Genomic DNA, 57,671 nt, shown 5'->3' with positions numbered 1-57,671 from the left:
GGGCGCGACGGACATGCCCGACGGCACGATCGACCCCGCGGTCCGCCTCCCCACCATCACCGACATCGCCGACAGCGTGTTCCAGGCGAACCACTGCTTCTCGTTCACCGGCAGGGTGGCGGTCGGGGACACCGAGCTGGTGCGGTTCCATTTCCGCCCGCCCGACTCGCTGCAGGCGCCCGACCTGGCGGGCGACGTGGACATGGACCCGCGCTCCTACCAGGTGCGACGCATCACCGTCAGCCTCACCCACCCCGAGCGCGCCTGGGACAAGATGCGCTCGGCGACCTCCACCATCACGTTCGCCGAGCTGCTGCCGAACGTCGTCGTCCAGCGCAGCGTCGCGAGCATGCAGGTGCTGGCCAAGCCGGCCCTGCTCATGGCCGGCGCCCACTACGTCGCCCGGTTCGCCGAGGACCAGCTGCTCCTCGACACCCACTTCCTCCGGCCGCTGCCGGGTAGCCAGGACCCGGGCCCCTAGGCGGGCGGCCGCCGCCGCGGCGCGCGGCTACTCGCCCTCGCGGGCGGCGGCGAGCGCGGTGATCGCGTCCGCCACCGCCTGTTTCGCGTCCGCGCGGCTCAGGCCGTCCACCGCGCTCCTGAGGCGCGCCAGCGCGAGCGGCCGCGGCATCCCGAAGCGGAACGCCTGGAGTGCCCGGTCGCGCACGGAGCGCCGACCGTCGTCGAGCCGCCGGGCGAGCAGGTCGAGCGCGCGCTGGCTGCCGCGGGCGCCGAGGTGGGCCAGGACGAAGGCCGGGTACTGGCTCACCGCGAACAGGCTGTCGACCACGCCGACGAACGAGGTGTCGTCGTGGACGGCGATGGCGCGGAAGGCCGCGCTGCGGATGACGTCCTGGTACGACGAGTCGCCGAGCGCGGCCCGGACGACCGCCCCGGCGTCGGCGGAGTCCGCCTGCGTCAGCGCGCTCACCGCGGCGGCGCGGACCTGGTAGCTGGAGTCGTGCGCGAAGGCGGCCCGCGCCAGGGCGACGGCCCGCGACCCGCCCAGCTCGCCCAGTGCCTCCACCGCGGCCGCCCGGACGGCGGCCGACGTGTCCGCGCCCGCCGTCTCCAGCGCCGGCAGCGCGGCCGCGGCGGGGAAGTGCGCGAGCGCAGCGGCGGCGCTGCGCCGGACGAGGTAGTAGTCGGCGCGGGTCGCGGCCGTGGCCAGCGCGGCGGCGGCCGCGGTGTCGGACGGGCGCCCCGCCAGCTGCTCGATCGCCCACTCCCGGTCCCACAGGTCGGGGTCCTGCGCCAGCTGGGTCGCGAGCCAGGCCGTCGGCTGCTCGAAGTGCAGGCTCTTGAGGACCGCATTCCCGTCGTCGAAGACCACCATCGTGGGCGGGCTCGCGACGTTCGCGACGGTGTCCGTCTGCTCCCGCGCCCGCAGCACGATCCGCTGCGTCACGTCGCCCTGCGCCGTCCCGACCCGCACCACCAGGGGCATCCGGAAGACGGCCGGCACGGTGAACCTGAGGCCGGTGCTGTCCGGCTTGAGCGAGTCCTGCTGCGTCTGCCGGATCGTCAGCGTGAGAGCCCGGCGCGCGGAGTCGTAGGCGGCCGCCACGTCGAGCTGCGGGTAGCCGGCCTGGTACATCCACTCCGCCCAGAACCAGTCGAGGTTCTCGCCCGTCGCCTGGAGCACGGCCTGCCGCAGGTCGTCGGTCGTGGCCGTGCCGAGCGCGTGGCGGGCGAGGTACGCGTGGATCGAGGCCCAGAAGCGCTCCGGTCCGAGGTAGTGCTTCAGCATCTCCAGGACCAGCGCGCCCTTGGGGTAGATGTTGTTCGAGCCGAGCGAGGCCAGCGGCATCGGGCGCCGGCGGTCGATCCCCAGGTACGACTCGTACTCGTTCGCGTAGTAATCCTGCTCGGCCAGCGGGCCCAGCTTCTGGCCCCAGTACTGCCCGGGCATGAACTCCGCGAAGCCCTCGTTGAGCCACATGTTGGCCCAGTTCACGGTGGTGACGTAGTCGCCGAACCACTGATGGGCCAGCTCGTGCGGGATGAGGTCGTGCTGGTACCATGGCCGGTCCTGGTAGGCGCGCGCGTCGGGCAGCCAGTCCACCAGCGTCGTGGCGCTGACGTTCTCCATCCCGCCGAAGAAGTCGGCCACGGTGGTCTGCGCGTACTTGTCCCACGGATAGCGCACGCCGGTGAGCCGCGAATAGGTGCCGATCATGTCGGGAGTGACGTGGAACAGCGGCCACGCCAGGCTGCTGTCCTCGCGGTAGACGTAGTAGTCGACCGGGATGCCCTGCCAGGCGTCGTGGATCTTCACCAGCGGCGCCACGATCAGCGACACGAGGTAGGTGGCGGACGGCGCGTCCTGCCGCCACGTCATGGTGCGCTGTCCGCCCTTCACCACGTTGGACACCAGGCGTCCGTTGGAGACGGCGACGTCCGCCTCGGGCACGGTCGCCACCAGCTCCCAGCTCATCTTGTCGCTCGGGAAGTCGAACGTGGGGAACCAGTCGTGGTTGTTGTGGTCCTCGCCCTGGCTCCAGATCTGTCGCGGGCGGTGGGGCTGCCCGTCGCTGGTGATGAAGGTCAGGCCGTTGCCGTCCTTGACGCGTCCATGGTAGGCGACGGTGAACGTCAGGGTGTCGCCGAAGGCGAGCGGGCGCGCCGGGTACACCACCAGCGTGTCGCGGCTGCGGGCGCTGCGGAGGGCCGCACCGTCCCGGGCGGTCACCGCCGTGTTGACCAGCAGTGCGCCCTCGTCGAGCACTATGGAGTCGAGGCCGGGCCGGAGCGCGACCAGGGTCGTGACCACGGTGCCCTCGAAGGACAGCGAATCCCAGTCGAAGCCGGAGACGGCGATGCGCTGGTGCACCAGGTCGTAGTCGTGCGAGCGCGTGTAGTGGTCGTTGGCCATCAGCTCGGCGTTCGACTGCGCGAGCGCCGGGCCGGCGGCCGCGGCGAGGAGGAACGCAACCAGCGTGACCCGCATCGGAGAATCCTCGTGAGGCGAATGGCAAGGGCAACGCGGCGGGTCGGCGACCCGCGGCATCGGACGGCGTGTCGAGCGGATAGTACGCCGCTGGGCGCGCGATTGTTTCGGCCCGCCGGCGGCGCGGGGAAGGCCCGCGCCGCCGACGGAGGGACACCGCTGCCGGGCCCCTCAGGACCAGCAGCGCATCACGTCGTGTCGGAGCAGCACATGGTGCAGTCGCAGGGGACGCATACCTTGCGAAGGGCAGCGCTGAACGGCAGGGGGTCGCCGGGCGGGTCGGGCGGGCCCGCGTCCTGCAGCCGCCCGACCGCGAGCACCTGGCAGAACGCTGCTTCCGGCCCATAGTGCGCCAAGGTCACCGGCGCCACCTTCATCCGCGCAGCGCCCGAAACCGGCACGAACACCGCTCGGAAGCCGCCGGCGACGCTATCCACCCAGATATACGCGACTCCGGGCGCCGACCCGCCCGCCCCCTCCACCGTGACCCGGGCCAGAATCCGGCCGCGGACGAGGTCCGCGTGGCTGATCGCCGCCGCGCCGATCTCGGGGGCCAACTCGGCATATGGCCCGACGACCAGACGCTCGCCCTGCGCGACGACGAGGTAGCGACGGTCCACACCCGGCGCCGTGGTGTCGAAGGACAGGCCGTGTGCGTACGCCAGCAAGGCGGCGTGCGACGAGGAGTCAACCGGCAAGGCGAGCGCCGGAGCCGGCGTGGGCCGCGGCCCGGCGACCGCTCGGCCAGGTGGCGGCGCCGTCCGGTTGCACCCGACGGCGAGCAGTGCGACGCCCAGCGCCGCGAACCATGGCACTGCCAGCGGGCGCCGTTCCAGCCTCGAGAGTCGCATACGCACCTCCTCTGGTGAGAGACGTGATGCAGGGCCTGCCGGGCCTACGGCGCGGACAGGCCGTGCATCGTCGAACGCAGGTCAGGGTCGGCGCCGCGCCACAGTGCGCTCGCCGCCGCCGCCCAGCGCCGGGCGACGTCCGGTTGGTGCCGCCGCATTCCCAGGTGCGCGCGCAGGACCATCGCCTGGGCGAGCGCGCCGGCGAGCCTCGGCTCGGCGATCAGGGACGTCTGCGCCGAGGCCAGGTTGTCGAGCAGGCGGTCGAGGAGCCACTCCGCCGCCGCCGTGTCGCGCACCACGAGGAACAGCTGGGCCTCCGGGTACACGGGCACGGGGAGAAGATCGCCGGGACTCATGCCTGCCTGGGTCCGGCGGGCGGCCGCGAGCCGCGCGCGCGCGGCCGCCGTGTCGCCGCGGGCCAGCAGCAGCGCGACATCGTAGAGGAAGTAGCCGGGCCACCCGACCCAACTCGTGTCCCAGGCCGCGCCGAGCGCCGGGAGCGGCGTCAGCTGATTGACGAGCGCCGCCCGCACGGTCGATCGCTGAGCCGGGTCCACCCAGCTCCGCAGCAACGAATCCACCCGCCCCCCCAGAGCCCGCACGCTGTCGGTCGGTGCCCCCAGGGCCACGAACCCCATCAGCCGGAGGGCGGCCCGCTTCACGGGCAACGCCAGGGTCAGCAGACCGAAGGTGGTGTCGGCAGCCATCCGCTCGAGCAGATCGGCGGCGCGAGCGGGGCGTCCCAGGAGCGCGGCGGTGCAGGCGAGCTGTCGCGCAATCTCCGGCGAGGGATCACTCGCGGTCGTGAGCAGCGAGTCCGCCACCCGTGCGGCCACGTCGAACTCGCCCAGCTTGAGCTGCAGGCGCACGTCGCCGACGGCCAACGCCACGCGCTCCTCCGGGTCCCGTTCAAGTCGCATGGCCTCCCTGATCTGGTCCAGCGCCGTCGGCCGGCCGCTGCCATCGTCCGCGAGAGACCCCTCCATCTCCAGGGTCTTGGCGAGTGCCGCGTGAGCCGGGGCACTTCGGGGGAATGCGGCGATCCACTTCGCCACCAGGCCGTGCAGCAGCTCGGCTCCCCGGGCGGCAGCGGCAGCATTCGTCGCCGGCAGGGGAGGGAAGGTCCTGCCGACGGGATACGGGACGAGCACCAGCGTGTCGTGGTCCAGGGCCGGGTACGCCACGAAACTCCCCGTGTCCGGCGGCACGGCCTCGCCCGGGCGCCAGCTGAGGCGCTCGGCCATGACGACCTGCGAGAGCCGGTTGTAGGTCTCCGCCCCGAAGGCTGCGTAGAGCGCCGGCGCGAGATCGAGGGCCCGCTGGTACGCCGTGACCGCGCCCTGGTAGCCCGCGCGGAAGCGCCAGCCGGTCGGGCTGGCGGCGTAGCGTACCACCGCATGGTCGCGCCGCTGGCACTCTCCCAGCCCGAACCACGCGATCACGTCGAGGGAGTCGCGGCTCAGCGCCTCCCGGTAGCGCGCGCATGCCTCGGGGAAGCGCCCCTCTGCCAGGGCGAGCAGGGCGAACGCGAGAACGCTGTCCCGCGACGTGGGGAGGCTGTGCGCGTTCACGACGGCGCTCCGCGCCGACCCGCGCCACGCGTCCAGCGGCTCGCCGGCCAGGGCACTGGTCTGGGCCAGCCAGAGCTGCGCGGCCGCCGCCTGCGGATTCGCTCCGACGGCCCGACGGAACGCCGCCTGGGCGCCGGACAGGTCCCACCGCGCCAGGGCGCGCTGGCCAGACGCGAACGCGCTGCCGGGAAACGCCAGTCGCCCGACCACGGCGACGGCCGCCACGACCGCGAGCGCCGCCACGACGACGGACCGGCGCCGCCACCAGGCACGGCCGGCCTCCGCGGCCGGTGCCTCCAGCGCCACGGCAAAGTCGGTCGCCGTGGCGAACCGATCGGCCGGCGCCTTCTCGAGCGAGCGCGCCACTGCCCGCGCCACGGCCGCGGGCACGTTCGGCCGCAGGACCGTCAGCGACGGGGGCGTGTCGTGGAGGTGCCGCGCGAGCACCGCCTGCGGCGTAGGCGAGCTGAACGGAGGCTCACCCGCCAGCAGCTCGTAGAGCACGCAGCCGAGGCTGTAGATGTCGCTGCGCCCGTCCACCGCGCCCCCGCCGGACGCCTGCTCGGGGCTGATGTAGGTCGGCGTGCCCAGTGCCAGGCCGGCGGCGGTCATTCGCTCGCCGCCAGCCGCCCTGAGAGCCAGGGCGATGCCGAAGTCCGCGACGATCGCCTCGCCGCCTTCGAGGAGGATGTTCTCCGGCTTGACGTCGCGGTGGACGATCCCGCGCGCGTGGGCGTAGGCCAGAGCGCCCGCCACCTGGCGCACGATGGCGAGCGCCTCCGGTACCGTGAGCTGCCGCTCGCGCAGCAGCCGCTCGCGCAGCGACTCTCCCTCCACGTAGGGCGCGACGTAGTAGAGGAGGCCGCCGGCTTCTCCCGAATCGAACAGCGGGAGGATGTGTGGGTGGTGAAGCTGGGCCGCGACCCGGATCTCCTGGACGAAGCGCTCGGTGCCGAGCCCCGCGCCGATCTCCGGCCGGAGGACCTTGATGGCGACCCGGCGGTCGTGCTTGGCGTCGTGCGCCAGGTAGACGACCGCCATGCCGCCCGCGCCGAGCTCCCCCTCGATGGCGTAATGGCCCGCGAGGGCGTCGCGGAATGGCTTGGGCGGCTCGTTCATCTGGAGGTAGGTGAGAACGTCGCTAACATAGGGGCCGCGCCCGCGGCCCGGTAGGGTCGCGGCCGTGTGCCCCGCGGAAGGTCAGCCCGTCGGACCCTACGGCAGCAGCTCGATGGCGGACGCGACAACGACGCCGCCGGCGTCCGGCGGGCCCGAGAACTCCAACCGCGTGGGGTAGTCGAAGACGGGATCGAACAGCGCCGTTACGAGCGTGCCGCCTGCCCGCGCCGCGATCGCCTCGGCGAACAACGCGTCGATGGTCGGCAGGGTGGCCGGCACTACGGGCACGGAGTCGTTCGTGGCGACGAATTGAGCGGATCGGACCGTGTCACCGAGGACCACCAGGCGCATCGCCCGACCGTCCAGGGCATTGAAGAACCCGGTAGTCTGGTACCGATACGCATACCGGGTGAGATGGTGTGCCGCCCACGCGGCTTGCGCCCGCTGGAGGTCGGCGAGCGTGGGAGCGGTCGGGCCGCCCTGACAACCGGCCAGGCCTGCGACGAGCCCGATGAGCAGCAGCCGCGCGCTGGGGGTCACGGGGCCTCCGTCAGGCATCGGGGACATCGGGTCCTGAGTTCAGGATCCGGAAGGCAGCCTCGGCGTCCTCCGGGCTGGGCGCCGTGACAGTGGCGCGGACCAGCCGGTCGCGAGTGCCGAGTGCAGGAGCGGAGGGCGGGGGACTCGAACCCCCAAGGGCTTGCGCCCGGCGGTTTTCAAGACCGCTGCCTTGCCAGTTAGGTCTAGCCCTCCGAACTGCCTAAGCTATGACGGCGCCTGCGCTTCGCACAATGCCGCCGGGTCCTCGACGACGCCCCCGAAACAGCGGGGCCCCGCCGAACCGACGGGGCCCCGCCGAACCTCCGACGACACCGTGCGATTACTTGCCCTGATGCGCCGCGTTCCAGTTCATGGCCGCATTCAACTGGCGGATCGCCGTCCGGCACGCCGTCATCGCCGCGGCCTTGTGCCCGCCGAAGGTGTCCGGCGCGTTGCTCATGAAGTCCAGGGCGTCCTGGATCGCGGTGATGGCCGCCTGGAGCCGCGGGTACCCCTGCGCGTCCGCCGCGACCGCGTGCTGTGGGGTGATCAGACCGACCGCCATCGCGAGGGGGATCGATGCGAGCGCCCTGCTTGCGTCTCTGCGGTTCATCATCGCCTCCGGTGTGGTGGAAGAAGGCCCGGCTCACAGGTAGCCCTGGGCCGAAAGCGAAAAACAGCCCATATTGTACGTCTGAATTCCCAACACGTTAACAGCATTCCGCGGCCAACGCCATTCGGCAGGAGCAGGAGATGTTCACCGTCCTCGTCGCCCTCGTGGCCGCCGGCGCCCTCGGCCCGATCCAGCCCGACTCGCTGATCCTCGGCTTCCCTGCGCACGCGCGCATCGCCGACGACAGCGCCCATCAGCAGCTGGTCATCACGCTCGGCCCCGTCGTCCTGCCCGCGCACACGGAACACCACATGGTCGAGCAGCTCGGCGTGCAGTCGGTCGCGCTGCCGCGCGGCGGCTGGCTGCAGGGCTACGACGTGGACATCGTGGACTCCGGCGGGCGCCTGCTGCCGCGAGCCCTGATTCACCACGTGGAGCTGATCGAGTTGGACCGGCGCGCGCTCCTGGACGGCCAGGTCCAGCGGATGGCCTCGGTGGGCAAGGAGACGGGGGACGTGCGGCTGCCGGGGTTCATCGGCTACCCGGTACGCCGCGGCGAGGCGCTCGGCATCAACCCGATGCTCGACAACCCGACCGACACGAGCTACCCCGCCGCCTACGTGCGGCTGCGCATTCCCTACACGCCCGAGAACGCCGAGGACCGACCGGTGGACGTCTACAGCATCGGCACCGACGTCACCGGCGCGGTGGGGCGGTCGTCGGACTTCGACATCCCGGCCGGCCGCTCGTCACTGAGCCACGAGTTCGCCGTGCCGATCTCGGGCGCGCTGCTCGCGATCGGCGGGCACCTGCACGACCTCGGCCTCCGGCTGGTGCTCGTGAACCTCGCGACCGGCGACACGGTGTACGACGCGCGGGCGGCGCGCGACACCACGGGGCGGGTGCTGGGCATGCCGGTCCGGCAGCTGTGGCGGACCGGGGGCTACCAGATCGCCGCCGGCCAGCGCTTTCGCCTGACGGCCTTCTACGACAACCCGACCGGACATACGGTGGCGGCCGGGGCCATGGGGACGTTCGGGGGCGCGTTCAAGCCGGACGACGTCCAGGCGTGGCCGCGCCTCGATCCGAAGGACCCCGAGACGCAGCGGGACCTGACGTACCTGCACTCGCTCGGCGGGGCGATGGGAGGGATGCCGGGGATGAACATGCAGTGAGGCATCGGCCGGGCGGCGTGCCGCCGACCCGCCCTACTGCCGTACGGCCCGCTGCACCCACCCGCAGATCGGCTCGACCGCGGTCCGGGCCTGCGACGCCACCCGCGTCACCGCCCGCGGCGCCCAGTTGATCGGCACCTCGATGCCGTAGATGCGGCCGCCGCGCCGGATGCTCAGCGTGGCCAGCTCGGCGGGCAGGTGCTGCGAGAAGTCGAGGTAGAGCTGGCGGGTCGGCAGCATCAGGTCGCCTGCCGAGACGCTGTCGCCGTCCACGGCCAGCACGGTATCGCCTGCCAGGAGCCCGCGGCCCTTGAAGGGCGATTTCTCCCCGATCCATCCGACGATCGCCCGCTCGCGGCCGACGCCCACCAGGGCGACGTCGGGGCTGGTGGCGGCGCGGCAGGAGTCGAGCGGAATCGCCGCGATGGCCCTGGTCAGCTCGCCCGCGAAGGCCGACAGGTTCGGATAGGTGGCCCGGTCCCTCTCGTAGCGCACCAGGGCGTCCTCGAGCCACGGCACCAGCGCCATGTTGGCGCCCATCGCCTCGGTCCGCAGCGGCCAGGCGAGCGTCGGCTTGGCGGCCAGCAGCGCGCGAATGGTGATGGCCCGCGCCAGCTGCTCGCCGAGGGTCTCGTCCCAGAAGATCGGGGCGTAGCCCGCCCGCGCCATCGCGGCCTCGATGGTCGGCCGCAGCTGCACCGTGCGCTCCAGGATCTCGGGGTGCTCGGCGAACAGCCGCCGCACGACGGCGTGCGCCATCTGGTGACCGGCTGCGAGCCAGATGTAGCTGGGAGAGCGGAACGAGCGATCCGCGAAGACCGGGTCGGGGGCGATGAAGATCCGGTTCCCCAGCTCGTGGGTCCAGCCCACCGGATCGACGGTCGGACTGAGCTGCCGGGTCCAGAAGGTCCGCGCCAGCGTGACGTCGTAGCTCTCGCCCGCGTACCCGGAGTACGCCGCCAGCAGGCTGTCCGGGGCCTTGGACCCGGCGAGGGCGACGTACACGTCGGACAGGTCCCGCAGCCGCGCCGCCGCGTTGAGGCCCTCGAACGTGAGGGGCGCGGCCCGGGGCGCGAAGGCGCGGGCGGCCCCGATGAAGCGCGCGAGCGCGCGCCGTTGCGGCGCGTTGCCGGTGAAGCAGCGGCGGACGCCGGGGGCGATCCAGCCGCACGCCGAGTCCGGGGTCGCGGGCGCGGCCCAGGCCTCGAGCACCGGGCCCACCGGCGTCGGCCCGAGCGAGCGCGCCAGGTCGAACGCCGAGTCGTCCACCTCGGTTCCCAGGGCGACCGCCCACTTCTTGATCGGGCCCAGCGGCGGGATGTCGGCCGTATCCGACAGCCGCAGCACCAGCCCCACCAGATCGAGCGTCGAGTCCACCCGCACGGTGGTGCGCCCGAGGGTGAACGACGAGGTGCCGCGCGGCAGCTCCGACGTGCAGGCCGCGAGCGGGAGCGCGAGACCGAGGACGATCGCGAGTCGTTTCATCAGTGCCGGAATTGGCGTCTGCCGGTGAAGATCATCGCCAGGCCGTGCTCGTCGGCCGCCGCCACGACCTCGGGGTCGCGCACCGACCCGCCGGGCTGGACGATGGCGCGGACGCCGGCCCTGGCCGCCTCGTCCACGCCGTCGCGGAACGGGAAGAACGCGTCGGAGGCCAGCACGGCGCCGGCGACCTCGTGGCCGGCGGCGCGCGCCTTGTGCACCGCCAGCATCGAGCTGTCCACCCGGCTCATCTGGCCCGCGCCGATGCCCAGCGCCTGCGCGTCCCTGGCGATGAGGATCGCGTTCGACTTGACGCTCATGACCGCCGCCCAGGCGAACCGCAGGTCGTCCAGCTCGGCCGCGGTGGGCGCGCGCTGCGTCACGGTCTTCCAGCCGCTCTCGTCCGGGTCGAACCGCAGGCGCGACTCGGCGAGGAAGCCGCTCCGCACGCGCTTGAAGTCGAGCGACTCCGCCGCCTGGCCGCGCGGCACCTCGACGATCCGGAGGTTCTTCTTCCGGCGCAGCACCTCGAGGGCGTCGGGCAGGAAGCAGGGCGCGACCACCGCCTCGACGAACAGCTCCGCCATCGCGGTCGCGGTCTCGGCGTCGAGCACGGTGTTGAGCCCCACCACCGAGCCGTACGCGGAAACCGGGTCGGTCGCGAGCGCGCGCCGGTACGCGTCCGCCGCCGTCTTGCCGAGGGCGATCCCGCACGGCGTGGTGTGCTTGATGATCACGCACGCCGTGTGATCGCTCCACGGCTCGAGGGCCAGGTACGCGGCGTCGAGATCGAGGAGGTTGTTGAAGGACAGCTCCTTGCCGCCGAGCTGGGAGAGGTCGGCCAGGCTGCCGCCCTCGCCCGTGACGTAGAACGCGGCCTTCTGCTCCGGGTTCTCGCCGTAGCGGAGCGCCTGCCGCCGCTCGAGGGCCAGCAGCAGGAAGGCCGGCAGGCCGCCGTCCGCGGCGGCGCCCGCGTGCGCCTCCAGCCACTGGGCGATCGCCGCGTCGTAGGTCGCGGTCTCGCGGAACACCTTGACCGCCAGCTCGCGCCGCAGCCCGGGACCCACGCCGCCGGCCTTGAGCGCGTCGGCCACCCGGGCGTAATCGGCCGGATCGACCACCACCGTGACCGCGTCGTGGTTCTTCGCCGCAGAGCGGAGCATGGAGGGCCCGCCGATGTCAATCTGCTCGATGGCCTCGTCCACCGTCACTCTGGGGTTCGCGACGGTCTCGCGGAACGGGTAGAGGTTGACGGCCACCAGGTCGATCGGGACGATGCCGTGGCGCTCCATCGCCATCACGTCGGAGGGCACGCGGCGCCGCGCCAGGAGGCCCCCGTGCACCGCCGGGTGGAGGGTCTTCACCCGGCCGTCCATCATCTCGGGGAAACCGGTGACCTTCTCGACCGGCGTCACGGCGACGCCCGCCGCCGCCAGCGCGCGCGCGGTGCCGCCCGTCGACACGATCTCCCAGCCCAGGGCGATCAGCGCGCGGGCGAACTCGACGACGCCGCGCTTGTCCGAGACCGAGATCAGGGCGCGAGGCATCACCACCCCTCCGCGATGGCCTGGATGACGTCGGCGAGGGCGACCAGGTCCGTCAAGTCGATCACCTCCGCCGGCGAGTGGGCGTAGCGCAGGGGCCACCCGAGCCCCACGTCGCTCACGCCGTAGGCGGTGAACACCGAGCCGTCGTTCCCGCCGTTGGTGGTCCCGGCCGCGAGCGGGATGCCCCGCGAGCGCGCCAGCGCGAGCAGCGAGTCCACCAGGGCGGGCGGCGCGACGGCGCTGTTGTCGATCGCCCGCACCACGGCGCCGCCGCCGAGCGGGGCGTCGGCGAACGTCGGGATCTCGAGCGGCGCGTCGGCGGACACGAAGGTGTCGATCGCGTGGACGCGCGCCGGGCGCTCCGCCGCGAGGTCGGCCGCCGCGGCCTTCGCGCCCTCGAGGCCGATCTCCTCGCGGACCGAGAAAACGAACACCACGGCGTGGCGCAGCGCGCGCGGGTCGAGACGGCGCAGCGCGAGCAGCTGCGCGGCGCAGCCCACCCGATCGTCCATCGAGCGCCCCGTGGCCCGGGACCCGGCCAGCGGCACGAACGCCTTCGGCATCGTCACCGCGTCGCCCGGCCGGATGCCGAGGGCCTCGGTCGCGGCCCGGCTCGCGGTGCCGGGATCGGCGCGGAGGGCGCCGGGGCTGCGGCGCGGCGCGGGACCGGCGCTGTCGCGCGGCACGAACACCGCGGGCACCACACCCCGCGACGTGTGCACCAGCGCGGGCTCTCCCTCGAACAGCGACGGGTAGAACCCGCCCGCCGCCCGCAGGTCGAGGCCGCCGTCGTCCCGGATCGCGGTGACCACGAACCCGATCTCGTCCAGGTGGGCGACGAACACCACCAGCGGCGCGCCGGAGCCGGCGCGCACCAGCACGTTCCCGGCCGTGTCGACCGAGGGACGCGCCCACGCCGGCAGCAGGCGGATGACGGCGTCGCGCACCGGCGCCTCGTGGCCGGACACGCCGTAGGTCTCGATGAGCCGGCCGAGCACGTCGGCCGCCTCGGCGAGCCGCGCCGGCTGCTGCGCCGCGGCCCCCGCCGCGCCCGCGAGGCCGCCGGCGAGGCACAGCGCCAGGGCGGCGCCGGTCCGCCCGGCGGCGGCCGCCCGCCTCACGGCGCGCCTCCGAGGAAGGAGCGCAGCCGCTCCGCGAGCGCCGAGGCGTCGCGCAGCGACACGGTCTCGACCGGCGTGCGGGCATAGCGCGCCGGCAGGCTCCAGGCCGTCACCGCGACCCAGCCCCCGGGCGTCGGGAGGCTGTCGCGCCGCGCGGGTGCGGCGCCGAGCCCGAGAGAGTCGGCGGATGCGGCGCCGCCGAGGACCACGACCTCGCCCGCGCCCGCCGCGCGATCCCGGAGGAGGAACGCGGCGCCGTCCCAGCGGAACTGGCGGCGCCGGGTGAAGGCGACGACCGCGGTGCCGCGGCCGCCGGCCCGCGGCGCCCGCTGCGACGCGTCGAGCAGCGCCGCGCAGGCCGCCCGGTCCGCGGCGCCCGGGGCGGCCACGAGATCGAACCCGTACCGGTGCGCGTGCTTGGCACGGGTGACCGGGGCGAGGATCGCGATGCCGAGCGCCGCCGCGTCGGCCGCCGACCTGGCGCCGACGTCCACCCTGGCGTCGTCGAGCCGGAAGGGCTCGTCGCCCTGGCCCGGCCGGCCGCGCGACAAATGGACGGAGCGCACGCCCACGACCCCCGGCACGGCGCCGCGCCGCCCGAACACGGTGACCCGCTGGCCCTCGAGGAACTGGTCGTAGAGCGGACCCGGCAGCGTGGTGCCGACGCGACGCAGCGTCAGGTAGCCGTCGGCGGTGATCGCGCCCACCACGTAGCCGATCTCGTCCATCGGGCAGAGGGCCACCCGCACCGGGCTGCCGGCGCCCCGGGTCCATACGACGTTCCCCGCGCGGTCCAGCGCCGAGCCCGGCAGGGCCGCCTGCAGGCTCTCCGCCATCGCGTCTTCCAGGCCCGTCACGGCGCTCATGTCGGCGAGTCGGACGACCAGCGAATCGAGGTGCTGGGCGCGGGCCGCCGCCGGGCCCGCGAGCAGCGCCGCGAGCGCAAGGGTGCTACCGCGCGGCCAGCGCATCGTCGAGCGTGCGGGGCAGGGTGGTGGAGGGCGCCGGGCGCCCGAGCGCCACGGCCAGCGCGCCCGCGCCGGGGACGGCGCCGAGCCGCGCGAACGCGAGCACCACGGCCGGGAGCAGGCGGTGCTCGACCGCGAGCACGCGTGCGGCGAGCGTCTCCGGCGTGTCGTCGGCGCGGACCGGCACGGGCCATTGCGCGACGATCTCGCCGTGGTCGTACTGGTCGTCCACCAGGTGCACGGTGGCGCCGCTCACCTGCGCGCCGCTCCGCAGCACCGCCTCGTGCACGCGCCGGCCGTACATCCCCGCGCCGCCGAAGGCGGGCAGGAGCGCGGGATGCACGTTCAGCATCCGGCCGCGGAACGCCCGCACGACGGCGTCCGGCACCTTCTTGAGCCAGCCCGCCAGCACCACCAGCTCGATCGCGTGCTCGGCGAGGAGCGCAAGCAGCCGCGCGGCGTCCTGCCCGTCCTCGGCGATCGTCGCCGTGGGGATGCCCGCCGCGGCGGCTCGGACGAGCGCGCCGGCCCCGGGCCGATTGGCCACCACCAGCGCGATCACCGCCGCCGGCGACGGATCGCGCGTGGCGTCGAGCAGAGCCTGGAGGTTGGATCCCTGGCCGGAGGCGAGGACCGCGACGCGCATGATGTCAGGAAGGAATACGGGGCCTTCCCCGAGGGCAAGGGAAGGCCCCGCGTCCGTCACCACTTCGTAACACCGCCCCCGGGTTCGGCCGACGGCCCCGGGGGCCGCCCGGCTATCGCACCGACATCGAGAACGCTCCGAACGACCCCTGACGGTACGTATTGGCGATGATGCGGTACGCACCCGAGTACGGGAGGGTGTAGACGATGCGGGCATTGGTCCCGCCCCCCGAGTCGTCGTCCGCGGCGAGCTTCACGCCGTTCCCGTCCTGGACGATGGCGTACGCGTCGAAGTCCGTCGACACCACGTCCACCGTGATCGTCTCGCCGGTCGTGCCGATGTAGGTCCACGCCTGGTAGACCGACCCGTCCGAGAGCTTGGGGTCGGTGGGGCTGAGGCGGCCGGACATCGTCTGGCCGCGCATGATCTGGCCGACCGTGCCCGGCAGCACGCCGCCCGGGGCGCTGCCGCCCGAGGCCATCCCCAGGCTGCGCAGGCGCACCGTGTACGGGCCGTAGTGTCCCCGCTGCCAGCTGTTGGCGAGGATCTCGTAACTGCCGGTGGCCGGGATGGTGAAGATGATCCGCGCGTTTCGCTGGCCGCCGCTGTCGTCGTCGCGGGCCAGTATCGAGTCGTCCGTGGTCTGGAGGATCGCGAAGGCGTCGAAGGCGACGGACGCGACGTCGATCTGGACGATCTGCCCGGCCTGGGCGTCGAACCGCCACGCCTGGTAGACGCTGCTGTCGCGCAGCCGCGCGTCGGACCGGGTCAGCCGCCCGGTCGCCTCGCTGTTCATCGCCAGCGTGCGGACCACCGGCGCGATCGCCTCCGGCCGGCTGGGAGCGCAGCCGGCCAGGGCCAGCAGCGCGAGGGCATAGTGGGTTCGCGTCATCGAGGTCTCCGCCGCCGTTCGGGACTGCCTGTGAAGGTGCGTGCGCCTACTGGATGGACACCGTGTACCTGCCGGCGCGCCGCTCGTGGCCCGCGCTGTTCACGACGATCCGGTACCGGCCCGCTGCCGGGAGCGTGACGGCGAGGCGGGAGTTCAGGTCGCCCCCCGAGTCGTCGTCCTCGGCGATCTTCGTCCCGGAGGAGTCCAGGAGCTGCAGGAACGTGTCGAATTCGTCCGACCGCGCCTCGATGGTGACCTTCTCGCCCGCCGCGCCGGTGAACTCCCACACGTCGGCGAACGTGGAGTCCGCCATCAGCAGGTCGCCGGGCTCCAGCGCGCCGCGCATCGTCTGGCCGACCCGGATGAACCCCGTCTCGCCCGGCGCCGGGACCTCGTTCGCCGCCGGCGCGGGCCCCGACGGCGCGGCCCCCGGAGGATGGACCGCGAGCGGGTGCGCGTGATCGGCCTGCTGCGCCGCCAGCGGCTCGAGCCCCGCCACGGCGGCGAGGCCGAGCACCGCGAGCGCGCTCCTGGCCGCAGCGCCTCCGAGGCCGGCGCCCCCGGCACTCACGCGCACCCCGCCGCGCCGCCCCCTAGCGGACGGTCAGGACGTACAGCCCCGTCCGCCGCTGGCGGCCGTTGCTGTTCACCACGATCTGGTACGTCCCCGCCGACGAAAGGGTGTACGCCAGGCCCGAGTTCGGGTGCCCGGCCGACTCCTGCAGCACGTTGCCCGCGCCGTCGAGCAGCTGGAGGTAGGTCGGAAAATCCTCCGAGCTGAGCTGGATGGCCACGGCCTGCCCGGCGCTCGCCTGGAACTGCCAGATGTCCGCATACGTGCTGTCCGAGCCCATCGTCTGGTCGCCCGCCTCGAGGCGGCCCTGCACCGTCTGGCCGATCATGATCTGGCCGGTCTGGCCCGGCGCCGGGATCATGTTGGTCGGCGTCCCGGCGGACGGCGGCGTCACGGTGGGCGTCACCTGCGGCGCGACGCCGCCCTGCAGCGGCACGACCTGGCCCACGGCCGCGATCTGCTGCACCTGGAGCGTATAGGACCCCGGCGTCGTCGAGGCCAGGCCCGTCGTGACGCCGAGCCGGTACTGTCCCGCCGAGGGGCAGGAGAACCGCAGCCGCGCGTTCAGTCCCTCGCCGCCGTCGTCGTCGTGCGCGATCTCGACGCCGTTCGGGTCGAACACGATGAGGTAGTTGTCCCAGCTCGACAGCACGTCGAACTGCGCGGACTGCCCCGGCGAGCACTGGTAGCCGTAGAGATGGATCGGCTTGTTGTTCCAGGCCACGCCGCCCGAGATCAGCGTGTTCTGCGCCTGCTGATTGAGCCCGATCTGGCCGACCAGGCCGAGCGCGTTGACGGACGGCAGGTTGCTGACCACCCCGGGCTGCAGGGTGGTGACCACGGGGCCGCTCGCCTGCGCGGGCTGGATCTGGAGCGTGAACGGCCCGTACTGCCCCGAGCGCAGGGTGTTGGCCAGGACCTGGTACATGCCGGTGTACGGCAGCTGGTGGATGATCCGGGAGTTGAGGTTGCCGCCGCCGTCGTCGTCGGTGGCGATGGACTGACCGTTGGAGTTGCGCAGGTACAGGTACGAGTCGAACGCGGTGGACATCAGGTCGATCTGCACCGTCTGCCCGGCCGTGCCCATGAAGGTGAACATCTTGTAGTGCGACCCGTCGGTCATCGTCGGGTCACTCGCCGTCAGCTCGCCCTGGACGGTCGTGCCGATGGGGATCTGCTGCGACATCCCGGAGGAAGGCACCTGCGCCATCTGCGGCGGCGGCGCCTCGCCCCCGCTCCGGACCTGCAGCGTGAACGCGCCCGTCTCGCCGCGGCCGACCGTGTTGGCGTAGATCTGGTACATCCCCGTGTACGGCAGCACGTGGACGATGCGGGAGTTGCGCCCGCCGCCGCCGTCGTCGTCCTGGGCGAGGGTGCTCCCGGTCTGGTCCTTGAGGTAGAGGTACGCGTCGAAGTCGGCCGACAGCAGGTCGATCTGCACGGTCTGGCCGGCGGTGCCCTGGAAGGTGAAGACCTTGTAATGCGTCTGATCGGTCAACAGCGGGTCGAACTGCGTGATCTGCCCGGTGACCGGCGTGTTGATCGGTATCTGCTGTTGCGCCCGAACCGGCAGCGCGAGGGCAGCCGCCAACGCGAGGCCCACCGCCAGCGTGCGCCCGACGGCAGCACCGCGACGAAGCGACATAAAGACGTACCTCCTCAATGGGTGCGGATGGGGCGCGAGCGGCCCCGCGAATGGCATCCTGCTCGGGGTGAGTATATGGCGGGCCGCGGCCCGCGCAATACCAGCGGTGCCAACGGGTTCGATGTGACTGGAGTCACGGCGCCGGCTCGCCGATGATGCGGGCCGCGGCGACCAGATCCGGCGCCACGGCGAAGCCCATCGTGCGGGCCCTGGCGGCCTCGTCCGGGGCCTCGGCCGACTCGAGCAGCAGGCCGTGCCCGCCGAGCCGCCGCGCCGGCTCGACGTCGCTCAGCCGGTCGCCCACCATCCACGATCGGGCGAGGTCGAGACGGTGCTCCCGTGCGGCCTGCTCGAACAGCGCGACGCCGGGCTTGCGACAGTCGCAGGGGCCGGTGAAGTCGGGATGGTGCGGGCAGAAGTACGCGGCGGCGAAACGCACGCCCTGGGGCGCGAGCAGCGCGCCGAGGCGCGTCAGGACGGCGGCGAAGGCCTCGGGACCGTACAGGCCGCGGGCCATGCCCGACTGGTTGCTCACGATCACCAGCGGCCATCCGGCCCGCGCGAGCGTCGCGAGGCCCGGGGCCACGCCGGGCAGCAGCTCGACCAGGTCGGGGTCGTGGAGGTAGCCCGGGTCCCGGACCAGTGTGCCGTCGCGGTCGAGGAAGACGGCGCCGCGCATCGCGCTACGCGAGCGCGGCGGCCACCGCCCCGATCACGGCCGGCTCGTCGTCCGGGAGGATGGTGCGGACGTCCAGCACCACCCGGCTCCCGGAGACGACCGTGATCACGGGCGGATCGCCGAGGCGCAGCCGCCGGGCGAACTCGGCGGCGGACACGCCCAAGGGGGCGACGGTGACGCCGGCGCTCGGCAGCTCGGTGCCCGGGAAGGCCCCGCCCCCGACGGCCGCGCGGGTCGGCGCGAGGGCCGCACGCGCGCCGGCCGGGAGGCGGGCGGCGAGCGCGCCGGCCCGCGCCTCGAGGGCGGGGAGCGGCGCCGTGAGCATCCGGAGCACCGGCACGTCTCGCCGCGCCGTGCCGGGGTCGCGGTAGAGCGCGAGCGTCGCGGCCAGCGCCCCCAGCGTGAGCTTGTCGGCCCGAACCGCGCGCGCCAGCGGGTGGGACCGGCACCGCGCCAGGAAGGCCGCGCCCCCCGCGAGGATGCCGGCCTGCGGCCCGCCGAGCAGCTTGTCGCCGGACGCGACCACGGCCGTGGCGCCGCTCCGCACGGCGTCAGGCAGCGTGGGCTCGCCCGCGAGGCCGTCGGCGGCGAGGTCGAGCATCAGCCCGCCGCCGAGGTCGTAGATCACCGGGACCCGCCGCTTGCGGCCGAGCGCCACCAGCTCGGCGAGGGACGCCTCGGCGACGAAGCCCTCCTGCCGGAAGTTCGAGCGGTGGACCTTGAGGAGGGCCACCGGCCCCGGCTCCGCGCGCGCGGCAGCGCGTGCGGGCTTTCGCGCGCCCCTCCTCGCCGGGGCCGTGGCACCGAGCGCCCGTTCGTAGTCCGCGAGCCGCGTGCGGTTGGTCGTGCCGACCTCGACGAGCCGCGCGCCGCTGGTGGCGAGGATCTCGGGGATGCGGAAGCCGCCGCCGATCTCGATCAGCTCACCGCGCGAGACGACCACGTCGCCGCCGGCCGCCGCGACCGCCAGGGCGAGCAGGAGAGCCGACGCGGCGTTGTTCACGACCATCGCGCCCGCGGCGCCGGTGAGCTCGGTCACCAGTGCGGCGCAGTGCTGGTGGCGGTCGCCGCGCGTGCCGCGCTCGGGATCGTACTCGAGGGTGGAGTAGCCGGGCGCGACCTCGCCGATGGCCCGGCGGGCGGCCTCGGCGAGCGGTGCCCGGCCGAGGTTGGTGTGCAGCACCACGCCAGTGGCGTTGATGCAGCGCCGGAGCGTCGGCCGGGTGGCGACTAGCAGCGCCCGCGACACCGCGCCCGCCCACGCCGCGGGGTCGCGGGGCGCCGACTCCGGCGACTCCCGCGCCTCGGCGACGGCCTGCCGCACGACGCGCAGGGCCAGGGCGCGCGGCGCGCCGGCCAGCACGGCGGCCACGTCGCCGTCGGCGAGCAGCCGGCTCACCGACGGGAGGCCGCGCCGGGGATCGCTCATTCGGGCGGTGCCGGCCGCGTGGAGTCGCGCGCCGGGCGCAGCGAATCGGCCGCCGCCCGTGCGCCGCGGAGCGAATCGGCTGCTGCGCCGGCCCGCAGCGAGTCGCCGGCCGCTCCGGCCCGCCGCGCGGCGGGCTTGGGCGCGAGCAGCGCGGCGTGCCCATGCCCCAGGATGCCGGTGAGGCCCTTGAGGCCGGCGGTCGTCACGACGTAGCGGGAGCCGGGCTGGAGCGGGGCCGCCAGGCGGACGATGCGGACATCGGTCGGCGCGGGCCGGCGCAGCAGCATCCGCATCGCGCGGGTCGTGTCGGAGCGCGTCGGTCGCCCGGGCAGCGGCGCCGCCGCTCCGCCGCGGGGCCGCGAGGGCGCCGCGGCCGGGACGGGAGGCGGCGCGGCGGGCGCCGGCGCCGGGGGCTGGCGCCGGGTCGTGTCCCTGGCCGCGGCGGCGGCGGTCGCCGCCCGCTTCAGGCTGTCGGCCGCGGCCGCGGCCGCCGCGGCGGCCTTGGTCACGCTGTCGTAGCCGGCCGGGGTGAGCACACCGGCCAGCGCGAGGTAGGTGGTGGAGTCGTCCGCGGTCGCGAGGTGGACCTGCGACGTGTCCGGCGCCACCGACGGATCGAGCGGCCGGTCGAAGGAGAGCCTGAGGGTCAGGGAGTCCACCGCCTCGACGGTGCGGAGCCGGGGCCCGACGGTGTCGTGCGTGAAGGCGTACAGCTCCAGGGATGCCGAGTCCTGCAGCGTCACGCGCGTCACGTCGTACGCCTCGCGCGGCTCGCGGCGCCGGTTGCCGTTCTGATCCACCACGCCGTACACCTGGTACTCGCCCGCCGGCATCACCGGCATCGCGAAGTTGCCCGCGGAGTCGGCCACGGCCCGGTAGGGCAGCGAGTCGGGCAGCAGCACCGCTTCGACGAGGGCGCCCGGCGCCGCCTTGTTGCCCGGCCAGTCCACGACCGTGCCGGTGAGCGTGGCGGCCGGAATCGGCGGTCCGGTGGAGAAGACGACGAGCCGGCCCCGCTTCATCCGGTTCTGGCGCAGGTCGGTGATGCCGGGCAGCAGCTCGAGCCGGTAGATCCGTCCGGCGCGGAAGCCGCCCTTGGGGTCGATCGTGAGCCGGGTGCGGTGCCATCCCACGCTGACCTTGCCGGTCACGGGCGACAGGATCACCGCGCCCCCGATGTCGCGCTGCTGGCCGGCGAGCTGCTCCGAGATCACCTCGTCGAAGTCGATCTCGGCCTGGTGCGGTGGCTCCGCCAGCACGGCGCCCGACTCGGGCACGACTCGCAGCACGGTCGGGGGCGTGGTGTCGGGCGGGCCGCCGGGCGGGTCGCCCGCGTACGCGCAGCCCACCGTCAGGGCCACGGCCGCGGCGGTGGTCAGGCGCATCCGAGCGCGGCGAGCTTGGCCGCGATGGCGTCGCGCTTCGCCGTCCACTGCCGCTCCTTCTCGGTTTCCCGCGCCACCACCTCCGCGGGGGCGCGGGAGCGGAACGACTCGTTGCCGAGCTTGGCGCGCACCGCGGCCAGCTGGTGGTCGAGCCGGGCTCGCTCGGCGCCCAGCCGCGCGCACTCCTTCTCGACGTCGATCGCGTCGCCCAGGGCGACGAACAGCTCCGCGCCGCCGGGGAGCACGGCGTGCGCGCCGACGCGGCCGGCGGGTGCGGCGTCGCCGTCGGCGTGCACGAGCTCGCGCAGCCTGGCCAGGCGGCGGATCATCAGCGCCTCGTGCTGCAGCGCCGCCGCCCGACCGGCGCCGAGCTTCGCCACCCACGCCGTGACCTCGAGGCCCGGCTTGACGCCGTACTCGGCGCGAATCTCCCGCGCGGCGTTCACCACCGCCTGGACGAAGGCGAAGTCCCGCTCCGCGTCCGGGTCGGCGCGGCCGGCGTCGCTGCCCGGCCACCGCGCGACCATGATCGAGTCGCCGGCGTGGCCGGGCAGCCGCCGGAACAGCTCCTCGGTGATGAACGGCATCCCGGGGTGCAGCAGGCGGAGCACCCGGTCGAAGACGTGCGCCGCCACGGCCCGTGCGACGTCGCCGCCCGGCGCCTCGCCGCGGAGCCGCGGCTTGATCTCCTCGAGGTACCAGTCCGCGAAATCGTCCCACAGGAAATGGTAGGGCGTGCCCACGGCGTCGTTGAGCCGGAACTTCTCGAGGTGCTCGGTGGTCTCGCCCGCCACGGCCGCGAGCCGCGAGGTGATCCAGCGGTCCGCCAGGCCCAGCCGGCCCGGCGGCAGCTCCGCCAGCGGCGGCACCGGCGCGTCGCCGAGCGCGGACAGCAGCAGCCGGCCGACGTTCCAGAGCTTGTTGGCGAAGTTGCGGCCCGAGCCGAACGAAGTGTCGAGGTCGTGCGGGTCGAGGATGATGTCGGTGCCCACCGCGAGCCCGCTGGTGACCGCGAACCGGAGCGCGTCGGCCCCGTAGCGCTGCACCACCTCGAGCGGGTCGATCCCGTTGCCCAGCGACTTGGACATCTTGACGTGGTGCGTGTCACGCACCGTGCCGTGCAGGTAGACGGTGTGGAACGGCACGCGCCCCAGGAAGTGCAGGCCCGCCATGATCATCCGGGCCACCCAGAAGAAGATGATCTCGGGCGCGGTGACCAGCACGTCGGTCGGGTAGAAGCGCGCCAGGTCCGTCGTCGCGTCCGGCCACCCCAGGGTCGAGAACGGCCACAGCCACGAGCTGAACCACGTGTCCAGCACGTCCTCGTCCTGCCGCATCGGGCCGCCGCACGCCGCGCACCCGGCGGGGTCCTCCCGCAGCGCGCTCACCAGGCCGCACTGCTCGCAGTACCACACCGGGATGCGGTGTCCCCACCACAGCTGGCGCGAGATGTTCCAGTCGCGGATGCCGGTGAGCCACTGCTCGAACTCGTCGCCGCGCCGCTCCGGGATGAAACGGACCTCGCCCTTGCGGTAGGCCGCGAGCGCCGGGGCCGCGAGCGGCTCCATCGTGACGAACCACTGCTCGCTGAGGCGCGGCTCCACCACGGTGTCGCACCGGTAGCAGTGGCGCACCGCGTGCAGCCGGGTCTCGACCTTCTCGAGCAGCCCCTTCTCCTTCAGCGCCGCGACCACCGCCTTGCGCGCCTCGAACCGGTCCATCCCGAAGAACGGTGCGGGCACCCGGCCGCCGGGCTTGCCGTCCAGCGCGGCGTCCGCCATCCGCGCGTCGGCGGTCATCACGATCGGCGTCGCGAGGTCGTGGCGGCGCCCCACCTCGAAGTCGTCGGCGTCGTGCGCCGGCGTGATCTTCACGAAGCCGGTGCCGAACCCCGCCTCGACGTGCTCGTCGGCGATGATCGGGATCTCCAGCTCGGCGATCGGCAGGATCAGGTGGCGCCCCACGAACGGCCGCCGCGCCTCGTCGCCCGGGTTCACGGCGACCGCGACGTCGCCCAGCATCGTCTCGGGCCGGGTCGTGGCCACCGTCACGTGGCCGTCGCTGTCGGCGAACGGGTAGCGGACGTAATACAGCGCGCCCTCCACGTCGGCGTGCTCCGCCTCCTCGTCCGACAGCGCGGTGTGGCAGCGCGGGCACCAGTGGATCACGCGGTGCCCGCGGTAGATCAGGCCCTCCTCCCACAGGCGGACGAACACCTCGCGCACCGCGCGGCTCATCGACGGGTCGAGCGTGAACCGGGTGCGCGACCAGTCGCACGAGCAGCCGATCGCCTTGAGCTGCTGGAGGATGGTGTCGCCCTTCTGGCGCACGTGCGCCCACACCCGCTCCACGAACGCCTGCCGCCCCAGGTCGAACCGGGTCTTGCCCTCGGCGGCGAGCAGCTTCTCGACCACGTTCTGGGTCGCGATCCCCGCGTGGTCGGTGCCGGGCACCCACAGGGCCGCCCGGCCGCGCATCCGCTCGAAGCGGATCAGCACGTCCTGGATGGTGTTGTTCAGGCCGTGCCCCATGTGGAGCACGTCGGTCACGTTGGGCGGCGGGATCACGATGACGTACGGCTTGGCGCCCGGCGCGGCCGACGGGGCGAACAGGCCCCGGGCCTGCCAGTCGGCGTACAGGCGCCCCTCGACGTCGGCCGCGGTATACTGCGGGGCGAGGGTCGTGGCGTCGCTCACCGCGGCGCCTTCACGAAAAGGCCCGCACTGAGCGGGCCGCGGAACAGGGACATCGAGCGTGCCTCAGCTGCGCGCGGCCAGCGGCGTGCTCGGCCCCGGCACCGCCCGGGCCTCGCCGTCCGCTCCCGGCACCAGCAGATGATTGAGCACCGTGCGGACCCCGGCCACGGCCCGCACCACCTCGCCGGCGAGGCTGACCTCGCCGGCGCTCCTGACCCGCCCGGCGAGCTCGACGATGCCGCCTTCCAGCACCCGCACCCGCACCGCGCGGCGCCCCAGGACGGCGTCGCGGCGCAGCGCGTCCAGGACCCGCGACTCCAGTCGCTCGGCGTCCTCGTCGGTCCACCGCTGCCTGGGCGGGCGGGCCCGCGCCGTCCACCGCTCCAGCGCCCCCGCGACCCGCCGAGCGTTCACCCGGCCCACCCGCTCGGCGGCGAAGTACCCGGCCACGAGGCCGAGCCCCGCGCCGGTCGCCAACAGCAGCAGGTCGCCGATGGTGAATCGGGAGCGGTCCTCGTGGCGCGACACCCTGACTCCGGTGGAAACAGTAGTGACCTCTCGCTACATTGCAGGCCAGTCTCTAACAGTGGCGAAGCGGGCTTCCTGTCGCAAGTTGCGCCCCGCCCAGCCGCGCATGTCGGAGGGAAGCGGCCCGCCCGCGGGCGCGCCTCCCGGAGCGTCATGAGCCAGGAGCTCGTCCTCAGACTCCCCGACGGATCGGAGCGGCGCGTCCCCCCCGGGACCACGCCGCGGGCCGTCGCACAGGCCATCGGCCCGGGCCTCGCCCGCGCGGCGGTGGCCGCGCGTCTCGACGGCCAGATCGTGGAGCTGGACCGTCCGCTGCAGTCGTCCGGTCCGTTCGCGATCCTCACCGACAAGGATCCGGATGCGCTGTTCGTGCTCCGGCACTCGGCGGCGCACGTGCTGGCGACCGCGGTGCGGCGGCTGTTTCCCGAGGCGGGCATCGGCTTCGGCCCCCCGATCGACGACGGCTTCTACTACGACTTCGAGGTGCCGCGCCCGTTCACCCCGGAGGACCTCGAGAAGATCGAGGCCGAGATGCGGCAGGTGGTCGCGGCCGACTGGCCGATCGAGCGGGAGGTGGTGAGCCGGGACGAGGCCCGCAAGCGGTTCGCGGCGGACCCGTTGAAGCTCGAGCGCCTGGCCGAGATCGGCGACGGCGAGGTGATCTCGGTCTACCGCGACGGCCCGTTCGAGGACCTGTGCCGCGGCCCGCACCTGGCCAGCACCGGCCGGCTCCAACACTTCAAGCTGCTGCACGCGGCGGGTGCGTACTGGCGCGGCGACGAGAAGCGGCAGATGCTGCAGCGCATCTACGGCACCGCCTGGTTCGCCAAGGCGGACCTCGACGCGTACCTGCGCCGGCTCGAGGAGGCGCGCAAGCGGGACCATCGGCTGCTCGGGCGCCAACTCGACCTGTACAGCATCCAGGAGCTGGTGGGGCCGGGCCTGGTCTTCTGGCACCCCAAGGGCGCGATGCTCCAGTTCCAGCTGCGCCGGTTCATCGAGGACGTGCTCCTGGAGCGCGGCAACCAGCTGGTGTACACGCCGCACATCACCCGCGAGCAGCTGTTCCTCAAGTCGGGCCACCTGCCGATCTACGCGGAGAACCAGTTCCCGGCGATGGCGGCGGGCGAGGGCGAGGGCGAGGACGTGCGCTACCGGGTGAAGCCGATGAACTGTCCCGGGCACATCCTGGTGTACGCGTCGCGCCAGCGCAGCTACCGGGACCTGCCGCTCCGGCTCTCGGAGATCGCCAACGTCTACCGCAACGAGCGGTCGGGGACGCTGCACGGGATGCTGCGGGTGCGCGGCCTCACGATGGACGACGGGCACATCTTCCTCAGGCCGGACCAGATCGAGGAGGAGATCTTCGCGCTGCTCGACATCGTGGAGCTGGTGATGGGGAAGACCTTCGGCCTGGCCTACCGGCTCGACCTCGCCACCCGGCCCGAGAAGAAGCTCGGCGCCGACGAGCAGTGGGAACAGGCCGAGCGGGCGCTCGAGGCGGCCCTCAAGCGGCGCGGCGTGACCTACCGTCTCGACGCCGGCGGCGGCGCGTTCTACGGGCCGAAGATCGACATCAAGTTCGACGACGCGATCGGCCGCGAGTGGCAGGGCGCGACCATCCAGCTCGACTTCCAGCTGCCGGAGCGGTTCCAGCTCGAGTACACGGGGGCCGACAACAAGCCGCACCGGCCGGTGATGATCCACCGCGCCATCTACGGGACGATGGAGCGGTTCATCGGCTTCCTGATCGAGCACTTCGCGGGCGCGTTCCCGCTGTGGCTCTCGCCCGAGCAGGTGCGGGTGCTGCCGATCAGCGACGCCCAGACCGCGGCGGCCGCGGCGTTCCGGGCGCGGCTGCAGGCCGCCGGCATCCGCGCCGCGCTCGACGACCGCAGCGACACGCTGAACTACCGCATCCGCGAGGCGGAGCTGGAGAAGGTCCCGTACATGGCGGTGATCGGCGCACGCGAGGCGGAGGGCGGCACGGTCGCCGTGCGCATCCGCGGCGCCGGGAAGAAGCAGGAGGTCGTGACCCAGGACGCGTTCCTCGCGCGGGTGACCGACGAGGTGCGCACGCGCGCACGAGGTCCATGATGGCCACCCTCGATCCCCGCACGACGCCGGTCATCGTGAGCGCGGTGCGCACGCCCATCGGCCGCTTCCTGGGCGGCCTCGCGCCGCTCGCGGCGCCCGCGCTCGGCGCGCTTGCCATCCGCGAGGCGGTGCGGCGCGCCGGCGTCGCGGCCGGCGACGTCGAAGACGTGATCATGGGCAACGTGGTGCAGGGGGGCGTGGGCCAGGCGCCCGCGCGCCAGGCCGCGATCGGCGCCGGCCTCCCCGGCACGGTGCCCGCCGTCACCATCAACAAGGTCTGCGGGTCAGGGCTGAAGGCGGTGATGCTCGCCGCGCAGGCCGTCCGGGCCGGCGACGCGGCTTGCGTGGTGGCGGGCGGGATGGAGTCGATGTCGAACGCGCCCTACTACCTGTTCGGCCTGCGCAGCGGCGTGAAGCTCGGCAACCAGACGATGGTGGACGGCGTCATCCACGACGGCCTGTGGTGCTCGTTCGGCGACTGCCACATGGGCGCCTACGCCGAGTACACCGCCCAGAAGGCGGGCGTGTCGCGCGAGGACCAGGACCGCTTCGCGCTCGAAAGCCACCGGCGCGCGGTCGCGGCGCAGGACGCGGGCCGCTTCGCGGGCGAGATCGTGCCGGTCGAGGTGCGCGACCGGAAGGGCACGGTCACGGTGGCGAAGGACGAGGCCCCGCGCGCGGACACCACGCTGGAGGCGCTCGGCAAGCTCAAGCCCGCGTTCCAGAAGGACGGCTCGGTCACGGCGGGCAACGCGCCCGGCCTCAACGACGGCGCCAGCGCGCTGGTCGTGACGTCGCTCGCGTTCGCGCAGGCGCACGGGTTGAAGCCGCTGGCCCGCATCACGGCGTACGCCACCGGCGGAGGCGAGCCCCGGGACCTGTTCTTCGCGCCGATCGTCGCCGTGCAGCACCTGATGCGGAAGGAAGGGAAGACCATCGCGGACTACGACCTGGTCGAAGCCAACGAGGCGTTCGCGGTGCAGGCGCTGGCCGACGGGCGCGCCCTGGGCTGGGACTGGGCCCGCGTCAACGTGAACGGCGGCGCGGTGGCCCTGGGACACCCGATCGGCGCGAGCGGCGCGCGGGTGCTGACCACGCTGCTCTACGCCATGCGCGAGCGGTCGGCGACGACCGGCCTCGCGACCCTGTGCCTCGGCGGCGGGAACGCCGTCGCCCTCTCGGTGGAGCGCCTGACATGACCCTCGTCTCGTCCGCTGCCGAACGGTCTCCCGCCCGCGCGCGCGCGCGCGCCGCGGCCTCCGTCCTGGCCGGCGTGCTGCTGGTCGCGCTGGCCTCGCAGCTGGCGGTGCCGCTCCCCGGCACGCCGGTGCCGCTGACCCTGCAGCCGCTCGCGGTGCTGCTGGTGGGCGGGCTTCTGGGGCCGCTTCCCGGGGCGGCCGCGATGGTGCTCTACCTCGCGCTGGGCGCCGCGGGCCTGCCCGTGTTCACCCCGTTCGGCGCGCCGGGGCTGCTGCGGCTGCTCGGGCCCACCGGCGGCTACCTCCTGGCGTTCCCCGTGGCCGCCGCCGTCGTGGGATGGGTCACGGCGCGGGGGACCGGCTGGCTCCGCCTCCTCGCCGGTCCGCTGCTCGGCATGGTCGCGATCCACGCCGGCGGCCTGGCGCAGCTCGTCGCGCTCACGGGCAGCGCGCGGGCGGCCTTCGCGGCGGGCGTGGTCCCCTTCGCGCTGGGCGATGCGCTGAAGGTGCTGGTCGCCGCGCTGGTGCTGCGGCGGGCGGCGGGTCGGACGCGGGCGCTCGGGTGAGCGCCCGCGGTGCTGTCGGGGGGGCGTGAGCAGATGGGACGCATGGCGGTGGTCGGCGCCGGCACCATGGGCAACGGCATTGCGCACATCTTCGCCCAGCACGGCTGGGACGTGGCGCTGGTGGACGTCGCGCGACCCGCCCTCGAGCGGGCCGTCGCCACGATCGGGGGCAACCTCGACCGCCAGGTGAAGAAGGGCACGCTCACGGCCGAGCAGCGCACGGCCGCCCTCGGCCGCATCACCACGGCCACCGAGGTCGCCGCGGTCGCCGGCGCGGAGCTGGTGGTCGAGGCCGCGGTCGAGAGCGAGGCCGTCAAGCTCGCGCTGTTCGCCGAGCTGGACCGCGCCGCCCCCGCCGGCGCGGTGCTGGCGAGCAACACCAGCTCGATCTCGATCACGGCGCTCGGCGCCCGCACGGCGCGCCCCGAGGCGGTGATCGGGATGCACTTCATGAACCCGGTCCCGGTGATGGCGCTGGTCGAGGTCATCCGCGGCCAGGCCACCGCGGACTGGGCGGCCGCCCGGGTGATGGCGGTGGCGCGCGAGCTGGGGAAGACGCCGGTGGAGGTGAGCGACTACCCCGGGTTCGTGTCCAACCGCGTGCTCATGCCGATGATCAACGAGGCCGTGTTCTGCCTGATGGAGGGCGTGGCCACGGCCGAGTCCATCGACACGGTGATGAGGCTCGGGATGAACCATCCCCTGGGCCCGCTCGCGCTGGCGGACCTGATCGGGCTGGACACCTGCCTCGCCATCCTCGAGGTGCTGCACCGCGGGCTCGGCGACGACAAGTACCGTCCCTGCCCGCTGCTGCGGCGCCTGGTCGCGGCGGGCCGGCTGGGCCGCAAGAGCGGCCGCGGCTTCTACGACTACCGGGCGCAGGCCACGGCGTGAGCGCGACGGCGGTCCGCCCCGAGGAGCAGGAGCAGATCCTGCAGCTGGTGCGCGACTTCGCGGCCGAGCACATCGCGCCGCGCGCGGCGCGCTGGGACGCGGAGAAGCACTTCGACCGGGACGTGATCGACCGGCTGGGCGCGCTCGGCTTCCTGGGGATGCTGGTGCCGGAGGCGTGGGACGGGCTGGGGCTCGACACGCTCACCTACCTCAAGGCCGTCGAGGAGATCGCCGCGGCGGACGCGTCGGTCGCGGTGTCGGTCGCGGTGCACAACTCGCTGCCGAGCCAGATGCTGCTGCGCCACGGGAGCGAGGCGCAGAAGGACCGCTGGCTGCGCCCGATGGCGCGGGGCGAGCGGCTGGCGGCGTTCGCACTCTCGGAGGCCGACGCCGGCTCCGACGCGGCGGCCCTGCGGAGTCGCGCCGAGCGGCGCGGCGACGGCTGGGTTCTCAACGGCGCCAAGGCGTGGGTCAGCAACGGCGGGACCGCGGACCTCGTGTTCGCGATGGCGAGGACCGACGGTGGCGAGGGACGGGGCGCCCGCGGCATCGGCTGCTTCATCGTCCCGACCGACTCGCCGGGCTACGTGGTCGGCAAGGCCGAGGACAAGATGGGCCTGCGGGCCTCGAACACCACCGCGGTGTACTTCCAGGACCTGGTCCTCGGCGGGGACCATCTGCTGGGCGAGGCCGGCGCCGGATTCGTGTACGCGCTCGAGGCGCTGGACAGCGGCCGGATGGGCATCGCGGCGCAGGCCTGCGGGATCGCGCGCTCGGCGCTGGAGCACGCGTGTCGCTACGCGGCCCAGCGCCGGCAGTTCGGGCGCGCCATCCGGGAATTCGAGGCCATCCAGTTCAAGCTGGCCGATATGGCCACGCGGCTGGCCGCGGCGCGCTGCTTGCTGCACGAGGCGGCGCGGCGCCGCGACGCGGGCGAGCGGGTGACCGCGTGGGCGGCGATGGCGAAGCTGCACTGCTCCGAGACCGCGATGTGGGTGGCCACCCAGGCCGTGCAGGTCTTCGGGGGCTACGGGTACATGCGGGACTATCCGGTCGAGCGGCTGATGCGCGACGCCAAGGCGACGGAGATCTACGAGGGCACATCCGAGATCCAGCGCGTGGTCGTCGCACGCGAGCTGCTGTCATCCTCCACCTGAGCGGGGCACCCGAACGGCGATGGATATCTTCGAGCAGATGGCCGTGAGCGATCACGAGCAGCTGGTGTACTGCCGCGAGGCTTCCTCCGGGTATCGCGGCCTGATCGCCGTCCACAACACCACGCTCGGGCCGGCACTCGGGGGCACGCGCTTCTGGCACTACAAGTCCGAGAGCGACGCGGTCGTCGACGTGCTGCGCCTGTCGCGCGGGATGACCTACAAGGCGGCCGTCGCGGGCCTCTCCCTCGGCGGCGGCAAGTCGGTGGTGATGGCCGACCACGGGACCCAGGACCGGGAGGCGATCTTCCGCGCGCACGGCCGGTTCATCGAGTCCCTGAAGGGGCGCTACATCACCGCGGAGGACGTGGGCACCAGCCCGGCGGACATGGACTACATCCACCTCGAGACCGAGCACGTGGTGGGGCTGCAGGGCCGCTCCGGCGACCCGTCGCCCGTGACCGCCTACGGCGTGTACCAGGGCATCAAGGCGAGCGCGAAGGTGAAGATCGGCAGCGACAGCCTGGCCGGGAAGACGGTGGCGGTGCAGGGCTGCGGGCACGTGGGGTACTACCTGTGCGGGTACCTGCACGAGGAGGGCGCGCGCCTGGTGGTCACCGACATCGACACCGAGAAGGTCAAGCGGGTGGTGGAGGAGTTCCGCGCCCGGGCGGTGGGGCTCGACGAGATCTACGGGGTGCAGGCCGACGTGTTCGCCCCGTGCGCGCTGGGCTCGATCATCAACGACGCGACGCTGAAGCAGCTCAAGGTCAGGATCGTGGCGGGCGGCGCCAACAACCAGCTGGCCGAGGAGCGGCACGGCGACCTGCTGGAGCAGCGCGGCATCCTGTACGCGCCCGACTACGTCATCAACGCGGGCGGGCTGATCAACGTGAACAGCGAGCTGGAGGGCTGGTCGGCGGAGCGCGCCAAGCGGAAGGCGGGCGAGATCTACGACACGCTGCTCCGGCTGTTCGAGCTGGCGAAGGAAGAGGGCATTCCCACGTATCGCGCCGCGGACCGCTTGGCCGAGCGGCGCATCGAGGCGGTGGCCAAGCTGAAGCGGACCTGGGTATGAACCCGACGTCGTGGCAGCCGCATCCCGATCTGGTGGCCGCCGATCCGGTGGTGGCCGACATCCTCGCGCGCGAGACCGCGCGCCAGGCCGAGGGTCTCGAGCTGATCGCCTCGGAGAACTTCCCCTCCTCCGCGGTGCTCGCCGCGATGGGGTCGCCGCTCAACAACAAGTACGCCGAGGGCTACCCCGGCAAGCGCTACTACGGCGGCTGCGAGGTGGTGGACGAGGCCGAGCAGCTGGCGATCGACCGCGCGCGGAAGCTGTTCGGCGCGGCCCACGCCAACGTGCAGCCGCACAGCGGGAGCCAGGCGAACTTCGCGGCGTACCTAGCGGTGGCCAACCCGGGCGACACGCTGATGGGGCTGGCCCTGCGGCACGGCGGCCACCTCACGCACGGGGCGCCGGTGAGCGCGTCCGGGCGGCTGTTCCGCCCGGTGCAGTACGGCGTGCGGGAGAGCGACGGGCTGATCGACCTCGACCAGGTGCGGGCGATGGCGCGGGCCGAGAAGCCGAAGATCATCGTGACGGGCGGCAGCGCCTATCCGCGCATCATCGACTTCGCCGCGTTCGCGTCCATCGCGCGGGAGGTCGGCGCGACGCTGGTGGTGGACATGGCGCATTTCGCCGGCCTGGTGGCGGGCGGCGTGCACCCCTCCCCGGTGCCGCACGCCGACATCGTGACCACGACCACGCACAAGACGCTGCGCGGGCCGCGCGGCGGGATGATCCTCACCACCGACGCCCTGGCGAAGGCGGTGGACAAGCAGGTCTTCCCGGCCACCCAGGGCGGCCCGCTGATGCACGTGATCGCGGCCAAGGCGGTCGCGCTGGGCGAGGCGCTGCAGCCGGGCTTCGCGGGCTATGCGCGCCGGGTGGTCGCCAACGCCCGGGCGCTCGGCGAGGCGCTGCAGGAGCGCGGCTACGTCCTGGTCTCGGGCGGCACCGACACCCACCTGCTGCTGGTGGACCTGCGGGCCGCCGGGCTCACGGGCAAGCTGGTCGAGGAGACGCTGGGCCGGGCCGGCATCACGGTCAACAAGAACACGGTGCCGGGCGATCCGCAGTCGCCGTTCGTGACGAGCGGCATCCGGATCGGCACGGCCGCGCTCACCACCCGGGGGATGGGCGAGGCCGAGATGCGGGCCATCGGCGCGCTGATCCACCGGGCGGTGGAGTCGCGCGACGAGCCGGCCGGTCTCGCGCGGCTGAAGCACGAGGTGCTCGAGCTGGCCGAGCAGTTCCCGCTGTACGGGTTGCCGATGCGCGAAGTGGCGGCAGGCCGGGTCTAGCCGGCCGCGCCGGCCGTCCATCCTGACTGGAGGGAGGCTCCGATGCCCGGACCACGGGCCCCGCGTTCCTCGGCGGAAGTGGTGCGCTCCTCGCTCGACGAGCTGCACTCGCGGCGGAGGCGCCGCGGCGTGCGGCGCACGGTGCTCGGCATCGCGCTGCTGGTGGGCCTGGTGTGGGGCGCCAACCACTTCCTGGTCGGCCGCCCGGTCGATGCCGCGCTGGCGACCGACCCGCGCACCGCCGCCATGGGCGTGGTGGCGCACTTCGACCGCTACGTGAACCTCACCACCCTGGTGCTCGACCTCCGGAGCCCCGGGGTGACCGACACCGACGACGTGCTGCGCGGCGTGCTGGTGGTGGCCCGCGACCTCGGCTCGCTGAGCATCGTCCATCGCATCGTGCTGGCGCGCGACGGCAAGCCGGTGTACGCCCTGACGGGCGACGATTTCCGGAAGGTGGGGCGCACCTTCACCCTGGTGCACAACCCGGTGGTGGCCCTGCGCGACCTGAACGACGCGCTGCGCCTGCCCGGGGGCCAGAAGCCGCCGCTGTCCGATGTCGGCACGACCGCGCGCCGCTGGGCGACCGGCGGCCCGTAGCGCCGCCCGGCGTTCCCTTTGGCGCCACCGCGCCGGCGGCGCTCGTCGCGGTCTCGGGAGCGTTCGTCGCGCCGCCCGCATGACTGACGCTTGCGCCACCGCCGCGGCGGGGCGTAGGTTCGCCTCATGGCCGATGGGCGACGCCGTCCCCGGGCGCCCCGGCCCTCCGGGCCGGTGACGCCGCACAACGCCGACGAGCTCGAAGTCTATTTCAACGACTACGTCCGCGGGTCCCCGGTCGGGTTCGTCTCCACGCCCAAGTGGCGCCCCCCCACCGACATCTACGAGACCGACGACGCCTTCATCGTCGTGATGGACATCGCCGGCGTGGATCCGGGCGAGTTCACCGTCTCGCTCGACGCCGGGATGCTCACGGTGAGCGGCGAGCGGAAGGAGCGCGCCAGCGGCCGCCGCGAGTACCACGCGATGGAGGTGAAGGTCGGCCCGTTCGAGCGGAGCTTCCGGCTCCCGAGGCCGGTGGACGCCGCCTCGCTCCGCGCGACCTACGAGCTGGGGTTCCTCGAGATCCGCCTGTCCAAGCTCCCGGCCGCGCCGCCGCGCGCCGTGGACGTGGTGGGCCGGTGACGCTCCCCCCGGCCGCGCCCGCGCTCGAGGCCGTCGTGCCGGCGCGGCTGCCGGTCCTCGCGCTGGCCCAGACGGTCGTCTTCCCGCACGTCGTGGTGCCGATCGCGGTGACCTCGCCGGCCACGGTCGAGGTGATCGACCGCGTGGTGGAGTCGCACAAGCGCGTGCTGCTGGGCGTGCTGCGCTCGACGGCCGAGAGCGACCTGCCCCCGGGCGTGGTGGAGGACGCGCCGCCGGACGCCGTCCACGAGGTGGGCACGCTGGCGGCGGTGGTCCGGCTGCTGAAGCTGGGCGACGGCTCGCTGCGGATGCTGCTCCAGGGACTGGAGCGGGTGCGGCTGGTGGACCTGCGCGCCGACGGCGAGGGCCTGAGCGCCGGCTTCGCGCCGGTCCCGAGCGCGATCGGCGATCCGCTCAAGACGGAGGCGCTGCGGCGCTCGGTGACGACGCAGATGGAGCGCGTCATCGAGATGACGAACCTGTCGGCCGAGCTGCAGGAGGTGCTGGCGGGGATCACCGACGCCGGCAAGCTCGCGGACTTCGTGGCGGCCAACCTGGACGTGGCCGTGGAGGCCAAGGCGGAGCTCCTGGCCACCGGCGACGTGGCCGCGCGGCTGGAGCGGCTGTCCGCGCTGATCGGCCAGGAGCTGCAGGTGCTCGAGGTGGGCACCCAGATCTCGGAGAAGGTGAAGTCGCGCCTGGACGAGCACCAGCGCGAGTACGTGCTCCGCGAGCAGCTCAAGGCCATCCAGGAAGAGCTGGGCGAGGGCGGGCTCGAAGGCGAGATGGGCGAGCTGCTGAAGAAGCTGGAGGCGGCGAAGCCGTCCGAGGAGGCGCTCGCGGCCGGCCGCCGCGAGCTGGAGCGGCTGGGCCGGATGTCGCCGCAGTCGGCCGAATACCAGGTGAGCCGCACCTACGTCGAGGTCCTGGCCGGCCTGCCGTGGAGCGTGCTCACCGAAGACCGGCTCGACATCGCTCACGCGCGCTCCGTCCTGGACCGCGATCACTTCGATCTCGAGCGGGTGAAGGACCGCATCATCGAGTACCTCGCCGTGCGGTTCCTCAACCCCGAAGCGCACGGGAGCATCCTGTGCTTCGTCGGCCCGCCGGGCACCGGCAAGACCAGCGTCGGCCAGAGCATCGCCGAGGCGCTGGGCCGCCGGTTCGCGCGGATGGCGTTGGGCGGGATGCGGGACGAGGCGGAGATCCGCGGCCATCGCCGGACGTACGTCGGCGCCCTGCCCGGCCGCATCATCCAGCTGCTGCAGCGGGCCGGGTCGCGGAATCCCGTGTTCATGCTGGACGAGGTGGACAAGCTCGGCGCCGACTTCCGCGGCGACCCCACCTCGGCGCTGCTCGAGGTGCTCGATCCCGCGCAGAACCACTCGTTCGTGGACCACTACGTGGAGGTCCCGTTCAGCCTGCGCGACGTGATGTTCATCGCGACCGCGAACACCCTGGCCACGGTGCCGCCGCCCCTGATCGACCGGATGGAGGTGCTGGAGCTGCCCGGCTACACGCCGCGGGAGAAGCTGGAGATCGCGCGCCGCTACCTGGTGCCGCGGCAGCTGCGGGAGACCGGGCTCGCGGGCCGGGAGGTGACCGTCACCGACGGCGCGCTGCAGACCGTCATCGGCGAGTACACGCGCGAGGCCGGCGTGCGGCAGCTCGAGCGCGAGATCCAGCACGTGCTCCGGCAGATCGTGGTGGACGTGGTGGACGGGAGGTCCGCGGGCCTGCGCGTCACCACGCGCACGGTGCGACGGCGGCTCGGGCCGCCCAAGGTGCTGCCCGAGGTCGCCGGCCGGGAGCCCGAGGTGGGCGTCATGACCGGCCTGGCGTGGACGCCGACCGGGGGCGACATCCTGTTCATCGAGGCGCTCAAGATGCCGGGCAAGGGCGCGATCCTCATCACCGGCCAGCTGGGCGACGTGATGCGGGAGTCGGCCGAGGCCGCGTGGAGCCTGGTGCGGTCCAAGGCGCTGGCGCTGGGCGTCGATCCCGCGACCTTCCAGACGGCGGACGTGCACCTGCACGTGCCGGCGGGGGCGGTGCCGAAGGACGGGCCGTCGGCGGGCGTCGCGATCGCGACGGCGCTCGCGTCGCTGGCTTCCGGCCGCCCGGTGCGTCCCGACGTGGCGGCGACCGGGGAGCTGACCCTGCGCGGCCACGTCTTGCCGGTCGGTGGGATCAAAGAGAAGTTGATAGCGGCCGAGCGGGCCGGCATCCGCCTGGTGCTGGCGCCGGCGCGCAACGCGGCCGACGTGGCCGAGGTGCCCGAGGAGGTCCGGAAGAAGTTGGAGATCCGCCTGGTGGACACGGTCGACGCGGTGCTCGAAGCCGCGCTGCTGCCGGCGAGGGCGGTGGCCGCGCGGCCGGCGGCGCGCGAGCGCGCCGGCGGTGCCGCGCCGGGCCCCGCCGCGCGGAGCGTGCCGTGACCGCGAGGCGGATTCCGCGGGAGTCCGGGCGGCGCGGACGTGGTGCCGGGTGCGCGATACCCGAGGCGGCGCGGTGAGCCAGCTCGAGTTCGCCGACGAGCTGATGGCGCGCATCAGCCCGAGAGCCGGCCGCTTCCATCCGCGCGCGTTCTTCTTCGTGCTGGCGGCACTCGAGCGCCACCAGGAGCGCCTGTCGGAGCGCCGCCACGTGTCCGGCGGCGAGCTGTCGCACGCCTGCCGCGAGCTGGCGCTGGAGCAGTACGGCCTGCTGGCGCGCACGGTGCTGGAGCACTGGGGCATCCGGACGACCGGCGACTTCGGCGAGATCGTGTACGCCCTGATCGACGCGGGGCTGCTGATCCGCCGGCCGGAGGACCGCCCGGAGGATTTCCAGGGCGTCTTCCACTTCGAGCGCGCGTTCGAGGACGAGTACGTGTGGGCGAAGGATGTGATGCGCGAGGGTGAAGGTGAGAGGTGAGGGGTGAGAGGTTCGAGTGAGCAGTGAGAAGTGAGAGGTGAGAAGCGAAAGGCGTGAGAGGTGAGACTCACCTCTCACCCTCACTGCCTCACGCTTCCCGACTTCTCGCCTCTCACCTGAACGACTCACGTCTCACCTCTCACCCGGGTGGGGGCGGTCGGGAAGGGAGGCTCGGCATGGAAGACCGGCAATGGCCACCCTGTCGGAAGTGCTCGCAGGGTCTGCTCATCCCCCTGTCCGATTATGGCCGGGACGGGGCCCCGATCACCTACAAGGCCTGGGTCTGCACCAACCCCGAATGCGGCTTCAACATCCGGATCGACAACGGCGAGATCTCCTTCGGCCGCGCGATCGGGCAGTCCCACACCAAGTGAGAGCGGCCGGACGCGCCGGGGCACGGTGACCGGGCGGGCCGCTCGCCGGGCGGGAACCCCATGACGGCCACCGTGCGCGTCCGCCAGCCGGCCGTCGCCGGCTCCTTCTATCCGGCGCAGCCGACGCAGCTGGTGGCCGCGGTGCGCGAGCTGCTCACCGTGGCCGGGGCCGAGCCGCGACCCGCGCTCGCCGCCGTCGCCCCGCACGCGGGCTACGTGTACTCGGGCCGCACGGCGGGCCAGGTGTTCGCCCGCCTCGAGGTGCCGCGATGCTGCGTCGTGCTGGCACCCAACCACACGGGATTCGGCGAGGCGGAAGAAGGCGGCAGCGTGTACGCCGTCGGGTCGTTCGTCACCCCGGCCGGCGAGATCCCGGTGGACGAGGCGACCGCGGCCGCGCTGCTGGCGAGCTGCGACCTCCTCGAGGACGACCCGGCGGCGCACGCGCGGGAGCACGCGGTCGAGGTGGAGCTGCCCTTCCTGCTCGCGCGGCAGCCGCGCGTGACCGTGGTGCCGGTCGTGCTCGGCTGGTCCGACTGGCCCCGGACCCGGCGGCTCGGGGAGGCGCTCGCGGCGGTGGTCCGCGGCTCGCCGGAGCCGGTGCTCCTGGTGGCCAGCTCCGACATGAACCACTACGAGAGCGCGGCGGTGGCCGCCGAGAAGGACGGCCTCGCGCTCGCCGCGGCCGAGCGGCTCGACGGCGAGCAGCTGCTCGAGGTCACGCGCCGCCACCGGATCTCGATGTGCGGGCGGGTGCCGGCCGCGGCGGTCCTGCACGCCGCCCGGCTGCTGGGCGCGGTGACGGCCGAGGTGGTGCACCGCTCGCATTCGGGCCAGGTCACCGGGGACGACTTGTCGGTGGTGAGCTACGCCGGGGTGATCGCGCGATGATCCAGCGATGGCCGCAGCGGTTCGTGCGGGCGACGCGGAGAATGCTCGCGGCACGGCCCGAGCCCCTCAGGGCGCGATGAGCGTCGTGCCGGTGCTCTCGTCGGCCGAGGCGCAGGAGTGGGACCGCCTGTCGCGGGAATTCGCCAAGATCCCGAGCCGCGTGCTCATGGAGTCGGCGGGGCGCGCGGTGGCCGCAGCGGTCGCCAGGGAGTTCGCGTCGCGGCTCCCGCTCGGCGTGCTGGTCGCCGCCGGCACCGGCAACAACGGCGGCGACGGGTACGTGGCGGCGCGCGCGCTGGCGGCGCAGGGCGTGAGCGTGACCGTGGCGACGCTGCCGGGCGACCCGTCGCCCGACTGCCTCGAGAACAAGATCCTCGCGACGATGCACGGTGTCCACGTCATCGAGGCCGGGGACGAGTGGGGCGGCTGCGGCGTGGCGGTGGACGCGCTGCTGGGCACCGGCGCCAGGGGCGCGCCGCGCGGGCCCGCGGCCGCGGCCATCGAGCGCCTGATGCGGCTGGCCGCGCCGGTGGTGGCGGTGGACGGCCCGTCGGGCCTCGACCTGTCGACCGGCGTGGTGCACGCGCCCTGCGTCCGCTCGTCGGTGACGGTGACCTTCGGGGGGCTGCGGCGCGGCCACCTGCTGCAGCGCACGGTCTGCGGCTCGGTGCTGGTCGCCGACATCGGGTTCCCGCCGCCGGACCCGTCGTGGCCGAGCATGGTGACCGACGGGTGGCTGCGCGAGGTGCTGCCGCCCTTCAGCGCCGAGATGCACAAGGGGGATCGCGGCCGCGTCGTGATCGTGGGCGGGAGCGAGGGCATGGCGGGCGCGGTCATCTTCGCCGCCAAGGCGACGGCGCGCTCGGGCGCCGGCCTGGTGAAGATCGCCGCCCCCGAGGCCACGGTGCGGGCCGCGCAGGCCAACAACCCCGACCTGATGACGGTCACCACGCCGCTGGAGCCGCCTTTGCAGGAGCCGCTCCTCGAGGCGCTGCATTGGGCGGACGTGGTCGTGCTCGGTCCCGGCTTCGGGCGCGGCGCGGCGCGCGACCGGTTCGCCCGCGACGTGCTCGGCGCGGCCCGGGGCGCCGTGCTGGTGGATGCCGACGGCCTGGTGGCGTTCCGCGGCGCCGCGGCGGAGCTGGCGGCGTTGCTGGCCGGGCGGCACGCGCTGCTGACGCCGCACCGGGGCGAGTTCGCGGCGCTGTTCCCCGACCTCGCGGAGCGCACGCGCCAGGACCCGTTCGGCGCGGCGGCCGAAGCGGCGTCCCGGGTCGGCGTGGGCGTGCTGCTCAAGGGCGTGCCCACGGTGGTCGCCTCGCCGGGCGTGCCGCCGCTGGTATCGGCCGCGGGCAACCCGGGCCTCGCGACCGGCGGCACGGGCGACGTGCTGTCCGGCATGGCCGCGACCTGGCTGGCGCGCGGCGCGCCGCCCCAGATCGCGGGGGCGGCGGCGGCCCACGTGCACGGCCGCGCGGCGGAGAACCTCGCCCAGCACCGTTCGGTGCGCACGCTCCGGCCCGACGACCTCCTCGCCGTGCTGAGCCCGTTGTGGCGCGAGCTGGCCGAGAAGGAGATCCGGGTGGATCCGCCGTTCGTCGCCCGGCTCGAGCCGCCCGCCGTCCATTAGTGCGCGGTCTTCCGCTGCTCTGCCTCGTGGCCGCCGTCGCCCCCGGCGCCGCGCGCGCGCAGCCGGCGACCTCGCGCTTCTGGCGGCCGGAGGAGCGTGCCCTGGTCACGGACCTCGCCGGCGTCACCGCCGTCGCCGCCACCCAGCTCGTGGTCTACGCGGCGACGCGCGACGCGCTCGCCGTGTACGACCGGGGCACCCTGGCACTCCGCGAGGTGGTGGGGACCATCGACGGCTACCCCGGCGGCCAGGTCACGGCGATGGTGGCGGATCCGTCGGACGACACCGCGTGGCTCGGCGGGCTCGGGGGCTGGGCCAGCTACGAGCCGTTCAACCGGCGCTTCGAGGCCGGCGCGCTGCCGGGCGCCGTGGACCAGGTCGTGCTCGACGCGACCGACCCGTCGCGCGGCGCGTTCTTCCACACGCCGTCCGGATGGTATTTCGTGTCCCGATTCGGCATCGGCGCCGAGCCCGCGCACGATCTCCCGCCGCCGGGCCGCCGCATCGCTTCGCTGGGCCCCCAGGACCTGCTGGTGAAGGCGCCGGGATTCGACCTGGTGCGGCTGCGGATCCAGCGCGACGAACACCTGCGCACCTGGCGGATCACCGGGGCGGCGATGACGCCGGCCTCCTCCGACCTGTTCGTCGCGACCGACGGCAACGGCCTCTTCAAGGTGGACGTCACCAGCTACGACCTGCAGCGCCTCCCCTCGGGCCTGCTGGCGGCGCCGACCGGCGCCGTGACGGTGGCGGGCGACGAGGTCTGCGCCGGCGTGGATGCGCGCTTCCGCTCCGTGCGGCGCGGCGTCACCTGCTTCACGCCGGACCTGGCGCGGTTCGACGCCTTCGAGGGGAGCGTGGTGACGGGCCTGCCCGGAACCGTCGTCCGCCGGCTGCTGGTGACGCCCGGCGCCGTGTGGGCGGCGACTGATCAGGGCGCGCTGCGGCTGGACCGCGAGTCCGGCACCGTGCGCCAGTTCGACACGCACAATGGACTGCCCTCGCTCGACGTGCGCGCGCTCGCGCCCGCCCCGGCCGGCGTGTGGATCGGCACGGCGCACGGGCTCGCGCTGGTGCCCGACGGCGGCGGAGCGCTGCGGGCGTCGGCGACCATGCTGCTCGACGCCGCCGTGCTCTCGCTCGCATCGCGCGGCGACACCCTGTGGCTCGGCACGAGCGCCGGGCCGTTCCTGCTGCCCCCGGAGGCCGACGCGCCGCTCCGCGTGGCGCCGGATCATCCGGACCTGGCCGTGCCGATCGTCGCGCTCGCGCTCAAGGGCGACACGCTGCTCGCCGCGAGCGACTCGCGGCTCGCGTGGCTGGCCGCGGGCACCTGGCACGAGAGCGCCGGCTCCGGCTCGTCGATCGGGCAGTTCACGGCGGTGGCCGCGGACGCCGAGGGCTTCTGGGTCGCGGGCACGCTGGGCCTGGGGTTCCTGCAGCCGGCGCGCGCGGTGTGGCGCACGCTCACCGCGCCGGGCGACGTACCCCAGCCGGTGAGCGACGTGGCGGCGGGCTCACGGTACGCGTGGGCCGCGACCCCGATCGGCGTGGTGCGCCTCGAGCGGCGGGTGCTGGCGCCGTGAGGGCCCGCCCTCGCTCCATGAGCGTTCTTCGCGCCGCCCGCACGACGGCCCGCAGCCGCTCGGAGACCATGGCGCCGTGACCGGCCCGCTCGAGACGCCGCTCGGCCCGGGCGTCGAGTTCGACCGGATCCGCGCCCTCGCGGCCGCCTGGGGCCAGCGCGCGCGGGGACTCGGTGACGACTGCGCGTTCCTCGAGGCCGGCGGCGAGCGCCTCGCGCTGTCGGTGGACCTGTCGGTCGAGGGCGTGCACTTCCGGCGCGAGTGGCTCGCGCCGGCGGAGATCGGCTACCGCGCCGCGGCGGCGGCGCTCTCGGACCTCGCCGCGGTGGCCGCCGAGCCGCTGGCGTTGCTGCTGGCGGTCGGCCTGCCGGCGGGCGAGCCCGAGGCGACCCTGGCCGCCATCGGCGACGGCGTCGCCGACGCCGCCGCGGACGCGGGGGCCACGATCGTCGGCGGGGACACCTCGCGCGCCCCCGGGATCGTGATCGACTGCTGCGTCGTCGGCCGGGCCGCGGCGCCGGTGTTCCGCCGCGGCGCCCGACCCGGCGACGTGGTGGTCGTGACCGGCGCGCTCGGCGGGCCGCTGGCGGCGCTGCTCGAGTGGCGCGCGGGCCGCCCGCCGCCGCCGGCGGCGCGCGAGCGGTTCGCGCGTCCCGCGGCGCGCCACGGCGCGGCGCGGTTCCTCGCCGCGCACCGGGCCCACGCGATGATCGACGTCTCGGACGGGCTCGCGGGCGACCTCGGGCACCTGCTGGCCGCCTCCGGCGTCGGCGCGACGCTGGCGGTGGACCGCCTGCCGGTGCTCCCCGCCGCCGCCAAGGTCGCCGCCCGCGCGGGCGAGCCGCCGTGGCGGCTCGCGGCCCGCAGCGGCGAGGAGTACGAGCTCCTGGCCGCGGTGCCGCCGGACGCGGCGGCGACGGTGGTGGCGGAGTGTCCGGTCCCGGTCACCGTCATCGGGGTGATCGACGCGGAGCCCGGGCTCCGGGCCACGGAGCGCGGCGCCGCGGTCTCGCTGCCGGGCGGCTTCGACCACTTCGGGACGGCGTAGCGTGCGCGCCGTCCGCTACCTGGTCGCCCTGCTGGTCGGCACCCTGTGGTACGGCTCCAAGGTGATCCTGGCGTCGTGGCTGCGGCGGCCGCACGCGCGCGGGGGCGTGTACCAGCGCTCCGGGCACGACTGGGCCGGAATGCTCCTGCGCGCGGCCGGCGTGTCCGTGACGGTGAGCGGCACCGAGCACCTGTCGCAGCGCGAGGCGCAGATCGTGGTCGCCAACCACCAGTCGTGGTTCGACATCCTCGCCCTGTTCTACGTCCTGCCGGTCGAGATCCGGTTCGTCGCCAAGAAGGAGCTGTTCGCGATTCCGTTCTTCGGCTCGACGCTCCACGCCCTCGGCCACATCCGCCTCGACCGCACCAACCTCAAGCAGGCCATCGGCGCGTACGAGCAGGCGGCCCGCTACATCCACGAGCAGCGGCTCAGCGTGCTGGTGTTCGCGGAGGGCACCCGCTCGCGGACCGGCGAGCTGCAGCCGTTCAAGAGCGGCCCCTTCGTGCTGGCGATCGAGAGCGGCGCGCCGGTCGTCCCGGTCTACGTCGCCGGCACGTTCGGCATCCTGCCCAAGGGCTCCATCCGGGTGCGGCCGCACCCGGTCGAGGTCCTGGTCGGCGCGTCGATCGCGTCGGCCGGACTCACCATCGACGACCGCGGCGCGTTGCGCGACCGCACCCGCGAGGCGGTCGCCCGACTCCGGGCCGGGAGCGTTGACGCTCCGCGCGCCCCCGCATAGGTTGGCGAACCATGAGCACGATCATCGACGTACACGCGAGAGAGATCCTGGACAGCCGCGGCAATCCGACGGTCGAGGCGGAAGTCGTCCTGGCGTCGGGCACGTCCGCCACGGCCGCGGTTCCCAGCGGCGCGTCCACCGGCGAGCACGAGGCGCTGGAGCTGCGCGACGGCGAGGAGGGGCGCTACGGCGGCAAGGGCGTGCGGGACGCCGTGCGCAACGTCAACGAGGTCATCGGCCCGCGCCTGGAGGGCGCCGACGCCGACGACCAGGTCGGCGTCGACGACCAGCTGCTCGACCTCGACGGCACGGCCAACAAGTCCCACCTCGGCGCCAACGCCATGCTGGCGGTGTCGCTCGCCGTGGCACGCGCGGCCGCGCGCGACCTCGGCCAGCCCCTGTACCGCTACCTCGGCGGCGTGATGGCGCACGTGCTGCCCGTGCCGATGATGAACGTCCTGAACGGCGGCGCCCACGCCTCGAACAACGTGGACGTGCAGGAGTTCATGATCGTGCCCGTGGGTGCGGAGCGCTTCCCCGAGGCCCTGCGCATCGGCGTCGAGGTGTTCCACTCCCTCAAGAAGGTGCTGTCGAAGCAGGGGCTCTCGACAGCCGTCGGCGACGAGGGCGGCTTCGCGCCGACCCTCGCCTCCAACGAGGCCGCGCTCGAGGCGTTGCTGGTCGCCGTGAAGGAGGCGGGCTACACGCCGGGCGAGGACGTGGTCTTCGCCCTGGATCCGGCCGCCTCCGAGTTCTACGACGACGGCCGGTACGTCTTCAAGAAGAGCGGCGGGCCGGCGCGCACCGCGGCCGAGATGATCGACCTGTACGCGTCGTGGGTGGACAAGTACCCGATCGTCTCCATCGAGGACGGCCTGGCGGAGGACGACTGGGAGGGGTGGGCGAAGCTCACCGAGGCGCTCGGGGACCGGATCCAGATCGTAGGCGACGACATCTTCGTCACCAACCTGGACCGGCTGGCGAAGGGCATCGAGGAGGGCGTGGGCAACGCGATCCTCATCAAGCTGAACCAGATCGGCACCTTGACCGAGACGCTGGACTGCATCGACCTCGCCAAGCGGAACGGCTACGCGACCGTGATCTCGCACCGCTCGGGCGAGACCGAGGACACGTTCATCGCGGACCTGGCGGTGGCGACCGGTGCCGCGCAGATCAAGACCGGGAGCGCCAGCCGGACCGACCGGGTGGCGAAGTACAACCAGCTGCTGAGGATCGCCGAGGAGCTGGACGACGTGGCGTACTACCCGGGGAAGTCGTTGTACCGTCCGTGAACCGGCGGATGCTGGTGGGGGGCGTCGTGGCGGGCATGGTGGCCTTCGCCGTCCTGGGCGGGGAGTACTCGTCGCTGGACCTGTGGCGGATGCGGCGGCAGGTGGGCCGGGAGCAGCGGGCCATCGTGCGGCTGCGCCACGACGTGGATTCGCTCACCCAGGCGGCGGGCGCGCTGAAGACCGATTCGGCCACCCAGGAGCGCGTGGCGCGCGAGAGCTTCGGGATGATCCGGCCCGGGGAGATGCTTTACGAGGTGGTGCCGCCCGACAGCGCGGGGCGCTGATCCGCGGCCGCCGGCGGGCGGCCGGCCGCCGCACGCGGGGTGTCTTGACCGGTCCCGGCGCGGGGACTAGGTTTGGCGTCAGCGACGCGGGGTGGAGCAGCCTGGTAGCTCGTCGGGCTCATAACCCGAAGGTCGCGGGTTCAAATCCCGCCCCCGCTACTCGAGAGGCGGCCCCGAGGTCGGAGCCGCCTCTCGTCGTGAGCAGGCCAGAGTAGCTCAGGTGGTTAGAGCAGCGGAATCATAATCCGCGTGTCGGGGGTTCGAATCCCTCCTCTGGCATCAACGCTCTTCGGCCCGCCAAGTGCGACTTGGCGGGCTTTTTACTTAGCGAATTACATAGTGCCCGGCCTGAGGGGGTCGGAACAGGTCTGCGTGCCTAGATCGGCGCATGTCTAGGTGCGCGCTGCGCCCCTAAGTCATTGTGTTGCATCAGGTCTAGGCACTCTAGGAGATGTAATGGGAGCCGAGTGGCGATGGGCGTCGCCCGCGTACCCGGTGAAATCCCCATCGTGTGGGGCACCCCGAAACGGACCCGCCGATGGCAACGAACTGGATTGAGCACGAGTGGCCGGCCTCTAAGGTCACCTGAGTCCGCGGTCCTAATCTTAGATCGCGTCCAAGCCATCCGGAGCGTTCTCCCTATCAAGAGTGTACGCGCTGATCTTCGCGCGAAGATGGTCGAGCCAAGCCTCGACACCAGTGGCCCCAGCCCGCTGCAACACCTGCGCAAAGGCGATCTGCTCGCGACAACACACCGCCTCCTCATGATGCCTCGAGTCGGGCCAAGTGGAGACCCGTGCATGCGCAAGCCGTGCGTGCGTTGCCTCGTGAACCAGGTCCAGCGCGATCACCGGTGCTTCGTATTCGACTGCAATGGCCTCGGCGAGGTAGCAGGTCTTTGTCAAGTCGGAGTACACGCTGTTTCTCCAAGGCACAACGACGAGCCGACGCACGTCTCGCAGCAGACGTCGATACCTCCGAGGGTCGAGACGATCCATGAGCACAAGCGCCGCCTCGACCTTCCCCCAAAGGGGCGTTGCCTTACTGGTATTGTGAATCCTCACCGACAATCCGTGTAGCTTCCTAGGGCGGCACGCCGCGAACTCAAGTCCTTCTGAGAGGGCAAGTACCGGACTAAGGGCCCAGTAACGGAGCCAATAACCGAAGTGTCGTATCGCTCGCAAGCTCATTGACTGGTCGACCACCCCAGGGTGGAGGTCCGGCTGTGTTCGGCTTTCTGCGTCGCCTCGCGGCGGGCTCTCGCATCATGAAGGTGCGCCACATGATCGGCCTAGAAACGCGGACCAGCAAGGGCAGGCCGCCCGTTGACAGCACGAAGCGAGACGCGCAAGACGTCGAGCTGTTCGCCCAGCACGTGAAGCCACTCGGCGGGCGCCTTCCAAGAGACATTGTGTCGCCGGAAGTGTGGGCCCAGGGCTACGGGCGGATCATCGAATGGGCCGATGCACTCATAGCCAGCGCGAGGCGACATTGCCCTGGCCTTCCACACATCCACTTCGATTTTGTCTTCAATGAGAGCATCAATGCGCAGGCGTTCAAGAAGGAGGGAAGGTACTTCGTCGCGTTGTATACCGGCACACGGTACATGCTCGAGTTGGTCTTCTTCAAGATGCTGTCTGATGCACGCCTGTTCCCGTTTGTGCCATCGGCCGCGGAGGAGGGCAGCAGGCCGGCGCCATTCAGCTACTCCGTCCGAGCCGAAGAGATGTACAGGGCTGGCATCCGTCCGGTCCGACCCAAGTCCCAAGATCGGTGGGCCTACGCAACTCAGCTGCTGCACCGCGCGTTCCTATTCCTGATCGGTCACGAAATCGCGCACATCACGCTTGGGCATGTCGACTTGCTAGCAGACAGGCACGCCGGCGCCCTGCCCGAGGTGGGATGGAATCTTCCCACGGAGGAAGACGTCCTTGAGAGGCAGGCGATGGAGGCTGATGCCGACCGGCGATCGGTCATCAGCGCCATGGCGTCGGCCAAGCTGGCGCACGAGGCGCCGATACCGGATAGGCCCCGGTGGGTAGACAGCCGCCGGTCGGTGACGGACCTGATCTTCGACTGGTCGTTCGCGATGAACTGTGTCTTCCGGATCTTCGGAGACGTTGACGTCCTAGAGCCAGAGTTGGGGCGCGTTAGCCACCTGCCTGGCCCCATGCGCCGCTTCATGGCGTCTGTGGATGCTGCCACTTATGTCGGTGAGGTGTGGAAGCCCGCTGAAGCAAAGGCCACCGTGTGGAAGGCGTTGCGGCATGGTATCCTCTACACAGAGTTGGCGTTCATGACCCTGATGAACCAAGAACGCAGCGGCAAGGGTGTCATCCACGCATTTAGTCGGTCGGGCCGAGAATACGCCACCAGAGTAGGCGCCTACAGTCACAACACCCTTGCCAGGAAGCTCGAGCCGTTCGCCTTCGAGGCGACCATCAGTTAGCAGCCGGTGGTTGGCTTGAACCCGCCCGCGCTGGCGGCCGGGGCGGCCGGACTGCATATCATTACCCGGCGCCACGCGGGCCCCTCGCAGCCGTCGAGCTGCGGCGAGCCACGCGACCAGCACGCGAGGGTCCAGCCATGGCCCATGTACTCCGTGTCGAGCACCGAGGCGTCTACCTCTATGCGGCGGTGGCCGGTGACAACACGCCGCAGGATGTCCGGGAGTACCTCGCCGACGTCCAGGCAGCGTGCGTGTCGTCCGGGTGTCCCCGGGTCCTCATCGAGGAGAACCTCGCGGGCCCGAGCCTCGGGACCATGGACATCTTCGCCATCGCGGCGGGGGGCGGCAGGAAGGCGGCGACCTCGATCGCCAAGATCGCCTATCTGGACCTCAACCCGGACCACGAAGCGAAGGGCATGCAGTTCGCGGAGAACGTGGCGGTGAACCGCGGGCTCAACGTCCGGCTGTTCACCGACCGGCGCGAGGCCGAGGCTTGGCTGTCGGCATAACCCCCCGCCACCGCTTCCTCGCCGCCCGCGCCGCCTACGCGGCGGTCATCCTGCTGGCCACGCTCACCGACCTCCACTTCTCCGGCGACCTGGCCGCGGCCGCGGGTCGGCTGGCACGCGCCTTCACGCCGTCCCTGGGCTGGCGCGACGCCGTCGACGGGCTGCGGAACGTCGCACTGTTCGCGGGCCTCGGGGCGGTGTGGGTGGTGACGTCGCTCACCGGCCGCGCGGGCGAGGAGGTCCGGCGCGCGACCTGGATCGGGCTTGCCCTCAGCGCCACCGTCGAGGGGCTGCAGGTCTTCTCGCCGGTCCGCATCGCCAGCATCGTGGACCTCGCCACCAACACGTTCGGCGCCTTCGCGGGCGCCGCCGTCACCGCGCTGCTCATCTACGAGATCCAGCGCTCGCGGGGTGCGCGCTCGTACCTCGGCCTGCCGGCGTCGCTCGTGGCCGCGGGCTACGGCCTGGCCGTGCTCGTCGAGGCCGCGGTGCCCCTGTTCCAGTCGCAGCCGGTGGCCGGCATCGAGGCTGGGCCGCTGGGCTCCCTCCGGATCGCGCTCGGCACGTCGAGCTTCTGGCCGGGCCCCGAGCAGGCGTTCGACGTGCTGCTGTTCGCGCCCGCGGGCTTCCTCGCCGTGATGGCGCTCGCCGAGCGGGGGAAGGAGGCCGGCCGGATCTGGCTGCCGGTCGCCGTGGCCGGCGCCGCGCTCGCGGTCGCCGCCGAGCTGGGGCACGGGGCGATCCGCGTGCCGATCCGCTGGGGTGCGGCGTTGCTCCACGCCGCGGCCCTGGCCGGGGGCGCGTGGGCCGCCGGCCGGTGGCTGGGGACGCTGAGCCGCCGGCTGCGCGGGCCGGCGCGCGCCCGGGCGGCGATCGTGGCGGCCGCCGCGCTGCTCGCGCTGTGGGGGTGGCGCCCGCTGGTGCCGCAGACGGACGCGAGCCTGATGGCGGCGCAGTTCACCACCGAGCACCTCGTGCCGCTCCAGGCCCTGGCCGGCGAGCAGGACGCCTTCAGCGCCCTGCACGTCGCCCAGCAGTTCCTGCTGTACCTGCCGTTCGGCGCGCTGCTGGCCGTGTGGCCGCTGCGGCTCACCGGCCGCTGGGCGCACCTGTGGCCCGCGCTGTGGCTCGCGGCCGCCGTGGAGCTGGGTCACATCCTGATCGCGGACCGCTTCTTCGACGTGACCAACGCGCTGCTCGCCTGCGCCGGCCTGGCGATGGGCTGGGTCGCGGTACGCCGCTCGGGCTTCCGACCGTACGGCGCCGCCTGGCCCGCGCCGGCCGCCTCGAGCGCCGCCGGCCAGAGCCCGCGTCGCTGAGTTGCCATCGCACCGCCGCGGCCGCAGCTTAGGTCGCGTTCATCGTCGGCCGGAATCGCCCACTCACCCGGAGCCACCCGTGTCGCTCGTGTTCGCCCTGCTGCTCGCCGGCGCCCAGCAGCTTCCCGGTCAGGTCCCCGACACCGTGCACGCCACCGTGCACCGCATCTTCGGCACGCGCGACTTCGCCCCGGAGCGCTTCGGCCCCGCCCGGTGGATCGAGGACGGTGCGGCGTACACGACCGTGGAGCGCGCCGCGCAGGGCAAGGGCCGGGACATCGTCCGCTATGCCACGGCGACCGGCGCGCGCAGCGTGCTGGTGGCGGCGCAGCGGCTCGTGCCCGCCGGCGACACCGTCCCGCTCGACTTCGACGACTACGGCTGGTCGGCGGACCGCCGCCTGCTGCTGCTGTTCACCAACACGCGCCGCGTGTGGCGGGAGAACACGCGGGGCGACTACTGGGTCCTGGACCTCAAGACCGGCGCGCTGCGCAAGCTCGGCGGCGACGGGCCACCCTCGACGATGATGTACGCCAAGTTCTCCCCCTCGGGGGACCGGGTGGCGTACGTGCGCCAGGGCGACCTCTACGTCGAGCGGCTGGCCGACGGCGCGGTCACCAGGCTGACCAGCGGCGCCACCGCGACGCTCGTCAACGGCATGACCGACTGGGTGTACGAGGAGGAATTCGGGCTGCGCGACGGGTTCCGCTGGTCGCCCGACGGGACCAGGATCGCTTACTGGCAGTTCGACATGTCCGGCGTCGGGACCTTCCTGCTGATCAACGACACCGACTCGCTGTACCCGTTCACCATCCCGGTCCAGTATCCGAAGGTGGGCACGCCGAACTCGGCGGTGCGCGTGGGCGTCGTGGCGGCCGCCGGCGGGCCCACGACCTGGATCCGGGTGCCCGGCGACTCGCGCAACACCTACCTGCCGTGGATGGAATGGGCCGGGCCGGGCGAGCTGCTGCTCCAGCACATGAACCGCCGCCAGAACGTGGACGAAGTGCTGATGGCCGACGCGGCGAGCGGCGCCGTGCGCACGGTGCTCTCGGAGCGGGACAGCGCGTGGGTGGACCTCGAGACCGGCGTGCCGTGGGTGGACGGCGGGCGCCGCTTCCTGTGGACCAGCGAGCGCGACGGCTGGCGCCACGTCTACTCGGTGTCGCGCGACGGACGCGACGTGCAGCTGGTGACCCCGGGCGCGTTCGACGCCGTGCAGCTGGTGGCCGTGGACTCGGCGGGCGGCTCCCTCTACTTCATCGCGTCGCCGACCAACGCCACCCAGCGCTACCTGTACCGCTCGCGGCTCGACGGTCGCGGCACCGCCACCCGGATCACGCCGGCGGGGCTGGCGGGCACGCACGGTTACGACATCTCGCCGGACGCCCGGTGGGCGATGCACACGGCCTCGAGCGCGGACGCGCCGCCGACGCTGGACCTGGTGCGCCTGCCGGCCCACCAGAGCGTGCGGACCCTGGTGGACAACCACGCCCTGCGGGCGGCCGCGCAGCCGTTCCTCGCCCGGCCCACCGAGTTCTTCACGGTGACGGCCGACAGCGGAGTCACGGTGGACGGGTACCTCGTTCGGCCACGGGACTTCGACTCGACCCGGACCTACCCGGTGCTCGTGTACGTCTACGGCGAGCCGGCGGGGCAGACGGTGCGCGACGCGTGGGGCGGGTCGGGCTCGCTGTGGTACCACGCGCTGGCCGACCTCGGCTACCTGGTGGTGAGCTTCGACAACCAGGGCACGCCGGCCCCCAAGGGCCGCGCCTGGCGCAAGGTGGTCTTCGGTGAGATCGGGTCGCGGTCGAGCCGGCAGCAGGCGCACGCCGTCCGCGCGCTCGCCCGCTCGCGCCACTACGTGGACTCCACCCGCGTCGCGATCTGGGGCTGGAGCGGCGGCGGGTCGAGCACGCTGCAGGCCATGTTCCGCTACCCCGACGTGTACCAGGTCGGGATGGCCGTGGCGTCGGTCGCGGACGAGCGGCTGTACGACACCATCTACCAGGAGCGGTACATGGGGCTCCTGCCCGACGACTCGGCCGCCTACGACCGCGCCTCCGCCATCCACTACGCGGATGGCCTGAGGGGGAGCCTGCTCATCGTCCACGGCTCCGGCGACGACAACGTGCACTACCAGGGCGACGAGCGCCTGGTGAACCGCCTGGTCGCGCTCGGCAAGTCGTTCGACTTCATGGTCTATCCGAATCGCTCGCACTGCATCTGCGAGGGCGCGGGCACGACCGAGCACGTCTACCAGCTTCTCACCCGGTACCTGCTGGCGCACCTGCCCGCCGGCGGCCGCTGAGCGGAGGGAAGGGGGGCCGGGCGGCCCGTCGCGGGTCGCCCGGAACCGGGGGATCGGGGCGTGAGCCGGTGGTGCCTCCGGCCGGCGCGCCGCCCGGCGCTTTGCGACGCCCGTCACCGCGCGTAGCGCCGGGGTCGTTACCATAGTTAAGCTTGGTGTCCCGTGCGCCGACTTCTGCCCGTCGCCCCGCTGTCTAAGCTGCCCGGTTCCATACGGTTGGCGGCCTCGGTGCTGTCCATCGCCGGCACGAGCCTCGTGGCGACGTGCCGGCTGCAGGACCTCGTCAACCCGGGCCGGATCCACACGCTGCAGCTGGCCCCGGCCACCCTGCTGGACTCGGCGCGGGCCGGCAGCCTCTCGCCCCGGGTCACGAAGCTCGCGCTCCAGGTCGGCACCGACGGCGTCACCTGGTCGGTGAAATCGGTGCTGGGCAGCGCGTGGCTGCGGCCGGCGACCACGACCGGGACCACGCCGGACACGGTCTCGGTCGCGCTGGACCCCTCGGCGCTGGGCGGCGGCGTCTACCGCGACACGCTGGTGTTCTCGGTGGCGAGCCTCGCGGTTTCGCCCGTGTCGGTGCCGGTCGAGTTCCGCGTGATGGGGTGCGTGGTCACGAGCCTCGTCACGGGGACGACGATCAGCGACTCCCTGATCGCGGGCGATTGCGCCGCGCCGCACCGCGCGGGGCGGCTCGCCAAGCTGTACAGCCTCACCGGCAACGCCAACGACACCGTCTCGCTGCGGCTCATGTCCCCGGCGTTCGCCAGCTACCTGGTGCTGGACAGCGCCGCGGCCCTGGCCGGCGTGCCGTCGCTCGCCGAGGGCGCCAGCTGTCGCGCCGGACAGAGCGGCGCGTGCCTGACCTACGTGCGGCTCCCGCACGCCGGCACGTACGAGGTGGAGGCGACCAGCGCTTCGGGCGTGGTCACGACGGGGCCGTTCACGTTGAGCCTGACGGCACCGCGGCCGCCGGTGGCGCCCGACACCCTCACCCAGATCTCGAGCGACGGGCTGACGATCGTGCCCGCGGGCGGCACGGTCACCCAGGACACGATCGGCCTCGGGGCCCGCGTCGCGGATCCGGACAGCGATTCCGTGCGGGTGCAGATCGAGGTGCGGCCGCTCGGCACGGCGTTCACCGGCGCCGCCACCGACACCAGCGGCTGGGTCGCGTCGGGCAGCCGGGCGCTGGCGACCGTCACCGGTCTCGCGAACTTCGCGACCTACCACTGGCAGGCGCGCGCGGTCGACGCCACGGGCCGGACGAGCGCCTGGGTGGCCTTCGCCGGCGGCACCAGCGGATTCCAGATCGTCGTGCCCCAGCCGCCGCACGCGCCGGCCAGCCTCGGGCAGTTCAAGAGCAACGGCACGACGGCCATCGCCGTCGGCGGCACGACCAACGAGTCCACGGTGAAGTTCCAGGGGCTGCTCACCGATCCGGACACCACCTCGCAGCTGCGGCTGGACGTGGAGGTCGAGCCGGTCGGCACGGCGTTCACCAACGTCGCCACGGGCTCCAGCACGCCGGTCGGCAACGGGAAGGTCGCGACGGCGACGGTCGCCAACCTCTCCGACAACACCGCGTACCACTGGCAGGCGCGGGCCGTGGACCAGGGAGGCCACGCCGGCTCGTGGGCGTCGTTCGGCGGGAACGCGGAGTCGGAAACCGACTTCGCGGTCGCCATCCCGCCCTCGCAGCTCGCGATCCTGACCCAGCCCGCCGCGGACACCTCGGGCAGCCCGGTCGCCCCGGCCGTGCGCGTGGCCGCGCAGGACGCGCTCGGCAACCTGCTGGCGAGCTACACCGGCACGATCTCGGCCGCCCTCGCCTCGGGCCCGCTGGGCGGAACGCTCTCCGGCACGACCTCGGTCGCGGCGGTCGCGGGCGTCGCGACCTTCGCGAATCTGGTGACGGACAAGGCGGGGACGGGGTACACGCTGCGCTTCAACGCGGGCGCGCTCACCACGACCAGCAGCCCGTTCGCCACGGTGCCCGGCCCGGCGAGCGTCGGGACCTCCGTGGTGACGGCGTCGAGCGGCACGGTGGCCTCGGGCGCGGCGGTGACGCTGACGCTCCAGGCCAAGGACGCGGCGGGCAACAACCTGACCGCGGGCGGCTCGACGGTGGCGTTCACCGCTTCGGGCGGCACCAGCACCGGCGTCGTCGGCGCGACGACGGACGTCGGCAACGGCACCTACACCGCGACGTTCACGGGCGTGGCGTCGGGGACGGCGACGACGATTCACGCGACCATCGGCGGGGTCGCGGTCGCCTCGACGGCGACGGTGACGGTGACGCCGGGGCCGGTGTCGACCAGCCAGTCGGCGGTGACGACCTCCAGCGGGATCGTGGCGTCGGGCGTCGCGGCCACCCTGACGCTGCAGGCGAAGGACGCGGCGGGGAACAACCTCACCGCCGGCGGCCTGACGGTCGCGTTCACGGCCAGCGGGGGCACCAGCACCGGGACCATCTCCGCCACGACGGACCACGCGAACGGCACCTACACGGCGACCTTCACCGGCGTGGCGGCCGGCACGGCGGACACGATCCACGCGACCATCGGCGGCGTGGCCGTCACCAGCACGCTGCCGACGATCCAGGTGACGCCGGGCACCACGGTCAGCGCGAGCCAGACCACGGTGGTCGCGGCGCCGGCCTCCATCGCGGCGTCCTCGGGGAGCGTCACGTCCACGATCACGGTGACGGCGAAGGACGCCGCGGGGAACCCGGTCGCCGGCGTGATGGTCACGCTGGCCGCGACCGGGAACGGCAACAACATCGTGCAGCCGGTCGGCAACACCAACGCCAGCGGGGTGGCCACCGGCTCGTTCAGCAGCACGGCGGTCGGGTCCCACACCGTGTCGGCCAACGCCGGCGGCGTGCTCGCGACGCAGCAGCCGACGGTGACGGTGACCCCGGCGGCTCCGGCGTCGCTCGCGTTCCTCGTGCAGCCGAGCAACGTGTCGGCCGGCGCGGTCATGGCGCCGGCGGTGCAGGTCGAGGTGCTCGACGCGTTCAGCAACCTCGTGACCACGGCGTCCGGGACGGTGAGTCTCGCCCTGACGGTGCCGAACGGCGCAACGCTGACGGGGGGCGGGGCGGCGACGGTCACGAACGGCGTGGCGACCTTCAGCGGCCTCAAGGTGGACAAGGTCGGCACCTACACCCTGACGCCGTCCACGACGGTGAGCGGCGTGACGACCTTCCCGGCCTCCGGGAGCTTCTCCGTCGCGCTCGGCACCGGGCTGCTGCTCGCCTTCACCACCCAGCCGCCCGCCACGATGACGGCGGCCGCGAGCTTCGGGGCGGTCGTGACGGTCCGGGACTCGTCGGGCAACACCGCGACCGGCTTCTCCGGCAACGTGAGCCTCGCGATCGGGACCAACCCGGGCGGCGGGACGCTGAGCGGGACGACCAGCGTGGCGGCGGTGGCCGGGGTGGCCACGTACAGCGGCCTCACCATCAACAAGGTGGGGACGGGCTACACGCTGGTCGCGACGGCGACCGGCCCGGCCAGCGGGACGAGCGCGGCATTCAACGTGACGCCGGGCGCTCCGACCCAGCTGGTGTGGTCGCAGCAGCCGAGCAACGTGGTGGCGGCGGCGACGATGAGCCCGGCGGTGACCGTGACGGTCGAGGACGGCCAGGGCAACGTGGCGACCCAGGCCAGCGGGACCGTCACGCTGGGTCTCACGGGCTCGCCGGCCGGCGCGACCCTGACGGGCGGCGGCGCCACGGCGGTGACGAGCGGCGTGGCGACCTTCGCCGGGCTGAGCGTCAACAAGGTCGGCACCTACACGTTCACGCCGACCACGACCGTGGGCGGCGTCACCACGCTGCCGGTCTCGGGGAGCTTCACGGTGAGCGCGGGCACCGCGACCCAGCTCGCGTTCACCACGCAGCCGTCGAACCTCGGGGCGGGCGGGGTGATCACGCCTGCCGTCGTGGTGGCGGTCGAGGATGCACAGGGGAACACGGTGCCGACGGCCACCAACAGCATCACCGTGGCGATCGGCACGAACCCGGGCGGGGGCACGCTGTCGGGTACGGCGACGGTGGCGGCCGTGGCGGGCGTCGCGACCTTCTCGAACCTGAGCATCGACCGGGTGGGGACGGGCTACACCCTGACCGCGGCGGCGACGGGCCTCACCGGGGCGACCAGCGCCGCGTTCAACGTCACCGTGGGCGGGGCGACCAAGTTGGCGTTCACCACCCAGCCGTCGAACGTCGTCGCGGGTGCGGCGATCGCGCCGGCGGTGGTCGTGACCGTGCAGGACGCGTCCGGCAACACGGTCACCGGCGCGACCAACAGCATCACGGTGGCGATCGGGACGAATCCGGGCGGCGGCACGCTGTCGGGCACCGTGACCGTGGCGGCGGTGGCCGGGGTGGCCTCGTTCTCGACCCTGAACATCAACAAGACAGGCACGGGCTACACGCTGACGGCTGCGGCGACCGGGCTGACCGGGGCGACGAGCAGCGCGTTCAACGTGACGCCGGGGACGGCGACCAAGCTGGCGTTCACGACCCAGCCGCCGAGCACCACGGCGGGCACGGCCTTCGGCGTGGTGGTGACGGCGCAGGACGCGCTGGGGAACACGGCGACGAGCTTCACGGGGACCGACACGCTGGCGATCGGCACCAACCCGGGCGGCGGGACCCTGTCGGGCACGCTCGCCGTGGCGGCGGTGAGCGGCGTGGCGACGTACTCGAACCTGAGCATCGACAAGGCGGGAGCGGGCTACACCCTGACCGCGAAGAGCGGGACGCTGACGCTCGCGACCAGCGGCGCGTTCACGATCAGCACCGGCGGCGTGGTCAGCGCGTCGCAGAGCACGGTGGCGCTGTCGGCCGCCACCGTGACGGCGTCCGGCGGCAACGTCACCGACACGGTGACGGTGACCGTCAAGGACGCGCTGGGCAATCCGATCCCGAACGTGACGGTGGTGCTCTCGGCGACCGGAACCGCGAACCTGGTGCAGCCGTCCAGCCCGACGGACGTCAACGGCGTGGCCACCGGCCGGTTCAGCAGCACCGCGGCCGGGACCCATACCATCACCGCCACCGCCGGCGGAGTGACGATCGCGCAGCAGCCGGTCGTGACCGTGAATCCGACGGCGGCCGCCGCGCTGGCCTTCAGCGTCCAGCCGTCGAACGCGGTCTCCGCGGCCGCGATCGCGCCCGCGATTCAGGTCGCGGTGCGCGACACGTTCAACAACCTGGTGACCACGGCGACCAACAGCATCTTCATCCAGCTCCTGGTCAATCCCCCGGGCAACGGAGTGCTGTCCGGCACCACGACGGTCTCGGCGGCGAGCGGCGTCGCGACCTTCTCGAACCTGAGCATCGACAAGGTGGGCACGGGCTACGCGCTGTTCGCCAGCACGTCCGGCCTGACGGGGGCGGCCAGCGCCAGCTTCAACATCAGCTTCGCGGCGGCGGCGAAGCTGGCGTTCAGCGTGCAGCCCTCGAACGTGACGGCGGCGGCGTCGATCACCCCGGCCGTCCAGGTCACGGTGCAGGACGCGCAGGGCAACACCGTCACGAACGCGACCAACAGCATCGCGATGGCGATCGGGACGAATCCGGGCGGCGGGACGCTGAGCGGGACGACGCCGGTGGCCGCGGTGGCCGGCGTGGCGACGTTCTCGAACCTGAGCATCAACAAGTCGGGGACGGGCTACACGCTGGCGGCATCGTCGACGGGCCTCACGTCCGGCACGAGCAGCACGTTCAACGTCACGGCCGGGACGGCGACCCAGCTGGCGTGGACCCAGCAGCCCACTGCCGTGGCCGCGGGGGCGACGATGAGCCCGGCGGTGACCGTGACGGTGGAGGATGCGCAGGGCAACGCCGTGACGACCGCGAGCGGGACGGTCACGCTGGCGCTGACGGTGCCGGGCGGCGCGACGCTGACGGGCGGCGGGGCGGCGACGGTGACGAGCGGGGTGGCGACGTTCAGCGGGCTGAGCGTGAACAAGGTCGGCACCTACACGTTCACGCCGACCACCACGGTGAGCGGCGTGACCACGCTGCCGGCGTCCGGCAGTTTCGCGGTGAGCGCCGGAGCGGCGAGCCAGCTGGTCTGGACGCAGCAGCCGCCCAGCACGGTGGTGGCCGGCGCGACGATGAGCCCGGCGGTCACGGTGACCGTCGAGGACGCGAGCGGCAACGTGGTCACGACGGCCAGCGGGACGGTGACGTTGGCGCTCACGGTGCCCGGTGGGGCGACGCTGACGGGCGGCGGGGCGGCGACGGTGACGAGCGGGGTGGCGACGTTCGCCGGGCTCAGCGTCGACAAGGTAGGGACGTACACCTTCACGCCGACGACGACCGTGAGCGGCGTGACGACCCTGCCGGTGTCCAGCAGCTTCACGGTGAGCGCCGGGGCGGCGACGCAGCTGGTGTGGACGCAGCAGCCGAGCGCCGTGGTGGCCGGTGCGACG

45 protein-coding genes and 3 tRNA genes (1 of these 48 running past the window's edge) are annotated in these 57,671 nt (G+C 73.3%); 28 read left to right on the top strand and 20 right to left on the bottom strand.

Annotation, left to right across the window (positions count from 1 at the left end; all coding sequences use genetic code 11):
* A protein-coding gene (locus VMF70_12295; protein ID HTT68798.1) for a carboxypeptidase regulatory-like domain-containing protein crosses the window boundary here: on the top strand, positions 1-481 show its 3' end. The gene continues 614 nt to the left of window position 1, outside the view; only the last 481 of its 1,095 coding nucleotides appear in the window; its start codon lies beyond the left edge, outside the window; the stop codon is at positions 479-481.
* Between the two features lie 27 nt (positions 482-508).
* On the opposite strand, the gene VMF70_12290 is transcribed toward VMF70_12295, so the two are convergent.
* The 6 genes from VMF70_12290 to VMF70_12265 form a co-directional block, all read right to left on the bottom strand.
* Entirely contained in the window at positions 509-2,950 is a 2,442-nt protein-coding gene (locus VMF70_12290; GenBank protein ID HTT68797.1) for a M1 family aminopeptidase, read from the bottom strand.
* Positions 2,951-3,138: 188 nt separating this feature from the next.
* Positions 3,139-3,648 (bottom strand): hypothetical protein, encoded by a 510-nt coding sequence (locus VMF70_12285; protein ID HTT68796.1) that lies wholly within the window; start codon positions 3,646-3,648, stop codon positions 3,139-3,141.
* 197 nt (positions 3,649-3,845) lie between these two features.
* Positions 3,846-6,491, bottom strand: coding sequence for a serine/threonine-protein kinase (locus tag VMF70_12280; GenBank protein HTT68795.1), 2,646 nt, complete (start codon positions 6,489-6,491; stop codon positions 3,846-3,848).
* A 96-nt stretch (positions 6,492-6,587) separates the two neighbouring features.
* Positions 6,588-7,031: a DUF6174 domain-containing protein gene (locus VMF70_12275; protein HTT68794.1), complete on the bottom strand. Its 444-nt coding sequence runs from the start codon at positions 7,029-7,031 to the stop codon at positions 6,588-6,590.
* 129 nt (positions 7,032-7,160) lie between these two features.
* Positions 7,161-7,244: transfer RNA gene (locus VMF70_12270), tRNA-Ser, on the bottom strand.
* A 127-nt stretch (positions 7,245-7,371) separates the two neighbouring features.
* Positions 7,372-7,644: a hypothetical protein gene (locus VMF70_12265; protein HTT68793.1), complete on the bottom strand. Its 273-nt coding sequence runs from the start codon at positions 7,642-7,644 to the stop codon at positions 7,372-7,374.
* Between the two features lie 140 nt (positions 7,645-7,784).
* Here VMF70_12265 and VMF70_12260 point away from each other — a divergent pair, with 140 nt between their 5' ends.
* The gene (locus VMF70_12260; protein HTT68792.1) at positions 7,785-8,819 is read left to right on the top strand and encodes a hypothetical protein; all 1,035 of its coding nucleotides are present in this window, start codon (positions 7,785-7,787) and stop codon (positions 8,817-8,819) included.
* A gap of 33 nt (positions 8,820-8,852) precedes the next feature.
* Here the strand turns inward: VMF70_12260 and VMF70_12255 are convergent, their stop codons facing one another.
* The 13 genes from VMF70_12255 to VMF70_12195 all read right to left on the bottom strand — a co-directional run bounded on the left by VMF70_12255 (position 8,853) and on the right by VMF70_12195 (position 24,411).
* Positions 8,853-10,304 (bottom strand): DUF4932 domain-containing protein, encoded by a 1,452-nt coding sequence (locus VMF70_12255; protein HTT68791.1) that lies wholly within the window; start codon positions 10,302-10,304, stop codon positions 8,853-8,855.
* Positions 10,304-11,848 (bottom strand): bifunctional phosphoribosylaminoimidazolecarboxamide formyltransferase/IMP cyclohydrolase, encoded by a 1,545-nt coding sequence (purH, locus tag VMF70_12250; protein HTT68790.1) that lies wholly within the window; start codon positions 11,846-11,848, stop codon positions 10,304-10,306. Before purH ends, VMF70_12255 begins: the two co-directional genes overlap by 1 nt.
* Entirely contained in the window at positions 11,848-12,969 is a 1,122-nt protein-coding gene (locus VMF70_12245; protein HTT68789.1) for a M20/M25/M40 family metallo-hydrolase, read from the bottom strand. Before VMF70_12245 ends, purH begins: the two co-directional genes overlap by 1 nt.
* A complete protein-coding gene (locus VMF70_12240; GenBank protein ID HTT68788.1) occupies positions 12,966-13,940 on the bottom strand; it encodes a hypothetical protein in 975 nt (324 codons plus the stop codon). Before VMF70_12240 ends, VMF70_12245 begins: the two co-directional genes overlap by 4 nt.
* Positions 13,921-14,583 carry a phosphoribosylglycinamide formyltransferase gene (gene purN / locus VMF70_12235; GenBank protein HTT68787.1) on the bottom strand — a complete coding sequence of 221 codons (663 nt, stop codon included), beginning with the start codon at positions 14,581-14,583 and terminating at the stop codon, positions 13,921-13,923. The genes VMF70_12240 and purN overlap by 20 nt, the downstream gene beginning before the upstream one ends.
* Positions 14,584-14,695: 112 nt before the next feature.
* Positions 14,696-15,475: a hypothetical protein gene (locus VMF70_12230; GenBank protein ID HTT68786.1), complete on the bottom strand. Its 780-nt coding sequence runs from the start codon at positions 15,473-15,475 to the stop codon at positions 14,696-14,698.
* A 46-nt stretch (positions 15,476-15,521) separates the two neighbouring features.
* Positions 15,522-15,992, bottom strand: a complete 471-nt coding sequence (locus VMF70_12225) for a PPC domain-containing protein (protein ID HTT68785.1) — start codon at positions 15,990-15,992, stop codon at positions 15,522-15,524.
* A gap of 76 nt (positions 15,993-16,068) precedes the next feature.
* Positions 16,069-17,694, bottom strand: a complete 1,626-nt coding sequence (locus VMF70_12220) for a PPC domain-containing protein (protein HTT68784.1) — start codon at positions 17,692-17,694, stop codon at positions 16,069-16,071.
* Between the two features lie 133 nt (positions 17,695-17,827).
* Positions 17,828-18,373, bottom strand: coding sequence for an HAD family hydrolase (locus tag VMF70_12215; protein ID HTT68783.1), 546 nt, complete (start codon positions 18,371-18,373; stop codon positions 17,828-17,830).
* Between the two features lie 4 nt (positions 18,374-18,377).
* Positions 18,378-19,802, bottom strand: coding sequence for a hypothetical protein (locus tag VMF70_12210; protein HTT68782.1), 1,425 nt, complete (start codon positions 19,800-19,802; stop codon positions 18,378-18,380).
* Positions 19,799-21,187, bottom strand: a complete 1,389-nt coding sequence (locus VMF70_12205) for an Ig-like domain-containing protein (GenBank protein HTT68781.1) — start codon at positions 21,185-21,187, stop codon at positions 19,799-19,801. The genes VMF70_12210 and VMF70_12205 overlap by 4 nt, the downstream gene beginning before the upstream one ends.
* Positions 21,178-23,883, bottom strand: a complete 2,706-nt coding sequence (locus tag VMF70_12200) for a valine--tRNA ligase (protein ID HTT68780.1) — start codon at positions 23,881-23,883, stop codon at positions 21,178-21,180. Before VMF70_12200 ends, VMF70_12205 begins: the two co-directional genes overlap by 10 nt.
* Positions 23,884-23,946: 63 nt before the next feature.
* Positions 23,947-24,411: a BON domain-containing protein gene (locus VMF70_12195; protein ID HTT68779.1), complete on the bottom strand. Its 465-nt coding sequence runs from the start codon at positions 24,409-24,411 to the stop codon at positions 23,947-23,949.
* 153 nt (positions 24,412-24,564) lie between these two features.
* Between VMF70_12195 and thrS the strand changes: the two genes are divergently transcribed.
* From thrS to VMF70_12090, 21 genes are all read left to right on the top strand, one after another.
* Complete coding sequence (gene thrS / locus VMF70_12190) at positions 24,565-26,508, top strand: threonine--tRNA ligase (protein ID HTT68778.1); 1,944 nt, start codon at positions 24,565-24,567, stop codon at positions 26,506-26,508.
* On the top strand, positions 26,505-27,707 hold the full coding sequence (locus VMF70_12185) for an acetyl-CoA C-acetyltransferase (GenBank protein HTT68777.1): 1,203 nt from the start codon (positions 26,505-26,507) through the stop codon (positions 27,705-27,707). Before thrS ends, VMF70_12185 begins: the two co-directional genes overlap by 4 nt.
* Positions 27,704-28,273: a biotin transporter BioY gene (locus VMF70_12180; GenBank protein ID HTT68776.1), complete on the top strand. Its 570-nt coding sequence runs from the start codon at positions 27,704-27,706 to the stop codon at positions 28,271-28,273. The genes VMF70_12185 and VMF70_12180 overlap by 4 nt, the downstream gene beginning before the upstream one ends.
* Positions 28,274-28,315: 42 nt before the next feature.
* Complete coding sequence (locus VMF70_12175) at positions 28,316-29,167, top strand: 3-hydroxybutyryl-CoA dehydrogenase (GenBank protein ID HTT68775.1); 852 nt, start codon at positions 28,316-28,318, stop codon at positions 29,165-29,167.
* Positions 29,164-30,324, top strand: a complete 1,161-nt coding sequence (locus VMF70_12170; protein HTT68774.1) for an acyl-CoA dehydrogenase family protein — start codon at positions 29,164-29,166, stop codon at positions 30,322-30,324. Before VMF70_12175 ends, VMF70_12170 begins: the two co-directional genes overlap by 4 nt.
* A gap of 19 nt (positions 30,325-30,343) precedes the next feature.
* Positions 30,344-31,399, top strand: a complete 1,056-nt coding sequence (locus tag VMF70_12165; protein ID HTT68773.1) for a Glu/Leu/Phe/Val dehydrogenase — start codon at positions 30,344-30,346, stop codon at positions 31,397-31,399.
* Positions 31,396-32,688 carry a serine hydroxymethyltransferase gene (gene glyA / locus VMF70_12160; protein ID HTT68772.1) on the top strand — a complete coding sequence of 431 codons (1,293 nt, stop codon included), beginning with the start codon at positions 31,396-31,398 and terminating at the stop codon, positions 32,686-32,688. Before VMF70_12165 ends, glyA begins: the two co-directional genes overlap by 4 nt.
* A 42-nt stretch (positions 32,689-32,730) precedes the next feature.
* Positions 32,731-33,288: a hypothetical protein gene (locus VMF70_12155; GenBank protein ID HTT68771.1), complete on the top strand. Its 558-nt coding sequence runs from the start codon at positions 32,731-32,733 to the stop codon at positions 33,286-33,288.
* 126 nt (positions 33,289-33,414) lie between these two features.
* On the top strand, positions 33,415-33,873 hold the full coding sequence (locus VMF70_12150; protein ID HTT68770.1) for an Hsp20/alpha crystallin family protein: 459 nt from the start codon (positions 33,415-33,417) through the stop codon (positions 33,871-33,873).
* On the top strand, positions 33,870-36,311 hold the full coding sequence (gene lon, locus VMF70_12145) for an endopeptidase La (GenBank protein ID HTT68769.1): 2,442 nt from the start codon (positions 33,870-33,872) through the stop codon (positions 36,309-36,311). The genes VMF70_12150 and lon overlap by 4 nt, the downstream gene beginning before the upstream one ends.
* A gap of 49 nt (positions 36,312-36,360) precedes the next feature.
* Complete coding sequence (locus VMF70_12140) at positions 36,361-36,789, top strand: Minf_1886 family protein (protein HTT68768.1); 429 nt, start codon at positions 36,361-36,363, stop codon at positions 36,787-36,789.
* 176 nt (positions 36,790-36,965) lie between these two features.
* Positions 36,966-37,163: a hypothetical protein gene (locus VMF70_12135; GenBank protein HTT68767.1), complete on the top strand. Its 198-nt coding sequence runs from the start codon at positions 36,966-36,968 to the stop codon at positions 37,161-37,163.
* 60 nt (positions 37,164-37,223) lie between these two features.
* The gene (amrB, locus tag VMF70_12130) at positions 37,224-38,054 is read left to right on the top strand and encodes an AmmeMemoRadiSam system protein B (protein HTT68766.1); all 831 of its coding nucleotides are present in this window, start codon (positions 37,224-37,226) and stop codon (positions 38,052-38,054) included.
* Positions 38,055-38,130: 76 nt separating this feature from the next.
* Positions 38,131-39,684: an NAD(P)H-hydrate dehydratase gene (locus VMF70_12125; GenBank protein HTT68765.1), complete on the top strand. Its 1,554-nt coding sequence runs from the start codon at positions 38,131-38,133 to the stop codon at positions 39,682-39,684.
* 26 nt (positions 39,685-39,710) lie between these two features.
* A complete protein-coding gene (locus VMF70_12120; protein ID HTT68764.1) occupies positions 39,711-41,270 on the top strand; it encodes a hypothetical protein in 1,560 nt (519 codons plus the stop codon).
* A 76-nt stretch (positions 41,271-41,346) separates the two neighbouring features.
* Positions 41,347-42,318: a thiamine-phosphate kinase gene (thiL, locus tag VMF70_12115; GenBank protein ID HTT68763.1), complete on the top strand. Its 972-nt coding sequence runs from the start codon at positions 41,347-41,349 to the stop codon at positions 42,316-42,318.
* 1 nt (position 42,319) lies between these two features.
* Positions 42,320-43,057, top strand: a complete 738-nt coding sequence (locus VMF70_12110) for a lysophospholipid acyltransferase family protein (protein HTT68762.1) — start codon at positions 42,320-42,322, stop codon at positions 43,055-43,057.
* 11 nt (positions 43,058-43,068) lie between these two features.
* The gene (eno, locus tag VMF70_12105; protein ID HTT68761.1) at positions 43,069-44,349 is read left to right on the top strand and encodes a phosphopyruvate hydratase; all 1,281 of its coding nucleotides are present in this window, start codon (positions 43,069-43,071) and stop codon (positions 44,347-44,349) included.
* Positions 44,346-44,633, top strand: coding sequence for a septum formation initiator family protein (locus VMF70_12100; GenBank protein HTT68760.1), 288 nt, complete (start codon positions 44,346-44,348; stop codon positions 44,631-44,633). Before eno ends, VMF70_12100 begins: the two co-directional genes overlap by 4 nt.
* 85 nt (positions 44,634-44,718) lie before the next feature.
* Positions 44,719-44,792: transfer RNA gene (locus tag VMF70_12095), tRNA-Met, on the top strand.
* 46 nt (positions 44,793-44,838) lie between these two features.
* Positions 44,839-44,912 (top strand) — tRNA-Met (locus VMF70_12090).
* Between the two features lie 326 nt (positions 44,913-45,238).
* On the opposite strand, the gene VMF70_12085 is transcribed toward VMF70_12090, so the two are convergent.
* Positions 45,239-45,550, bottom strand: a complete 312-nt coding sequence (locus VMF70_12085) for a hypothetical protein (GenBank protein ID HTT68759.1) — start codon at positions 45,548-45,550, stop codon at positions 45,239-45,241.
* Between the two features lie 308 nt (positions 45,551-45,858).
* Between VMF70_12085 and VMF70_12080 the strand changes: the two genes are divergently transcribed.
* The 5 genes from VMF70_12080 to VMF70_12060 form a co-directional block, all read left to right on the top strand.
* Positions 45,859-47,082, top strand: a complete 1,224-nt coding sequence (locus tag VMF70_12080) for a hypothetical protein (GenBank protein HTT68758.1) — start codon at positions 45,859-45,861, stop codon at positions 47,080-47,082.
* Between the two features lie 137 nt (positions 47,083-47,219).
* Positions 47,220-47,591: a hypothetical protein gene (locus VMF70_12075; protein HTT68757.1), complete on the top strand. Its 372-nt coding sequence runs from the start codon at positions 47,220-47,222 to the stop codon at positions 47,589-47,591.
* On the top strand, positions 47,576-48,910 hold the full coding sequence (locus VMF70_12070) for a VanZ family protein (GenBank protein HTT68756.1): 1,335 nt from the start codon (positions 47,576-47,578) through the stop codon (positions 48,908-48,910). The genes VMF70_12075 and VMF70_12070 overlap by 16 nt, the downstream gene beginning before the upstream one ends.
* Positions 48,911-48,989: 79 nt before the next feature.
* Positions 48,990-51,224 carry a S9 family peptidase gene (locus VMF70_12065; protein ID HTT68755.1) on the top strand — a complete coding sequence of 745 codons (2,235 nt, stop codon included), beginning with the start codon at positions 48,990-48,992 and terminating at the stop codon, positions 51,222-51,224.
* A gap of 228 nt (positions 51,225-51,452) precedes the next feature.
* Positions 51,453-57,671, top strand: a 6,219-nt coding sequence (locus VMF70_12060; protein HTT68754.1) for an invasin domain 3-containing protein, incomplete at its 3' end; no start/stop codon positions are given.

The sequence above is a fragment of the Gemmatimonadales bacterium genome (genome assembly GCA_035502185.1).
GTDB lineage: Bacteria > Gemmatimonadota > Gemmatimonadetes > Gemmatimonadales > JACORV01 > Fen-1245.
The sequence above is the reverse complement of the archived record's forward strand: the minus strand, read 5'-3'. Positions and strand labels throughout refer to the sequence as shown.

What these genes read in the sequence shown, in the direction of transcription:
- VMF70_12290 (HTT68797.1), bottom strand. Translation starts at nt 2,950, where the DNA reads ATGCGGGTCACGCTGGTTGCGTTCCTCCTCGCCGCGGCCGCCGGCCCG.
- VMF70_12280 (HTT68795.1), bottom strand. Translation starts at nt 6,491, where the DNA reads ATGAACGAGCCGCCCAAGCCATTCCGCGACGCCCTCGCGGGCCATTAC.
- VMF70_12265 (HTT68793.1), bottom strand. Translation starts at nt 7,644, where the DNA reads ATGAACCGCAGAGACGCAAGCAGGGCGCTCGCATCGATCCCCCTCGCG.
- VMF70_12260 (HTT68792.1), top strand. Translation starts at nt 7,785, where the DNA reads ATGTTCACCGTCCTCGTCGCCCTCGTGGCCGCCGGCGCCCTCGGCCCG.
- VMF70_12255 (HTT68791.1), bottom strand. Translation starts at nt 10,304, where the DNA reads ATGAAACGACTCGCGATCGTCCTCGGTCTCGCGCTCCCGCTCGCGGCC.
- purH (HTT68790.1), bottom strand. Translation starts at nt 11,848, where the DNA reads ATGCCTCGCGCCCTGATCTCGGTCTCGGACAAGCGCGGCGTCGTCGAG.
- VMF70_12240 (HTT68788.1), bottom strand. Translation starts at nt 13,940, where the DNA reads ATGCGCTGGCCGCGCGGTAGCACCCTTGCGCTCGCGGCGCTGCTCGCG.
- purN (HTT68787.1), bottom strand. Translation starts at nt 14,583, where the DNA reads ATGCGCGTCGCGGTCCTCGCCTCCGGCCAGGGATCCAACCTCCAGGCT.
- VMF70_12230 (HTT68786.1), bottom strand. Translation starts at nt 15,475, where the DNA reads ATGACGCGAACCCACTATGCCCTCGCGCTGCTGGCCCTGGCCGGCTGC.
- VMF70_12220 (HTT68784.1), bottom strand. Translation starts at nt 17,694, where the DNA reads ATGTCGCTTCGTCGCGGTGCTGCCGTCGGGCGCACGCTGGCGGTGGGC.
- VMF70_12215 (HTT68783.1), bottom strand. Translation starts at nt 18,373, where the DNA reads ATGCGCGGCGCCGTCTTCCTCGACCGCGACGGCACACTGGTCCGGGAC.
- VMF70_12210 (HTT68782.1), bottom strand. Translation starts at nt 19,802, where the DNA reads ATGAGCGATCCCCGGCGCGGCCTCCCGTCGGTGAGCCGGCTGCTCGCC.
- VMF70_12205 (HTT68781.1), bottom strand. Translation starts at nt 21,187, where the DNA reads ATGCGCCTGACCACCGCCGCGGCCGTGGCCCTGACGGTGGGCTGCGCG.
- thrS (HTT68778.1), top strand. Translation starts at nt 24,565, where the DNA reads ATGAGCCAGGAGCTCGTCCTCAGACTCCCCGACGGATCGGAGCGGCGC.
- VMF70_12185 (HTT68777.1), top strand. Translation starts at nt 26,505, where the DNA reads ATGATGGCCACCCTCGATCCCCGCACGACGCCGGTCATCGTGAGCGCG.
- VMF70_12180 (HTT68776.1), top strand. Translation starts at nt 27,704, where the DNA reads ATGACCCTCGTCTCGTCCGCTGCCGAACGGTCTCCCGCCCGCGCGCGC.
- VMF70_12175 (HTT68775.1), top strand. Translation starts at nt 28,316, where the DNA reads ATGGCGGTGGTCGGCGCCGGCACCATGGGCAACGGCATTGCGCACATC.
- VMF70_12165 (HTT68773.1), top strand. Translation starts at nt 30,344, where the DNA reads ATGGATATCTTCGAGCAGATGGCCGTGAGCGATCACGAGCAGCTGGTG.
- glyA (HTT68772.1), top strand. Translation starts at nt 31,396, where the DNA reads ATGAACCCGACGTCGTGGCAGCCGCATCCCGATCTGGTGGCCGCCGAT.
- VMF70_12155 (HTT68771.1), top strand. Translation starts at nt 32,731, where the DNA reads ATGCCCGGACCACGGGCCCCGCGTTCCTCGGCGGAAGTGGTGCGCTCC.
- VMF70_12150 (HTT68770.1), top strand. Translation starts at nt 33,415, where the DNA reads ATGGCCGATGGGCGACGCCGTCCCCGGGCGCCCCGGCCCTCCGGGCCG.
- VMF70_12135 (HTT68767.1), top strand. Translation starts at nt 36,966, where the DNA reads ATGGAAGACCGGCAATGGCCACCCTGTCGGAAGTGCTCGCAGGGTCTG.
- amrB (HTT68766.1), top strand. Translation starts at nt 37,224, where the DNA reads ATGACGGCCACCGTGCGCGTCCGCCAGCCGGCCGTCGCCGGCTCCTTC.
- VMF70_12125 (HTT68765.1), top strand. Translation starts at nt 38,131, where the DNA reads ATGAGCGTCGTGCCGGTGCTCTCGTCGGCCGAGGCGCAGGAGTGGGAC.
- eno (HTT68761.1), top strand. Translation starts at nt 43,069, where the DNA reads ATGAGCACGATCATCGACGTACACGCGAGAGAGATCCTGGACAGCCGC.
- VMF70_12075 (HTT68757.1), top strand. Translation starts at nt 47,220, where the DNA reads ATGGCCCATGTACTCCGTGTCGAGCACCGAGGCGTCTACCTCTATGCG.